This window comes from Gemmatimonas sp., assembly GCF_031426495.1.
Lineage (GTDB): Bacteria > Gemmatimonadota > Gemmatimonadetes > Gemmatimonadales > Gemmatimonadaceae > Gemmatimonas.
The window spans coordinates 1-57,671 of sequence record NZ_JANPLK010000006.1; the positions used below are offsets into that span (position 1 = coordinate 1).

41 protein-coding genes (1 of these 41 running past the window's edge) are annotated in these 57,671 nt (G+C 65.6%); 19 read left to right on the top strand and 22 right to left on the bottom strand.

Annotated elements, in window-relative coordinates:
• On the bottom strand, positions 1-1,515 hold a 1,515-nt coding region (locus RMP10_RS02290; protein WP_310568860.1), incomplete at its 3' end, for an IS1182 family transposase.
• Between the two features lie 120 nt (positions 1,516-1,635).
• Between RMP10_RS02290 and RMP10_RS02295 the strand changes: the two genes are divergently transcribed.
• The gene (locus RMP10_RS02295) at positions 1,636-2,490 is read left to right on the top strand and encodes an IS110 family transposase (RefSeq protein WP_310568861.1); all 855 of its coding nucleotides are present in this window, start codon (positions 1,636-1,638) and stop codon (positions 2,488-2,490) included.
• A 133-nt stretch (positions 2,491-2,623) separates the two neighbouring features.
• Here RMP10_RS02295 and RMP10_RS02300 read toward each other — a convergent pair whose 3' ends face one another.
• Positions 2,624-3,448: an FRG domain-containing protein gene (locus tag RMP10_RS02300; RefSeq protein ID WP_310568862.1), complete on the bottom strand. Its 825-nt coding sequence runs from the start codon at positions 3,446-3,448 to the stop codon at positions 2,624-2,626.
• Between the two features lie 219 nt (positions 3,449-3,667).
• Positions 3,668-6,268, bottom strand: a complete 2,601-nt coding sequence (locus tag RMP10_RS02305) for a hypothetical protein (protein WP_310568863.1) — start codon at positions 6,266-6,268, stop codon at positions 3,668-3,670.
• A 287-nt stretch (positions 6,269-6,555) separates the two neighbouring features.
• Here RMP10_RS02305 and RMP10_RS02310 point away from each other — a divergent pair, with 287 nt between their 5' ends.
• Positions 6,556-8,172, top strand: coding sequence for a peptidase dimerization domain-containing protein (locus tag RMP10_RS02310; protein ID WP_345785768.1), 1,617 nt, complete (start codon positions 6,556-6,558; stop codon positions 8,170-8,172).
• Between the two features lie 10 nt (positions 8,173-8,182).
• Here the strand turns inward: RMP10_RS02310 and RMP10_RS02315 are convergent, their stop codons facing one another.
• The 8 genes from RMP10_RS02315 to RMP10_RS02350 form a co-directional block, all read right to left on the bottom strand.
• Positions 8,183-8,629, bottom strand: a complete 447-nt coding sequence (locus RMP10_RS02315; RefSeq protein ID WP_310568865.1) for a hypothetical protein — start codon at positions 8,627-8,629, stop codon at positions 8,183-8,185.
• Positions 8,630-8,639: 10 nt separating this feature from the next.
• Positions 8,640-10,262, bottom strand: coding sequence for a hypothetical protein (locus RMP10_RS02320; RefSeq protein ID WP_310568866.1), 1,623 nt, complete (start codon positions 10,260-10,262; stop codon positions 8,640-8,642).
• 110 nt (positions 10,263-10,372) lie between these two features.
• Entirely contained in the window at positions 10,373-10,777 is a 405-nt protein-coding gene (locus RMP10_RS02325; RefSeq protein WP_309672653.1) for a hypothetical protein, read from the bottom strand.
• Positions 10,778-10,856: 79 nt separating this feature from the next.
• Complete coding sequence (locus tag RMP10_RS02330) at positions 10,857-12,191, bottom strand: amino acid permease (RefSeq protein ID WP_310568867.1); 1,335 nt, start codon at positions 12,189-12,191, stop codon at positions 10,857-10,859.
• Positions 12,188-14,941, bottom strand: coding sequence for a PAS domain S-box protein (locus tag RMP10_RS02335; RefSeq protein WP_310568868.1), 2,754 nt, complete (start codon positions 14,939-14,941; stop codon positions 12,188-12,190). The genes RMP10_RS02330 and RMP10_RS02335 overlap by 4 nt, the downstream gene beginning before the upstream one ends.
• A gap of 14 nt (positions 14,942-14,955) precedes the next feature.
• Positions 14,956-16,293, bottom strand: coding sequence for a M20 family metallo-hydrolase (locus tag RMP10_RS02340; protein WP_310568869.1), 1,338 nt, complete (start codon positions 16,291-16,293; stop codon positions 14,956-14,958).
• A gap of 3 nt (positions 16,294-16,296) precedes the next feature.
• The gene (locus RMP10_RS02345; protein ID WP_310568870.1) at positions 16,297-17,628 is read right to left on the bottom strand and encodes an aminotransferase class V-fold PLP-dependent enzyme; all 1,332 of its coding nucleotides are present in this window, start codon (positions 17,626-17,628) and stop codon (positions 16,297-16,299) included.
• A gap of 204 nt (positions 17,629-17,832) precedes the next feature.
• The gene (locus tag RMP10_RS02350; protein ID WP_310568871.1) at positions 17,833-19,647 is read right to left on the bottom strand and encodes a multicopper oxidase domain-containing protein; all 1,815 of its coding nucleotides are present in this window, start codon (positions 19,645-19,647) and stop codon (positions 17,833-17,835) included.
• A gap of 372 nt (positions 19,648-20,019) precedes the next feature.
• On the opposite strand from RMP10_RS02350, the gene RMP10_RS02355 reads away from it, so the two are divergent.
• Positions 20,020-21,036: a hypothetical protein gene (locus RMP10_RS02355; protein ID WP_310568872.1), complete on the top strand. Its 1,017-nt coding sequence runs from the start codon at positions 20,020-20,022 to the stop codon at positions 21,034-21,036.
• Between the two features lie 91 nt (positions 21,037-21,127).
• On the opposite strand, the gene RMP10_RS02360 is transcribed toward RMP10_RS02355, so the two are convergent.
• Positions 21,128-21,289 carry a hypothetical protein gene (locus tag RMP10_RS02360; RefSeq protein WP_310568873.1) on the bottom strand — a complete coding sequence of 54 codons (162 nt, stop codon included), beginning with the start codon at positions 21,287-21,289 and terminating at the stop codon, positions 21,128-21,130.
• A 185-nt stretch (positions 21,290-21,474) separates the two neighbouring features.
• On the opposite strand from RMP10_RS02360, the gene RMP10_RS02365 reads away from it, so the two are divergent.
• Both RMP10_RS02365 and RMP10_RS02370 read left to right on the top strand, forming a co-directional pair.
• A complete protein-coding gene (locus RMP10_RS02365) occupies positions 21,475-22,938 on the top strand; it encodes a pyridoxal-dependent decarboxylase (RefSeq protein ID WP_310568874.1) in 1,464 nt (487 codons plus the stop codon).
• A 103-nt stretch (positions 22,939-23,041) separates the two neighbouring features.
• A complete protein-coding gene (locus RMP10_RS02370) occupies positions 23,042-23,602 on the top strand; it encodes a fasciclin domain-containing protein (protein ID WP_310568875.1) in 561 nt (186 codons plus the stop codon).
• Positions 23,603-23,646: 44 nt separating this feature from the next.
• Here RMP10_RS02370 and RMP10_RS02375 read toward each other — a convergent pair whose 3' ends face one another.
• Genes RMP10_RS02375 through RMP10_RS02395 form a run of 5 tightly spaced genes read right to left on the bottom strand, consistent with a single transcriptional unit; the run spans position 23,647 to position 30,958 of the window.
• Positions 23,647-24,357 carry a VTT domain-containing protein gene (locus RMP10_RS02375; RefSeq protein WP_310568876.1) on the bottom strand — a complete coding sequence of 237 codons (711 nt, stop codon included), beginning with the start codon at positions 24,355-24,357 and terminating at the stop codon, positions 23,647-23,649.
• 24 nt (positions 24,358-24,381) lie between these two features.
• On the bottom strand, positions 24,382-27,546 hold the full coding sequence (locus RMP10_RS02380; protein ID WP_309673500.1) for an efflux RND transporter permease subunit: 3,165 nt from the start codon (positions 27,544-27,546) through the stop codon (positions 24,382-24,384).
• Positions 27,547-27,576: 30 nt separating this feature from the next.
• Positions 27,577-28,731: an efflux RND transporter periplasmic adaptor subunit gene (locus RMP10_RS02385; RefSeq protein ID WP_310568877.1), complete on the bottom strand. Its 1,155-nt coding sequence runs from the start codon at positions 28,729-28,731 to the stop codon at positions 27,577-27,579.
• Between the two features lie 5 nt (positions 28,732-28,736).
• Positions 28,737-30,242 (bottom strand): TolC family protein, encoded by a 1,506-nt coding sequence (locus tag RMP10_RS02390; RefSeq protein ID WP_310568878.1) that lies wholly within the window; start codon positions 30,240-30,242, stop codon positions 28,737-28,739.
• Positions 30,243-30,301: 59 nt separating this feature from the next.
• Positions 30,302-30,958 (bottom strand): helix-turn-helix domain-containing protein, encoded by a 657-nt coding sequence (locus tag RMP10_RS02395; RefSeq protein WP_310568879.1) that lies wholly within the window; start codon positions 30,956-30,958, stop codon positions 30,302-30,304.
• A gap of 283 nt (positions 30,959-31,241) precedes the next feature.
• On the opposite strand from RMP10_RS02395, the gene RMP10_RS02400 reads away from it, so the two are divergent.
• Genes RMP10_RS02400 through RMP10_RS02410 form a run of 3 tightly spaced genes read left to right on the top strand, consistent with a single transcriptional unit; the run spans position 31,242 to position 33,690 of the window.
• Positions 31,242-32,549 carry an XdhC family protein gene (locus RMP10_RS02400; RefSeq protein ID WP_310568880.1) on the top strand — a complete coding sequence of 436 codons (1,308 nt, stop codon included), beginning with the start codon at positions 31,242-31,244 and terminating at the stop codon, positions 32,547-32,549.
• 4 nt (positions 32,550-32,553) lie between these two features.
• Positions 32,554-33,165 carry a nucleotidyltransferase family protein gene (locus RMP10_RS02405; RefSeq protein ID WP_310568881.1) on the top strand — a complete coding sequence of 204 codons (612 nt, stop codon included), beginning with the start codon at positions 32,554-32,556 and terminating at the stop codon, positions 33,163-33,165.
• Between the two features lie 30 nt (positions 33,166-33,195).
• Positions 33,196-33,690, top strand: a complete 495-nt coding sequence (locus RMP10_RS02410) for a DinB family protein (RefSeq protein WP_310568882.1) — start codon at positions 33,196-33,198, stop codon at positions 33,688-33,690.
• Positions 33,691-33,736: 46 nt separating this feature from the next.
• On the opposite strand, the gene RMP10_RS02415 is transcribed toward RMP10_RS02410, so the two are convergent.
• Positions 33,737-35,803: a M20/M25/M40 family metallo-hydrolase gene (locus tag RMP10_RS02415; RefSeq protein WP_310568883.1), complete on the bottom strand. Its 2,067-nt coding sequence runs from the start codon at positions 35,801-35,803 to the stop codon at positions 33,737-33,739.
• Between the two features lie 228 nt (positions 35,804-36,031).
• Complete coding sequence (locus RMP10_RS02420) at positions 36,032-36,811, bottom strand: Spy/CpxP family protein refolding chaperone (RefSeq protein ID WP_310568884.1); 780 nt, start codon at positions 36,809-36,811, stop codon at positions 36,032-36,034.
• Positions 36,812-37,069: 258 nt separating this feature from the next.
• On the opposite strand from RMP10_RS02420, the gene RMP10_RS02425 reads away from it, so the two are divergent.
• Genes RMP10_RS02425 through RMP10_RS02460 form a run of 8 tightly spaced genes read left to right on the top strand, consistent with a single transcriptional unit; the run spans position 37,070 to position 51,207 of the window.
• Positions 37,070-39,361, top strand: a complete 2,292-nt coding sequence (locus RMP10_RS02425; protein ID WP_310568885.1) for a hypothetical protein — start codon at positions 37,070-37,072, stop codon at positions 39,359-39,361.
• Between the two features lie 8 nt (positions 39,362-39,369).
• Complete coding sequence (locus RMP10_RS02430) at positions 39,370-40,320, top strand: hypothetical protein (protein WP_310568886.1); 951 nt, start codon at positions 39,370-39,372, stop codon at positions 40,318-40,320.
• Positions 40,317-42,659, top strand: coding sequence for a tetratricopeptide repeat protein (locus tag RMP10_RS02435; RefSeq protein WP_310568887.1), 2,343 nt, complete (start codon positions 40,317-40,319; stop codon positions 42,657-42,659). Before RMP10_RS02430 ends, RMP10_RS02435 begins: the two co-directional genes overlap by 4 nt.
• Positions 42,656-43,435, top strand: a complete 780-nt coding sequence (locus RMP10_RS02440) for a DUF4159 domain-containing protein (protein WP_309673517.1) — start codon at positions 42,656-42,658, stop codon at positions 43,433-43,435. The genes RMP10_RS02435 and RMP10_RS02440 overlap by 4 nt, the downstream gene beginning before the upstream one ends.
• A gap of 15 nt (positions 43,436-43,450) precedes the next feature.
• Positions 43,451-44,485 carry a MoxR family ATPase gene (locus tag RMP10_RS02445; protein ID WP_345785767.1) on the top strand — a complete coding sequence of 345 codons (1,035 nt, stop codon included), beginning with the start codon at positions 43,451-43,453 and terminating at the stop codon, positions 44,483-44,485.
• A gap of 7 nt (positions 44,486-44,492) precedes the next feature.
• The gene (locus RMP10_RS02450) at positions 44,493-45,392 is read left to right on the top strand and encodes a DUF58 domain-containing protein (protein ID WP_309673518.1); all 900 of its coding nucleotides are present in this window, start codon (positions 44,493-44,495) and stop codon (positions 45,390-45,392) included.
• 26 nt (positions 45,393-45,418) lie between these two features.
• Positions 45,419-47,500 carry a BatA domain-containing protein gene (locus tag RMP10_RS02455; RefSeq protein WP_310568888.1) on the top strand — a complete coding sequence of 694 codons (2,082 nt, stop codon included), beginning with the start codon at positions 45,419-45,421 and terminating at the stop codon, positions 47,498-47,500.
• Complete coding sequence (locus RMP10_RS02460; protein ID WP_310568889.1) at positions 47,497-51,207, top strand: DUF4175 family protein; 3,711 nt, start codon at positions 47,497-47,499, stop codon at positions 51,205-51,207. The genes RMP10_RS02455 and RMP10_RS02460 overlap by 4 nt, the downstream gene beginning before the upstream one ends.
• A gap of 7 nt (positions 51,208-51,214) precedes the next feature.
• Here the strand turns inward: RMP10_RS02460 and RMP10_RS02465 are convergent, their stop codons facing one another.
• Both RMP10_RS02465 and RMP10_RS02470 read right to left on the bottom strand, forming a co-directional pair.
• Entirely contained in the window at positions 51,215-52,306 is a 1,092-nt protein-coding gene (locus RMP10_RS02465; protein ID WP_310568890.1) for a hypothetical protein, read from the bottom strand.
• A 65-nt stretch (positions 52,307-52,371) separates the two neighbouring features.
• Positions 52,372-52,623, bottom strand: coding sequence for a hypothetical protein (locus RMP10_RS02470; RefSeq protein WP_309673522.1), 252 nt, complete (start codon positions 52,621-52,623; stop codon positions 52,372-52,374).
• Between the two features lie 389 nt (positions 52,624-53,012).
• Between RMP10_RS02470 and RMP10_RS02475 the strand changes: the two genes are divergently transcribed.
• The 3 genes from RMP10_RS02475 to RMP10_RS02485 all read left to right on the top strand — a co-directional run bounded on the left by RMP10_RS02475 (position 53,013) and on the right by RMP10_RS02485 (position 57,014).
• A complete protein-coding gene (locus RMP10_RS02475) occupies positions 53,013-53,453 on the top strand; it encodes an OsmC family protein (RefSeq protein ID WP_310568891.1) in 441 nt (146 codons plus the stop codon).
• 110 nt (positions 53,454-53,563) lie between these two features.
• Positions 53,564-55,912: a DUF5916 domain-containing protein gene (locus tag RMP10_RS02480; RefSeq protein WP_310568892.1), complete on the top strand. Its 2,349-nt coding sequence runs from the start codon at positions 53,564-53,566 to the stop codon at positions 55,910-55,912.
• A 154-nt stretch (positions 55,913-56,066) separates the two neighbouring features.
• Complete coding sequence (locus tag RMP10_RS02485) at positions 56,067-57,014, top strand: hypothetical protein (protein WP_310568893.1); 948 nt, start codon at positions 56,067-56,069, stop codon at positions 57,012-57,014.
• Here the strand turns inward: RMP10_RS02485 and RMP10_RS02490 are convergent.
• Positions 57,001-57,671 carry the end of a serine/threonine-protein kinase gene (locus tag RMP10_RS02490; protein WP_310568894.1) on the bottom strand. 1,936 nt of this gene lie beyond the right edge of the window, so 671 of the gene's 2,607 nt are visible here — the last part of the coding sequence; the start codon falls outside the window, past its right edge — the gene reads right to left on this strand; its stop codon occupies positions 57,001-57,003. The genes RMP10_RS02485 and RMP10_RS02490 overlap by 14 nt on opposite strands.

The following is a 57,671-nucleotide window of genomic DNA, read 5'->3' on the forward strand; positions in this document are numbered from 1 at the left end:
CGCGTGGGTGAGCTTTTCGATGTTGTGCACCAGGCAAAAGAGCAGCCACTGGCCGTTCACCTTCGTGCGGCCGCGCAGCGTGAAGCGATCCAGGCGTTTGTTGTACCGCACGTTCGCGAACACCGGTTCGACGGTGGCGAAGCGTCGCCCGTATTGCTCGCGCCCCTCGGGCGTATCGAGGCGCTGCTGCATGCGCATCGTGTGCGTCTCGGCCTCCGCGTCCTCTCGCCCGCGAAAGAACGCGACGTTGCGGACGACGGTAGTCTCGGGCGTGCGCAAACATTTGTCGCGCAACGCACAGGGCGCGCAATCGCGCTTCGCGCCCTGAAAGTGTTCCCCGACATACCCGTTCGTGACGTTGCGCGCCCCCCGGCGGTTCAGCGATTTCCCGGCGGGACATACACACGTACGCGCCTCCGCGTCATACGTGAAGTCACTCGGCGCAAACACCGGCAGCGTCTTCTTCGCGTCGCCCGATTTGTCGTGCAACGGATTCGGTGCCGTGGTATGGTGCTCGCGGTCGGCGAACCGTTCGTCGCGCTTCCGCATGTCCGGATCGGCAATGAGCGCGGTCACACTCCGCTCGGCCAGGACGGCCAGATTCGCTTCGCTCTGATAGCCCGCGTCCGCCGTGAGCACCGTGGCGTTGGTGCGGAGCGACGCCAGCGCCTCAACGACGGGGAGCAGCAATTCCTGTTCGGACCCGGTCCCATGCGCTTGCGCGTCGACAATGATCTGATGTTTTGCATCGACGCCGGCGACTCCCGTATAGCCCTGGATGACGCCCTTGTCCGTCGCCATCTTCGCGCTCTCGTTATCGGTGCGATTGCTTTTCCGCAGCCCGCCCGTCGGCCCGTGGCGATCCGTCGGATGGTTCGCCAGCCACGCGCGTAATTCCTCGGCATCCTTCGTCAGCCGCGCGACACGCGCGGTGGTCTTCGCCGCGACGTCGGGCTCGCGCTCCTGTGCGTCTGTCGCACGGTGCCGGTCGAGCATCGTCTTGGCGGCAGCTTCCAACTTCTCGGCGCGCTGCGTGAACTCGGCGCGCGTGCCGCTCCGATGTTTCGACGCATTGCTCGGGAGCTTGACGCCATCAATCGCAAACATCTCGCGCCCAATCAGACCCTGTCCATCGCATACCGCCAGCACCGCCGCGAACACCTGCGCGATGTCGTCGCGCAGCGAGCTTACGAAGTGGGCAATGGTGGTGAAATGCGGCGCGGTCATGCCGCACAACGCCATGAACGTCACGTGCTCTTGGCACACGCGTTCAATGGCCCGGCTGCGCACGATGCCCTGGGAGTACGCGAAGAGCACCACCTTGAGCAGCATGGCCGGCGGGTACGCCGGCGCGCCGGTCGCATCGTTCTTGAAGCGCGCGTCGAAGTGCGCCAGATCCACTTCGTGATCCAGCAGGTGATTCAGCGCGTGCTCGAACGTGCCGGGCAGCAGTTGGCGTGCGAGGTCAACGCTCAGAAACTGCGGATTCGTATCGACCACTTTGTAGCGGGCCATGGCAGGATCTCGACAGCGAGGCGAACCGACACCACATTCGATGCAGGACCAACCCGTTGCGTGCTAGCAAGTTCCGTTTCCACATTGGCATGCTTCGTGACTTTTCCTACAGCTTCGTTAGTGCAGCGCGTCGCCTCGAGCAGACCGCAGTTGATCGTGCTGGAGGCGACCGGCGGATACGAGCTGCTCGCCGTCGCCGCGCTCGCCGCTGCGGCACTGCCCGTGGTGGTGGTGAATCCACGCCAGGTGCGGGACTTTGCGAAGGCGACGGGCCAGCTGGCGAAAACGGATCGCATTGACGCCGACATCCTCGTGCGCTTCGCTGATGTTGTCCGACCGGAGGTGCGCCTCATTCCCGACGCGGCGGCGCACGAACGGGATGCGCTGCTCACTCGGCGGCGACAGCTCTTGGAGATGCTGCAGGCGGAGCGCAATCGCGTAGGCCAAGTGTTCGGCACCGGCAAGAAGCAGGTGCGTAAAAGTCTGAAGGCGCACATCACGTTTCTCGAGCGCGAGCTGCGCTCGACGGACCCCGATCTCGGCGAGATGGTTCGCCAGAGTCCCGTCTGGCGTGAGCGCGACGAGCTCCTGCGCAGTGTGCCCGGTGTCGGCCCTGTGCTGTCGCGCACCCTGCTCGCGGACCTGCCGGAACTCGGTCGCCTGTCCCGTCGCGCGATTGCCAAGCTGGTCTGCGTCGCGCCGCTGAGTCGAGACTCCGGCACGATGCGTGGCCGTCGATTCGTGCAAGGCGGTCGCGCGACGGTGCGTGGCGTACTGTACATGGCGGCCCTCGTTGCCACCCGACGCAACATGATCATTCGCGAGTTTTACCTACGCTTGGTCGCCGCCGGCAAGCCGAAAAAGCTCGCCCTCGTGGCGTGTATGCGGAAACTGCTCACCATCCTCAATACGATGATGCGAACGAACACTACGTGGAGCGCGAAAGACGCGACAGCGATACTCGCCGTCGCTTGACTTTCAAGACAGTTGCTAACGCCTCAGCGTTCTGCTGCAGCGCATCATATAAAGTGTGGCTGGACGGGCGACGTGCGCCAGCACGGCGACCGCCTGCCGCACACCGCCTCGCGCTGCCAGCAGCAACGTTTCGTTAGACAGAGGCCGCTTCGAGATAGGCAACTTCCTCTAGCGACCTTCCGAGACCGTCGAGACCAGGGAAGAGAGAATGTGCGCCGATGTTCATTTGTCTCAAGTTGCTCAGAAAAGACAGCTTGAGAGAGCTTGGAACTATCCACTTGGCAGCTACAAGCGTCGGCCCGTCCGTCGGAGATCCAGGAACAAGTGCCTTTGCGATACCCTCGTCGTGACCACTGAGAACGTCGAGCGAAAAGCTATAGTTCGCCATCTGCACAATCTCTCGCTCGGAAAGTACAGTAGAGGCGTAGAAGCCTGTCTTCGTGATTGAACGGTCTAGCTTCCCCATCGCTTCGTCGTGGAATTTCGCAGATGCTGAAGGCTCGATTCCATTCGCTCTCAGAATGCGACCTGCGGCCGCTACAAAGATCGAGCCAGGGGCGGATAGATGAGATGTGCAAGCAAAGTATGCAGCCACGTACGCCGATTGGGTCCAATCAAGCAATCGAGTAGGCGCCCCGTAGTGCTGCATGATGGACCACCTCGCCATCCGGTTCGCGTAAAAGAACGTTTGAAGTTGTCCCGCGGTTACATAGTGATGTGCGCGCGATTCGAATTGGCTGAGCAAGCGTTGTTCGACCATCTCGCCCGCACGCGTCGTCTTTACTTCAGCCTCGCGCAAGATGCGCGCAAGCTTTGGCTCGAGACGCCAGGTAGAGTTCGCCTGACCACGAAACACGAACATTGGTACCGTCGGCGAACCCATGGTAAGGGCCGCGACACGGGTGGCAAACGCGTCCCACGACGGCAGCTCGAGGCTTGGAAATTCTATCGGATTCATGGAAGTTTAATTCTGTCTAACCTCTATTCGCTCGACCGACCATTCCCTCATGGGTCGCGAGATCTGCACCATATCCGACAATCCCGCCGATCGCGTCTTGCCGCAAGGCCTTACGCCTCAACGCCGTACCACACTCCGAGCCGTCACCCCCGGCGCGTTAGCACGACCGACCTAACGCGCCACGCGAGACTCGCACCGCACGCCCCCGCCGAGAGCCCCCTACAACGCCGCACTCAAATAGAAATCCGTCCGCCACTGCTTCAGCGGATACAACCCGCGCGAGAAGTCCACGCGAATCAATCCGTCCAACAGCCCCACGCCAACCCCGGCTCCCCGCTGCGGCTGCGTCTTCCCGAACGCATCACGACTGCCCGCCCAGCCGATGTCAAAGAAGCCCACCGGTCTGAAGAAGCCCTGCTTCGTGCCCACCTCAGCCCGCGCGAGCCAGAACGCATCACCGTCCTGCGTGCCCGCGATCTGTCCGCGTACGGTACGCACGCCGCCCAGGAACCATCCGCGTTGACGTGGCACATCACCGAGCGAACTGCCGATCGCGCCGGTGAGCGCGGTCGAGAATCGCGACACGGGGCGCGTGACAGTGCCTTCCACCGACGCCCGCGCATACTGAAACGTACCGGTCCCCGCTTCACCATTCAGCACGGTCGTAAAGCGCAATCCCTTCGGTCGCTCCAGCAGCACGCGCGAGTACATGCCCGACACACCGGTCACACTCAGGTTCTCCGACTCGATGTTCCTGCGGAAGCGACGATCGGCAATGAGCTTCGCCAGCGAGAACGTATTCACCACATCGGTGTCGCCCGCCGTCCACTGCCGCTCGATGAACAGTTTGTACTCCAACGCCCCACGACGACGTTCACGACGCTCACCCAACTCGGCGCCCATCGTGCGATAGTAAAACCCTTCGTCGCGTCCGTAGATGAACGCCGGCAAACTCGGGCCGAAGCTCAGTCCCCCGCCCCACTCGGGGTTGGTGGCCGCAAGGCGATGATACACCGTCGCGGTCACGGTACGCGCGCCGTTGCTGCGCGCCAAACTCAGCTCACCGTTCGCATGCAGATCGGCGTGTCCAATGCGACCCACCGCATTCAGCGTGTAGCCCGCACCCAATAGCTGCGTCACGTTCACGCCGGCCGAGAAGCCTTCCACGCGGTTGAAGCGCAGCAGGTCGGAGCCCAGGCGAACCGTTGGCATCTGCGGCATCCAACCGGGCTGCAACGACAAGTCAAGCGCCGACAACAGTTCGTCGCGACTCTTGATGTCGAATAGCTCTTCATCCGACGCCACCGCTGGCGGCAGCGCGGGTGAGTTGGCGAGCTTCGACGCATCGCACGGCATGTCGTACGCCACCCGCAACGCGCCTTCGTACCGCGACTCCACCCGCGTGTAGGTGGAATCCTTCTGACACAACCGATAACGCGCCCGCGCCGACGCGGACATCTTCGTCGTGTCCGGCTTCGTGGCTTTGCCCGATTTGTCGCTGCCACCACCGACGGTGATGTTCACATCGTTCCCGCCCGTGATCACCGTCGTGTCCCGCGCACTCGAATCACCCGCCGTACCACTGAGTCGCGCCGCCGGAATGGCCGCCAGCGAGAAGTCGCCGTTCACGTCTTCGTACGTGAACTTCTCATCGATGCTGAATGGCGTGCGCACGAAACCCAGCTGCATACTCGCCGTGGCACTATTCGCGCGCGGCAGCCAGAACTTGCCCTGATACAATCCGTATTCCACCGAGATGGCGTCGAGCTTGGCCTTGGCCGGACGGAAGGTGGCCTTCACCCACACCGGCACGTCTTCGTCGCTGTTCTCATCCTTTGCCCGCGCCTGCACCGCCGGCGCGCGCTGGATCGAGTCTTTCACATACAGGTCGCGCGGCATGCGCACCCGCGCAATCGAATCACGCAAGCGGTCGGCTTCCCGGCTCACCTTCTTGTCGGCCTCAGTCTCTTCCGACGCCACATCCCAGATCTCGAGGTCCATCGCCAACCGGTACGCCGCGCGCACCAGCTGCCCACCGTCGCGATCGAACCAGAACGAGCCCACGAACACCCGCCAGTCGGGCCGGCGCGCCGTGATGCGCAACTCGCGCAGCTTGATCACGCGGCCACCATCGAGCTTGATGTCCACCGAGTCGCCCGTCGCATACTTGTAGTACGTCTCGGCGCCATTCGCGAGCGGATGAATGACTTCACGCTCGTCGATGTCGCTCTTCACCACGCCGAAGTTGCTGCTCGGAAACCAAAGCGACTCGCGCCCCGGAAAGTACGGAATGGAAATGGCACTGCTGAAATCCCCACTCGAACTCGACGCCATCGGTACGGTGATGCGCGAACCGATCGGCCGCACCCGCACGCCTATATCACGGCGCCACGAGATCTCGGCCACGTTGTCGCCCCGAAACAGCAGCTTCTCGAGCCCCAACCGCTTGGCGCCCATGCCCATCGAAATGCGCTGCGTGGCGGTGGCCTTGTAGGCCCGCAGCGCGCTGTCCTGCCGCACACGCGCCTCACGCGCCCGCACGAGAATGAGTTTTGCCTCGGGGTCGCTGAAGGCCGACGCGCTGGCCGAGTCGGCCCGCAGGCGCCGCACGACGCTGTCGGGAGAGAGCTGCCGGCGCGCCATGGAGCGGGCATCCCGGGTGGCCTCCCGTGCGGCCGTCCGTTCCTCGGCCGTGAGCGTATCGCGCTTGGCCGGCGGCTTGGGGCGCGCCTGACCGAACAGCGCATCGGGACACGCGGCTGAGAGCAGACTCATCACCCCAACCAGGGCGACCACACGGAGCGAATTCGGAGAGCGCATGAACCGGGGAACGGGATATGGCGAGGACATCACGACAAAAACGACCGTCTTGGTGACCGTACGGGGGTCCCGACCGAGCGGTTTCCCCACGTGAAACGTAATTTCGGAGTTCGCCTGCCGTGCCCGGTTTGCTGCGGGCCACTGGCAAGCCCTGTCTGAAATTCGCCGACCACCCCTGGGAGTCCGCCGTGCATCCGACCCGCTTTCGCGACTGCGTTCGCAGTACCCGTTCCCTCGTTGCCGGCCTCACTGCACTGGCCGCCCTGCCGGCCTCTGCGCCCGCGCTGCTGGCTCAGGCAGCGACACCGCCCGCCGCCGCTGCGGCGACTGCACCCGTCGACCCCCGCTTGGAGAAGCTCAAGGCCGAAGCACTCGTGATGGTCGAGTCCCGCGCCAAGCAGGTGCAGGAGATCGTGGACATGCTCTTCTCATTCCAGGAACTCGGCTTCCAGGAATTCGAGTCGCAGCGCTACATCACGACCCTGCTGGCCAAGGAAGGTTTCACCATCGAGAAGGGCGTGGCGGGCATCCCGTCGGCGTGGACGGCCAAGTGGAGCTACGGCACGGGTAAGCCGGAGATTTCTCTCGGCTCCGATGTGGACGGCATTCCGCAGGCCAGCAACAAGCCGGGCGTGGGCTACAAGGACCCGATGGTGGCCGGCGGCCCCGGTCATGGTGAAGGACACAACTCGGGGCAGGCCGTGAACATCGTGGCCGCGATCGTGGTGAAGCAGCTCATGCAGCGCGACAAGATCAATGGCACGCTGCTGCTGTGGCCGGGCATCGCCGAAGAGCAGATGGCGGGCAAGGCATTCTTGGTGCGCTCGGGACTGTTCAAGAACACCGATGTCACGCTGTTCACACACGTCGGCAACGATCTCGGCGTCTCATGGGGCGCCAGCGGCTCGAGCGCCTTGCTCTCGGCCGAATTCCGCTTCCGTGGCTCGAGCGCCCACGCGGCCGGTGCGCCGTGGAGCGGCAAGAGCGCACTCGACGCGGTCATGCTGATGGGACAGGCGTGGGAGTACAAGCGCGAGCACCTGCGCTTGCAGCAGCGCTCGCACTACGTGATCAAGGACGGCGGCGATCAGCCGAACGTGGTGCCCAGCACGGCGAGCATCTGGTTCTATTTCCGCGAGCAGGACTATCCGCGCACGATGGCCCTGTTCGAAGTGGGCAAGAAGATCGCCGAAGGCGCCGCCATGATGACCGACACGAAGCTCGACACGATCGCCATTCTGGGTTCTGGCTGGTCGGCGCACTTCAGCAAGCCGATCGCCGAAGCGATGCACCAGAACGTGCAGACCGTCGGCATGCCGAAGTGGGACGACAAGGACCAGACGCTCGCGAAGGGCATTCAGAAGGAGCTTGGCTCGCCCGACTTCGGCTTGTCGGAGCAGGTGAACAAGCAGCTGCGTGGCGCCGAGACACCGCAGAACTGGATGGGTGGTGGATCGGACGATATCGGTGACATCGCGTGGAACGTGCCGACGATCACGCTGCGCTTCCCGTCGAACATTCCGGGACTGCCGGGCCACAACTGGGCGAACGCGATTTCGATGGCGACGCCCATCGCGCACAAGGGCGCGCTGGCCGGCGCCAAGGTACAGGCGCTCACGATGCTCGACATCGTCATGACGCCGAAGATCGTGGCGGACGCGTGGGACTACTTCAAGAACGTGCAGACGAAGGACACGAAGTACACGCCGTTCATCCGCCCGCAGGACATGCCGCCGACGTACCTGAACGCCGACATCATGGCGCGCTACAAGACGCAGCTGCAGAAGTTCTACTACGACCCCACGAAGTTCAAAACGTATATGGAACAGCTGGGCATTGAGTATCCGACGGTGCGGCCGCAGGTGGTGGCACCGAAGGGTGAGGATGGCAAGGAAAAGCAGTAGGGGGGTACGATCACTTGATCTCGTCGACGGCCGTCTGCTTGGTCGCGGCGAGTAGCTTCGCGAGGATGTCGGGGTAGATGCCCTGAGGGAAGCGACTGATCAGGGTGAGCTTGCGCCGTGTTTCGTCGGTGACACGCAGACCGCGCCTCACGTCGTAGGCGCCGCCAAGTCGGTCGACGTCGATGGCGTCGACGCTTCCCCAGGCCACGCGGGTGATCTTGGGTCGGCGCAGCTCGACGCCCTCGACGACTTCGGGGCTGCGCATGAGGACACTTTCGTCGTCTACGGCGAGCAGTTCTCCTACGCGGTCCTGCGGCTCGCCGACGACACGTAGCGCAATGCGGGCGCCTTCGGGAGAGACCATCCAGTCGATGTCGCCGGGCTTGGCGCCGAAGCGACAGGCAGAGACCAAGACGCACGCGAGCAATGCGGTGGCACGCACTAATTGGCGAGTCATGGCGCGCTCCTCACCGAACGGGAATGCGTGATGCATAGAACTCGCGCTCGAACGATTCCTTGCGCTCGGTCCAGCGATGCAACGCCGTCAGCACGGCGGCGTCTCCGGGTTTGAACGGTTCGGTGCGCGTGGGATTGGCCAGCCAGTCGCCGCGGATCCATTCGCGATACCAGCCCTGCCACGCGATCATGTAGGTCGTGGTGGAATCCGTCGTGCGCGCCGCACGATGATCGCGCGCGAACTCCAGTACCATGCGTTGGCTGGGGCGCGTTTCGAAGTAGCGCGCATCGGCGGCCGCGATCGCTGAGACCGCCGCGGTGTCGAGCGTCGGACCGCGCCCAACGGCGGGAGTGGGTACTACCACGCGCTCCACGGCGAGTGTGGTCACGGCGGGACGTGATAGGGTACCCGCCACCCGCACCTCGTCGATACGCCAATTGTCGGCCACGAACTGCAACCGAATGCGCGCCGTGCGGGCATTCAGCGCCGACCGCGGCAACACGAGCGCGACATCACGAAACGCGATCGGCCCCACGTCACTCAGCCGCGCGGTGGCGCCGTGAATCGCATCGATGCTCGCGACGCCTTCCACCGAGGCGCGCAGTCCCATCGTTTTGCGATACCACAGCGCCATCTCGGCGGTGGTGCCGAACTTTCCGAGCCCCTCGTGCAGCCAGTCAGCCGCATCGCGCCCGCCCAGCATGCCGTTGTACAGCAGTACCGTATTCAGCAGTGAGTTGCGCAGTCGCAATACCACCGCCACCGAATCTCCGGCAGGGAGATCGGCCACGTGCACATCGATCCAATCATCGAGATCGCCTGCTGATGCACGGCGCAGGATGCCGGCATCGGTGGCGTACAACGTGCCGTCGCGCGAGCGCAGTACACCGCGCACGTCGCGGCCCGCGCGGTCGGTAGCGCGACCGACGGGCGTGAATCCACTCACCAGCACGGGCCGACCGCCTTGGTCGGGCACGATCGTCTCACCGGCGGCGTGCCGCATGGCGAGCAGTTCGATGTGATTGATGTAGTGCGTCTCGAGCGCTTCGTTGCGCAACTCGAGTCGTACCCTACCCGTGGAATCCGCGCGCACCCGCAGCGGATCGACATCGCGCTGCTCCATGAGCGGCGCAATGGAGTACGAGAAGCCCTCGGCCTGCAGCTCGGCCGTCGCGCCGGTGTCGGCGTACACGGTAGGGCACGAGCCGAAAATGGCGATCCCAAGAATCAGCGCGCCGAAGCCGGCCGCTACCGTGCCGGCGACCGATGCGACCACGGTGGGCACCGCATTGACCTTGTTTTCGAACGTCTCGACTCCCACCACGCTGTCCATCGGCACACTGTCGTCCACACGCGGTATCCCGTTGTGCAGCGTGTACCGACGGCCCTCGCCAGTCAGGCTGTCACGCGTCACGGTGGCACCGGTGCGAAACACGACGGTGCTGCCGTCCTTCAAGTGTGCCTTGATTGGCGATGTGATGCGCGTCGGCGCACCAGCGGCGGGACGCTCGACGGCGCGGACTTCCGTGCGATAGAACACGCACGCGGCCGAGAAGGCGACGGCGCCGAGGGCAGCGATCAGCGCCAGCGAGCGCAACGCGGGGGTTCGAACACGAGCTCTGAGCGATTTCATATCGAGCACTCCGGGAAGGTGTGGCACGTACCTCCCAAGGTGCTACACGCCGAACGGGCCGGCTATCCGTCAGATGACGTACAGCCGGCCCGCTGAACCGCCGCCGTGACTTAGTGCTTGGCGGCCGCGGCCTTGAAGCGTGCCCGCATCTGCAGCAGTTCGTCGCTGTGGCCCACGTTCTTCTTGGTCGCGTCTTCGAGGAGCTTCATGATGGCGATGTTATCCTCGACCACCGTGGGCGTGCCCTGCAGGTGCACACCGAAACCGAAATGTTCACCCGGCACCAGCACCATCTCGTTGTGCAGCACCACATCGCTGGTGTCGTCGGCGATCCGTACGACCACGAACTTCTTGCCGGCCTTTTCCATGAAAGAAATCCGCAAGCCGTTCACGCCGTCGGGCCACGGGGCATAGGCGTGCTGCTGGCCATCGCTTCCCTCGAATGAGGTCGAGTCGGTAGTCTGCTTCATGAAGTTCTTTTCGAAATTGCCGGCGTAGCGAAGGGCGTGTCGCATTCGTGAAGTCCTTGTGCGTGAAAAGCAGGTGAAACGGAGCGGTCTCTGGAATATCGCACCGATCGGGCGCGATGGCGAATTACACGGACCGCGCCGCCCGGGCCGCCTTGAACTGACGGGCGCGCAGCACGCGCAAATACAGCCCGCCGGAGAAGAACACCAGCGCGCTGAGCCCCAGCAGCTCCTCCCGAGAGAGGTTGGTGAGCACCCAGACGCAGACGGCGGCCCCGAGAATCGGGACCAGTGGTCCGCCGGGGATGATGAAGGGGGTGTCAGCGGTCTGCACGCCACGCTGGCGCAGGCGCAACACGGCGAGACAGACGGCGACGTCGACCAGCAGCACCGACGCGGTCCCCAGGATGGCCAGCGACCTGAAGGCCCCCAACACCGCCAGCGCGCAGGCGATCGCCGCAAACACCAGAATGGCGACGTACGGCGTGTCATACCGTGGATGCACCTTGGCCAGCGGCGCCGGCAGCAGACCGTCCTTGGCGGCGGCGTACAGGCAGCGCGGTGACACCAGCAAGTCGCCGTTCACATTGGCGAAGATCGACAGAGACACCGCACCCAGCAGCAGTGTTCGCCCCCACGGCCCCATGAGCTGTTCCGCCGTTGCGGCCAGCGGCGTGACCGTCTGCCGTGGTAGGTCGGCACCCAGCACGCCCTCGGCGACCAGCTGCAAGCCGAAATACAAGCCGACCACCGTGGCCACACCCATGAGCAGCCCCAGAGGCACGGTGCGGCTCGGATTGCGCAGCTCTCCACTGGCCGACAACGACGCTTCGCCGCCCACGAAGGCGAACATCAGCAACAACACCCCGCTGCCGAGTGTGGACGCGCTGGGCATGCTGGACGGAATGATGTGCGACAGATCGATGTGCGGAATACCCACCACGAGCAGCAAGAGCAACGGCAGCAGCTTGAGTACCGTGAGCACGACGACCAGTCGCGCGCCGGTTTTCACGCCCATGATGTTGACGCCGGCCATGAAGGCGAAGAGCCCGATGAGGGCAAGCGCTCGCGGCACCGGCTGCGCGAGGATCGGCGCGGCGGTGGCGAGCGCACTGACGAGCACATCGGCCAGTGCGGCGTCGGAGCAGGCGGCGAAGCCGAACCACATGAGATTGGCCGCAATGAACCCCGCGAATGGACCGAACGCTGTTTCCACGTACGCGTACGCGCCACCGCTTTCGTGGACGCGACTGCCCACTTCGGCGAAGCAGAGGAAGATCAGCATCACCAGCACGGCGCAGATGGCGTAGCCGAGCGCGGTGGCACTGCCGAGGGTGGCAGCGACGAGTCCGGGCACGGCGAAGATGCCGGCGCCGATCGTGCCGTTGGCGAAGATGAGGGCGAGGGTGCCCGGCCCGAGCACGCGGCGCAGCGCGCCGCTTTCACGGCTCGTGTCCGTCATGGTTCCGACACCGACGGCTGGTCGGCGATGGCGCCCATGACGGCGACCTGCAGGTCACGCGTGGAAAAGGGCTTCTGGATGAAGCGGACCGTTGCGTCCATGACCCCGTGGTCGGCGATGATGTCAGCCGTGTAGCCTGACATGAAGAGCACGTGAATTCTTGGATAGCGCTGCCGCACGACACCGGCCAGATCGCTCCCATTCATGCCCGGCATGATGACATCCGTGAGCAGCAGGTTGATCGGCCCTGGGTGCGCCTCCGCCACTTCAATCGCGTTCTTCGGTCCAGTCGCCACCAGCACGTCGTAGCCCAGCCGATGAAGCATGGTGCTCGTGAGCTTGAGGATCGACGGCTCGTCCTCGACGACCAGAATCGTGCCGTGTCCGCGCGGCAGCGCGTGCTCCGACGGTGTTGTGAACGAGGATCGCGCCTCGCCGTGATGTCGCGGCAGGAAAATCTCGAACGTGGTACCGCGATTGACGACGCTGTGAACCGCGATGAAGCCGCGGTTCTGCCGGACGGCCCCATCCACCATCGACAGGCCAAGCCCCGTTCCCTCACCCAGGCGCTTGGTCGTGAAGAAGGGCTCGAAAATGTGCGCAACGACCGCCGGTTCCATGCCGCGCCCGGTGTCGCCCACGGCGAGACAGACAAAGTCACCAGGAATGGCCTCGGGAACGACGCGACAGTACTCCGCATCGACGCGCACATTGCTCGTCGTGATGGTCATGGTCCCGGAACCGATGCCTTCCGTCGCGATCGCATCCCGTGCATTGACGCAGAGGTTCGTCAGAATTTGATCGAGCTGCGACGGATCCATCCACACGGGCCACAGCGACGGTGATCCCTGCCAAGTGATGGAGATATTCTCACCGATCAACCGCTGCAAGAGCGACAGCGTCGCGGCGACCGTCGCATTCAGATCGAGCGACTGCGGCTCAATGGGCTGCTTCCGGGCGAAGGCCAGCAGCTGACGCGTCAGGGCGGCGGACCGCTGTGCCGCATTCTGAATTTCCTTGAGATCGAGATAGCACGGCTGATCGGGCGACACTTCCAGCAGCGCCATTTCGGTATGGCCCAGGATCACACCGAGCATGTTGTTGAAATCGTGGGCGACGCCACCGGCGAGGCGACCGATCGACTCGAGTTTCTGCGCCTGCGCCAACTGCGCCTGGAGCGCCGCCTGCTCGGCGACGGCTTGCCGTCGCGCCGTGATGTCTCGTGTGATGGCGAGGACCTTGTCCACCCGGCCATCGGCATCCGGCAACGGAGCGGCATGAGTTTCCAGCCAGCGCCGCGTACCGCGCAAGCCAACGATCTCGAACTCGACCAGACCCGGCACGCCGTCCATCGCCTGCTTGTTCAGGGTTCCGAAGGCCGCTCGATGTTCGGGCAGAATGAATTCCGCGAGCCCACGTCCGCGTACGTCGTCCAGCGAGTCCGCTTCCAACATCGCGAGCCCAGCACGATTCATCTCCAGCAACTCGCCACTCGCGGACACGACCTTCACGCACTCCGGCTCGGCTTCGACGATCGTGCGATAGCGCGCCTCACTCGCCCGCAGCGCGGACTCCGCCTGCAACCGCGAGGTCAGATCCGTTGCCACCGCCATGAATCCTTCGATCTCGCCCGACGCGCCACGGAGCGCCGTCACCGCGAGTGAGACCGGAACGCGCGATCCGTCTTTGCGGATGTACGTCCAGTCGTGGCGATTAGGCAACGCTCTGATGGCCTTCGCCACGAACACGTCAAAGCCGGGCGCAATCTCCTCACCCAACTCCTGCGAGAATTCCCGGGCGCGCTCGACCAGCTGCTCGGCGTCGTGAAACACCGCCCCCGATCGACCAATTATTTCGCTGGCGGAGTAGCCAAGCATCCGCTCCGCCGCTGGATTGAAGGTCAGAATGTTGCCGGAGGAATCGGACGAGATAATCGCATCGCCGGCGTGGGTAACCAGCGCGTGTTGCCAACGCGCCGCGGCTTGGTGCGCAGCCTCCGCCTGCTTGCGGGCCGTGATGTCGACCATCAGCCCCCGAATCCATCGGGGCTCACTCGCTTCCATTACCACCGTGACGAGATCGCAAATCCAGCGTTGCTCCCCGCTTCGGCAGAGAAATCGATACTCGAACTCGTGGTCCTCGAGGCGGGCGGTCGCAGCCGCACAGTACGCCACCGCGAACTCACGATCGTCCGGATGAATACGGCTGGCCCAGAAACCGGGCCGGCACCACTCGTCGCGCGTAAAGCCCGACACGCGCTCGGCATTCTCGCTAACCGATGTGAACTGGAACGTCGACGCGTCGGCTTCCCAGACGATCACTCCGGTCGAATCGAGGAGTAGACGGAACCGTCGGTCCGACTCGCGCTCAGCAGCCTCCGCCGCCGTGCGCGATGTCGACATCCGCCGCAGCGCGAACTCGATGCGCCACGGTAGTATGGCGAGGTAGCCGCGTGCGGCGTCCTTGATGAGAACGTCGTCCACACCGGCGTACAGCAACTCGGTCGTGTTGGCCTCCCGACCGGCTTCGACGAGGATGATCACCACCTGTTCGGTGAACGCGTCGGTGACGTTGCCGGTGAGCTCGTCACGGGCCAGCACGACGTCGAAGGTCTCCTCGCCCAGCAGGGCGCGCGCTGCAGCAACCGACGGAACGACGGTCACGATCAGCGGCAGTTGCTGGTCCGAGACGAATTCGGTCAGGGCCCGCGCGTCGTGGGGGTCCTGTTCGATGTAGAGGACGCGGCGCATCGCGCCACTGGCTTTCACGGCCGACCGGCCGCTGGGCGCGCGTCGGCGGCGATGACGGCGTTGAGCAGCACGTCGGCGCCGTTCGCGATGTCGGCGGCGCGGGAGAACTCCTTGGGTGAGTGACTGATGCCACCCACGCTCGGAATAAAGATCATGGCCATCGGGGCGATGTGCGCGATCTCCTGGGCATCGTGACCGGCGCCACTGGGCATCCGTTGCGACGACAAGCCGAGCGCGGTGGCGCTGGATTCGATCCAGTTCATGACCTGCGGATCGGAGACGGCGGGCGTGCTGTCGGTGAGTCGCTTGAAGGCGAAGGTGGTTGTGGTGGCCGTACCGATTTCGCGCGCAAGCCGCTCGAACACGTCGGTGAAGTGCTCGATCTTTTGTTGGTCGAGATCTCGCAGGTCGACCGTCATCACGACTTGGCCGGGAATCACGTTGGTGGTGTTGGGCGACACGACCATGCGGCCCACGGTGGCCACCTGGCGTCCGGGTTCGGCCCGCACGGCGTCGTTCACCGCCACGGTGAACTTGGCGGCGGCGAGCATGGCATCCTGACGCTGATCCATGGGCGTGGCGCCGGCGTGATTGGCGAAGCCGGTGATGGTGACTTCGAACCAACGCAGTCCGACGATGCCCTGCACCACACCGATCTGCTTACCGGCCTTTTCGAGCAGGCCACCCTGCTCGATGTGCAGTTCGATGTAGCAGGCGATGTCGCCCTTCTTCTTCACCGATTCGGCCAAACGCGACACGTCGCCGCCAATGATGCCGATGCCTTCGCGAATGGTCTTGCCGGAGCGGGCTACTTTCGCCAGCTCGGCGTCGGTCATTTCACCGATGGCGGTTTTGCTGCCGGTGGTGCCGCCTTCTTCGTTCTGCCAGATCACCACATCGAGCGGGTGGCGCAGCCGGGTGTTCGTTTCACGCAGCGTGCGCGCGACTTCGATGGCGCCGAACGATCCCACGGGGCCGTCGAAGTTGCCACCGTCGGTGACCGAGTCGACGTGCGAGCCGATGAGAATGGGTTTCAGCGCGCGATTGGTGCCCTCGAGTCGCGCATAGATGTTGCCAGCGGTATCGATACGCGGCGTAAAGCCGGCGTCGCGCAGCAATTGCTGCGTGAAGGCGCGCCCAGCGAGATCGGCTTCGGAGTAGGCCACACGATTGATACCGGTGGGCGTGCGTCCGATGCTGTCGAACCTGGTGAGCCACTCGTTGAGTCGCGCGCCGTTCACGCGCAGGGGCGCAGTCGCGGGAACGGCGCGGAACGCGTTGGAGAAATACGGTATGACGAGCGGCATCGACGCCAGGGCGCCGGCGTGACCGAGAAAAGTACGACGCTTCACGAATCAGCCTCGAGCAGCGATGGTGCGGATAGCGGCCGCCAGTTTGTCAGCGTCGGCGGGGGTGTTGTACAGCGTGGGGGTGACGCGCACGCAATCGCCCTTGGCGAGTCCGGTGCGCTGAAAGGTGAAGATGCCGAACTCATCGTGCAGCGTAGTGGCGAGTGCGCGATTGGCCTCGCTCGTGCCACGGTTGTGCAGTCGGAAACCGGTGATAGCACCGGTGAGCGTGGCGTCTTCGGGCGTGAGAATGCTCACGCCCTTCACATCAGCCACGGCGTGCACCCAGCGGTCGCGCAAATAGCGCAAACGCGCAGCCTTCTGCGGAATCCCGATGCTGAGCTGAAAGTCGATGGCGTCGGTAATCGTCATCACGGTCGCGAAGTGCGTAGTGCCAGTGTGAATGCGGCTTTCGATCCGATCAAGCGGCGCACTTTCATCGGCGTGCGCACGATCGATGGCACTGAGGCGATCCTCGCGGATGTACAGGGCGCCGGCACCGATGGGCGCTCCGATCCACTTGTGCAGGTTGAGCCCCACGAAATCGGCGCCCAGGTCGGCCATGGTCAGCGGCACCTGTCCGAACGAATGGGCGGCATCGACCACGACGTCTACACCGCGCGCCTTGGCCATCTTGGCAATCTCACCGACGGGCAGCAGCAGGCCGGTTTTGTTGTTGCAGTGCGTGAGCAACAGCAGCTTGGCGCGCGGGTTGGCGTCGAGCGAGTTCGAGTACAGTTGGAGAATGTTCTCGCGCGAGGCCGGCTCCGGGATGTCGAGCGTGACCACCTTGGCCTGGCAGCGTGCGGCGAGGGCATTCATGGCCCACTGCATCGCGTTGTAATCGAGATCCGCGTAGATGATCGTGTCGCCGGGCTGCAGGCGATTATACTGCCCGATCAGGGCCTGCAGCGCCTCCGTCGCGCCGCGGGTGAAGGCGAGTTCGGTGGGCTTGGCCCCCACGAACGCAGCCACCCGCTCACGGGCCGTGCGGAACATCGCGGGATACTCGCGCCGCGCGAAGTACGAGCTCTCGCTGTTCACGCGATCGATGTAGCGGTGATACACCTCGAGCACGGGCTGCGCCATCATGCCGAAGTAGCCCGCTTCCAGATTTGTGGTGCGCGGCGTGATCCGATACTTGGCGGCGACCAGCGCCCAGTACGCCTCGTCACGCGCCACGTCGTGCAGCGCGCCGGTATGCGGCGTGAGGGGGGCACCTGGCTCGGCTGAGCGCGGCGACGGGCTTGCGGCAGCGGCACTCGGGGCAGCGACGGCGGCGGCACCGAGAATGGCCGCGCTCTTCACGAAATCCCGACGGGAGCGGTCTGTAGGCATCCCTGACGGTACGGGCTCGGGCGGCTGACCGCAATCAGCCGGCGGTGGTGTGGCTCGTTGGCATCGTTGAACTGATCACACAGAGAAAAGGAGCTTAGGAGAGCACAGGGGGCTGACCCGGGCGCGTGTCCTCTTTTTCTCTTTGGCTCTTTGTCTCTGTGTGATCGGGCACGCGGCGCTTGGAAGCCACGTGATCGCGGCGAATCAGCGCACTAAGAGCTCGCCCGCCCACACGGGTGTGGCGGGGTTGCCAAATGTGAGTCGATAGACGCCCGGGCGGTCGGCTTGGAATTCGAAGTCCCACGTTTGGCCGGCCCAGCCTCGGAATTTGGCGGGAAGCAGTTCGCGCTGAGCGGCGGGCATTTCGAAGCCATCGCGGGCCACGGCGCGCCAGGTGACGGGGCCTGTGCTGTCGGAGAGCGTGAGCGTGTTGCCGTTCACGGCGCCGATGAAGACGAAGCGCAGGCGATGGGTAATACCGCGTTCCAGCACCTTGGGTGGCGGGGCCGAGTCGCCGTTCACAAGGAGGCGCGCGGGTTCATCGGGGCCATCCCATCCCACCACGAATAGGTGATCGCGCGCCGGGTTGTAGCGCTGCCCTGGTTCGAGCACGACGATGCCGCCATAGAGTCCCGACGTGAGCTGCACGACGTCGTTGAGGTGCGTGTGGTAGATAAAGGTGCCGGCTCGTGGAAGCGTGAGTCGCGCGATGAACGAATCAGCCGGTGCGATCGCAGGCGCGTGTTTCCCCGGCGCACCGCTCCATCCGGCCACGCCGTCGAAAAAGCTCTCCAGTTCGATACCATGCCAGTGCACGGCGGTCGACTCCTTGAGATGATTGATGACAGTGATGTCGGTGGGCTGTCCGCGCGTGAGGATCAAGGGAGAGCCAGGGATGTTGACCGAGTCGGCCGACGGCGATGCACCCTCTTGCAGCACGAAGCCCAGCGCCCGTTCCGACTTGCCGCGCCGCGCGCCTTCCTGCACGTGCAGCCGCATCGTTCGCGGCGCGGGGCGGCGCGCAGCCACCGTGCGCACGCGATCGGTCACGGAAATACCCATCACCAGTCCGGCCATGTGTTTGGCCGCGTCACCGGAGTGATGATCGTGGGCGTTGACGCCGGGCGTGAAGCGCGAGTCGGCGACGGCGTGAAAGGCCAGATGGCAGTGAAAGAGCCAGTTCCCCGAGCGCGCCGCCACCCACTCCATGTCCATCGTCGTAAAGGGGTCCATCAACTCGGTCACGAGCATCGGCTGCTTTGCCTTCGCGCGCGCCGTGACACGTTCCTGGTCGGCCTTCGCCAACAACTTGAAATAGAACCCGTGCAGATGCATGGGATGCGGACGGATCGTGCCGTTCACGATGCGCCAGCGCAGCGTATCGCCGGTCTGCGCCGTGATGCGCTCGGTGTAGGGCCAGCCGCGTCCATTGATGGCGAGGGCACTCCGATAGCGCTCGACCGTACCGTCACCCCACACGTTCATCACGAAGATGCGATCGTCGGTACGCGCGCCGATGGAGTCGATGACGAACGCGCCGTACGTCTGCTCGCGTTCGCGCACGTCCCAGTTCACGACGCCGACCTGTGCGCCGTAAACGTAGGTGCCGGGGGCGCCGGCCACGAAGCGACGGGTAGTGGTCTGGCCGGGTTTGAGCGTGATCGAGTCGAAGCCGGGTTTGCTGTTGAGTCCCCGCCACGTCACTGCGGAATCGGCCAGTGCGTTGGTCATGCGCGCCATGATCACGGTACCGGCACGCACGCGGATCAGCGGCGCCGGCACCTGCGGCGCGCGTCCGACTTCGCCGATCACCGGCCCTTCCACCACGTCGCCGCTCTCCCCCTCGGGGTACCAGCGCGCCATCCGGATATCGAGGTCGACGAACATCGTGTCGGCCACTTTCCGTCCCGCCGCGCGCCGGTTGTCGTTGGCGTCGGCGACTGGTGTCGCCTTGGTGCCAAACCCCAACCATGTGGTGAGTGCGGCCACGAACAGATACGACCAGGGGCGAGCGAGCATTTCGTTATTCCAAAGCAGGGGGGCCCGAGCGGTTGACGCGGCAGATGATAGCGCGGGCCGGCGAAATCCGCGAGCGGCGTGAATCCACTGACATTCGCATGAAAACCATTCATCATCGTTTATGAGCGCTTCGCCATGATTGCGTTGGCGACGGGCGTTGCTGAACTGATCACGCGGAGGCGCCGAGAGCGCAGGGTACGCAGAGGGAGAAGCCTGTGTGGCAGGCTTGGTGGAATGCAGAGCTGCGACTCTGCGGCCTCTGCGCACTCTTCGCCTCCGCGTGATCCAGCACGCCGATGCCGGACGAACGCGCTGTGATCAGTTCCTGCGGTGCCCGTTCCGCAGCACACCCCCCCGGGAGAGATTCTCGACATGTCCTTCCCGCCATGGTTGAACCGGAGTCGCTGGCCCACGCTCGCCGTGCTGCTCGCCTTGGCCGCCAGCGCCTGCGCGGACGGCCCCACCGACACGACGCCGCCTGTGGTGCCGACGCCGGTGCCGCCGGTCAGCTATGTGGCCGGTCAGTCGTACTTCGGGCGCAATGGCTACGTGGAGTACATCGCCGGCAACACGCCGGTGATTCTCACGGCGCCGCATGGGGGCACGCTCAGCCCGTCATCGATCCCCGACCGCACGGCCAGTGCCTGCGGCGGTACCGCCACGACGGTGACCGACGCGAATACGCTAGAGCTCGTGCGCACCATGCAGACGCGCTACGCCGCGCGCTTCGGCACGTATCCGCACGTCATCATCTCGCACCTCGCGCGACGTAAGCTCGACCCCAACCGCCTGCAACCCGAAGCCGGTTGTGGCAATACCGAAGCCGCGACCGCGCTCGGCGAATGGCACCGCTACATCGACCTCGCCAAGAGCGCGGTGCTAACGGCACACGGCAAAGGGTGGTACATGGACATCCATGGTCATGGTCATGCCGTGCAGCGACTCGAACTCGGCTACCTCGTGACCGGTACGCAGCTCGACGGCACCGACGCTGCCCTCGATGCGTCGAGCGCACTCGAGAACAGCGCCAGTATTCTCACGCTGTCGCAGTCGTCGCCGCTGCCGTTCTCCGCCCTTTTGCGTGGCCCCACCAGCCTCGGTTCACTCTACGCCGGCCTCGGATTTCCGGCGGTGCCGAGCAGCAGCGATCCGCGGCCGAACGGGGCCGAATACTTCAATGGCGGCGACAACACCCGCCGGCACTCGTGCGGCAGTGCCGCCGGGCCACTCGGCGGCACCACCGGTGGGTTGATCTGCGGCGTGCAGATCGAAGCCAACTTCGTGGGTGTGCGCGACAACGCCGCGAATCGCGAACGCTTTGCCGATGTCACGGCGCAGGTGCTGGAGCAATACCTGCGGGTGCACTGGGGGTTGCTGCTGGCGCCGTGACCGGCTGGCGCGCTTCGGATGGCGCCGTGGTGGCGACTGGCGCCGGAGGTTCACGCGAAGGGCGCGAAGGGCCGCGAAGGAACGCGAAGAACTACTTCGTTTGCGACCGCGAGCTGCTGAATGACTCCGCCAGCACGGCGTCATGATCTTTCGCCGTTCCCTTGGGTGCTTCGATCTGACCAAGGCTCTCGAGAAACCGAAGCATCGGGCTGGAGCTCTGCCGCTCTTCAACGGGACGCTTGGGAGTTCGCATAAATGAAATATTGATACGATCTCACAATCGCCGCCACCTCGTGGCCGTCCGCTGTTGCTGTTCTTCGCGCCCTTCGCGGCCCTCCGCGCCCTTCGCGTGAACCAGCGATCCCTCCCCACGCACCGACGCCGTCCGAAGCGCACCGCATCCCCCCGATCCACCACCCACCGCGATAGCTTCCCCCCATGGCTTCCGACTCCACTTTCCTCGGCGATCTCCCTCCCGACGACTTCCGTGCTGCGGCCCATGCCGCCGTGGACTGGATCGCTGATTACCTCGAACACGCCACGCAGCTGCCGGTGAAAAGCCGGGTGCAGCCGGGCGCCATTCGGGCCGCGTTACCCGCGTCGGCGCCGGCGCAAGGCGAACCGCTCGAGGCCATGCTGCGCGATTTCCGCGACACCATCATGCCCGGCATCACGCACTGGAATCATCCCGGGTTCTTCGCCTACTTCGCCAACAGCGCGTCATATCCCGGCATCCTGGGTGAACTGCTGGCGGCCGGCCTCAACGCCAACGGCATGTTGTGGGTGACCAGTCCCGCCGTGACCGAGCTGGAACAGGTGTCGCTCGATTGGCTGCGACAGCTGATGGGCATGGGCGATGGATGGTTCGGGCAGATCACCGACACGGCCAGCGTCAGCACCTTCTACGCCTTGGCCGCGGCGCGTGAGCAGGCCGGCCTCGACGTGCGCATGCAAGGCATGGCCGGACGCGCCGACATGCCGCGCCTGCGCGTGTACTGCAGCGAGCACGCCCACTCGTCGATCGACAAAGCGGTGATCGCCCTCGGACTCGGCCACGAGAACCTCGTGAAGATCCCCGCCGACGAAAGCTTCCGCATGCGCCCCGATGCGCTCGAGTCGGCGATTCAGGCCGACATCGCGGCGGGCTTCCGTCCAATCGCCGTGGTGCCGTGCGTGGGAACGACCAGCATGACCAGCGTGGATCCCGTGCGCGCTGTGGTGCGCATTGCGCGCGCACATGGCTGCTGGGTGCATGTCGATGCGGCGTACGGTGGTGTGACCGCGATCGTACCCGAGATGCGGCATCTCATGGACGGCACCGACGACGCCGACTCGTTCGTGGTGAATCCACACAAGTGGCTGTTCACCCCGATGGATTGCTCGGTGATGTACACGAAGCATCCGGAGGCCCTTAAGCGCGCCTTCGCGCTGCTGCCCGAGTACTTGATCACGAGCACGCAAGATGAGACGGTGAACCTGATGGACTACGGCATTCAACTGGGTCGCCGGTTCCGCTCACTGAAGCTGTGGATGGTGATGCGTGCGTACGGCGCCGAAGGCATCGCCGAGCGCATTCGCTTTCATTGTGACCTGGCGCGCGACTTTGCCGGCATGGTGCATTTCGAGAGCGGTGGATGGGAGATCACGGCGCCCGTCACGATGTCGCTGGTGTGTTTCCGCTACGCGCCGGCCGGTTTGAGCGAAGCCGACATCGCACGGGTGAACGCGGCGATCATGGAGCGCGTGAACGCCGATGGTCGAGCGTATCTGTCGCACACAAAACTGAACGGGAAGTACACGCTTCGACTGGCGATCGGCAACATCCGCACCGATCGCCGCCACGTGGAAACCGCGTGGGCCGATCTGCGCGCCGCGGCCGCGGCCGCGACCGCGAGTACGTAGCGGGAACACTGACAGGATCTCGGGGAAGCGCCTACCGCGCGTGTTTCGAGGGACGGATAGAAATAGGCATATCGCATAAGCCTTTTCTTCCTCCACCACGCCCATGACTCGTTTCTGCAAACTCTCCGCCGCCGCGCTGCTCCTGCTCGCGGCCTGCTCCTCCGCTGCTGAGAAGGCCGAGACCAGCGCCAGCACATCAGACGCGGCCGCCGCGGTCGGCGGGCAAGAGGCGGTCGATGACACCGTCTCGCAGCCGAATGTCGTGCGCGTGGCACTCGGCTCGAAGGACCACACGACGCTCGTCGCCGCACTCAAGGCCGCGGATCTCGTGAGTTCGCTGGCCAACGCCGGTCCGTTCACGGTGTTCGCGCCTACCAACGCCGCGTTCGACAAGCTCCCCGCCGGCACCGTGGAGTCGCTGCTCAAGCCGGAGAACAAGCTCTCACTCAAGACCGTGCTGCACCATCATGTCACCACCTCTGCGCTGGACGTGGCAGATCTCACCGATGGACAGTTGCTCGGCATGGTCGATGGCGTCAGCGAGACCATCACGAAAAAGGATGGTGCCACCTACATCGGTGGCGCCAAGGTGATTGCTTCTGTCCGCGCGTCGAACGGATGGGTGCACGTCATCGATGGCGTGCTTGTTCCTCCGTCGAAGTAGCCGCACACTCCATCATTCGCGCCTCGGCCAGTCCCGAGGCGCAACTACTTGCGTCGCCGCGCGGCTTTGCGTTCGCGGCGTACGCGCTGCCAGCGCACGAAGCCGAGGATGGCCGCAAACACCAGGACGGCACCGACGATTTCACCGGCGCGGTCGAGGTGGCCGAGGGTCTGCACCGCGGCCTCGCCAGCGGCATAGCCGACCAGCGTGAAGGCCGCGGTCCAGAGCGCCGATCCGATCAGCGAGAGCGGCAAATAGATGTACAGGGGCACGTTGGCCGCACCGCAGGCCATCGGCAGCACGATCCGCAGGCCGAAGGCAAAGCGGACCAACAGCGAGGCCTTGAGCTGGTTGCGTCGCACGACGCGCAGGGCGACGGTGCCGGTGGCGCGCACCCGCGGGAACCGACGGCGGATGAATTCCCATTTCCAGCGACCCACCACGTACAGCAGGGTGGTGGCCACCCAGCCGCCCAGCGTGATCGACAGGATCACCCGGGACATCTGCAGCTCGCCTTCGTGGGCGGCGATGCCGCCGAAGATGGGGGAGAGCTCTTCGGTCACGATGGCCGATGCGCCGAGGATCACATAGGTCCAGAAGCTGTCGGTCACCGACTCCAGCCACTTCGTGACGTCGAGCGCAGCCACCACGACGCCAAAACCCGACGCACTGGACAGCACAACGCTCGCCACCCGCAGCAGGAGCGCGGGGGCGAGCGTGGTCGCGACCAGGATCGAAGACATCGGCGGGAGCATACCCCGCCAATGTAATCAACTAGATCAGTCGCCCGCCTCGGCCATGGGCAATTCGAGCGTACGGAATTGACCCGTGTGCGGCGGCGTGAGTCCGACGCGGCGGGAGACCCACGTACGCATGTTGTCGAAGATCTCGTAGAACGTCGGGATCACGAGCAACGTGAGCACCGTGCTGGTGATCACACCGCCGATCACCGCGACGCCGAGCGGGGCGCGGAACTGCGCGCCTTCACCGCGGCCCAGGGCCACCGGGATCATACCGGCAATCAGGGCGAAGGTGGTCATCAGAATGGGACGCAAGCGAATCGCGCCTGCTTCGATGAGCGCTTCCCGCAGTGGCATGCCGTTCTTCTCGCGGGCCCACTTGGCGAAGTCCACCAGCAGAATCGCGTTCTTCGCCACGATACCACACAGCAAGATCACGCCGATGAGGCTCATGAGGTTGATCGTGTTGCCGGTGATCGCGAGCGCCCCCATGACACCGATCAGAGACAACGGCAGCGAGATCAGAATGGCGATCGGATCGAGGAACGAGCCGAACTGCACCACCAGAATGAGATACATCAGCGCCACCGCCACGCCGAGCGCGATGAAGATGCTGCCGAAGACTTCGTTCTGCTGCTCCACCTGACCACCACTCGACATCTTGACGCCGGCCGGCAATTGGATGGTGCTCGTTTTCTTTTCGAAGTCGCCCATGACTTCGGTGAGCGAGCGACCGGCGATGTTGCCTTGCACCTTGATCACGTTGTCGCGATCGAGGTGGTTCACGATGGCCGGACCGAGCTCACTCTTGATGCGCGCCACTTGCTGCAGCGGCACCAACTGTGAACCGGAACCCTGACCAAGCGCGATGGGCAACTGGGCCAAGTCGGCACCGCGGGCGCGCGCTTCCGGCGCGAGTCGCACCATGACCTTGCGCGTCTGGTTGGTGGGATCGACCCAGTCACCGGCGTCGAGACCGGCAAACGCCGGGCGGATCGCCTGCGCCACCTGTCCGACACTGAGACCCAGCGACGCGGCCAGCGCACGATCGACCTGCACCGTGAGTTCGGGCTTGAGGCCCTTCGTGCTGAGGCCCACGTCCACCGCGCCCGGCGTACTCTTAAGCGCGGCGAGATACTGATCGGCCACGGTTTGCAGGGCGGCCTTGTCGTTCCCGCGCAGCTCGAGCGAGATCTGCTTCTCCTGGCCGGCAAAGTCGCTGGTGAACACCGAAATACTGCTACCGCCCACTTTCTTCACGTCTTCACGCATCGAGGCGGCGAGTGATTCGGCGTCGCGCTGGCCGACCTTCAGTCGATCGCCCTTCTTGCTGAGCTTGAGATACACACTGGCCATGTCGACGGCGCCGCTCGCGCCGCCGGCGGTCACGAAGGTGTATGTCACCTCCGGATAGCGCGTGGTATCGCCCATGATGGCGAGCGTTTCGGTGACCTTTTGCCGCAGATAGTCGAGATTCGCACCCGGCGGCGTTTCCACCGTCATCTGGACTTCGGCGTTGTCTTCCAGCGGGAAGAAGCCGCCGCCGACGAGTCCAAGCGCCGGCATGGCGATCGCCGTCGCGAAGCTGGCCACCGCCAACAGCACCATCGACTTCGGGTGATCGAGCGCCCAGCCGATCAGCTTGCGGTAGTTGTTGGCGAGGCCATCAAACCACTTGTTGAACTTGTCGAGCTTCTTCGTGATCCACCACTTCTCATGCTCTTCCTCATGCGGATCGGGCCAGTAGGCCGACAGCATGGGATCGAGCGAGAAGGACACGAATAGCGACACGAGTACCGAACAGGCAATAGTCAGGGCGAACGGCTTGAACCACTGACCCGACTCACCCTGCAGGAACGCGATCGGGATGAACACCGCGATGATTGAGAACGTCGTGGCCGCCACCGCGAGGCCGATTTCATCGGTGCCTTCGCGTGCCGCCGTGTAATGGTCTTTCCCCATCTCCACGTGTCGTACGATGTTCTCACGGACCACGATGGCGTCGTCGATCAGGATACCGATGGCCAGCGAGAGACCGAGCAGCGACATGGTGTTGAGCGTGAAGCCGAAGGCCCACACTGCCACGAAACTGGCCAGCACCGACACCGGCAACGCGAGGCCGGTGATCACGGTGGAGCGCCACGAGTTGAGGAACAGGAACACCACGAGCACGGTGAGGACGGCGCCCTCGACGAGCGCATCGCGCACATTGGTGACCGAGTTCTCGACCCGCTCGCCCTTGTTCTTCACCACGTCGAACTGCGCGCCCTTGGGCAACGTTGGGCGCAGCTCTTGGACCTTCTTGAAAATCGCCTCGGCCACCGCCGTGGTGGAGTAGCCGTTGGTCTTCTTGATCTCGATGCCCACCGCATCGCGGCCATTGTAGAGCGCCAGCGTGCGCTGCTCCTCCACGCCGTCGACGGCCGTCGCCACGTCACCTAAACGCACCACGCGACCGGCCCGCTCCGATACCACCAACTGCATGAAGTCGTCGGGCGATTGCAGTCGACCCTGCAATCGGATCGTGCGCTCATCAAGGGAACTGGTGACGCGACCGACCGGGACCGCGAGGTTGCCGGTTTGCAGTGCGGCCACGACCTGCGGCACGCTCACGCCCGCCGACTGCAACCGCTGCGGATCGAGGTTCACCGTGAGCTCGCGCTTCACGCCACCCGACACCTGCACGTCGGCCACACCGGCGATCGAGCGCAGTTCGCGCGTGATGCCGGGATCGGCGATCTGCGTGAGTTGCGCCGGTGTGAGCGATGTCGAGTACAGCGACAGCGTCACGATTGGCGCATCGGTGGGATTGAACTTCTTGAGGATCGGCTCCTCCATTTCCTGCGGGAGATCCTGACGTTTGGTGCTGATGGCGTCGCGGATGTCCTGCGTGGCTTCGGAGAGATCCTTGGAGTACACGAACTGCGTCACAATCTGGGCGAAGCCGTCGCGCGCCTCCCCGTTGATCGACTTGACGCCGGAGATGCTCTGGATCGCTTCCTCGATCGGTTCGAGCACTTCGCGCTCGACCTGCTCCGGGGATGCGCCGGGATAGATGATCGTGGTCAGCACGATGGGCGGCTGCACTTCCGGAAACTCGTCCGTTTGCAACTGCGACAGGGCGACCAAGCCGAAGCCCACCAGCGTGAGCATGGCCACGACGGTGATCAGCGGCCGCTTGATCGCGAAATCAGAAATGAACATGGGGGCGTGGTTGGATGATTATCCGATGGTTCAATTCTTCTTCGCGGGCGTCGGGGCGGGCGCGGCGTTGGATGCGGCAGCCGGCGTTGCATCACGCGGAGCCGACACCACCACCGACGATCCGATCGAGATGCCGCGGGCAGCGCCCAGCAACACGGTGTCGCCACTCGCGATGCCCGAGGTCACTTCAAACGCCGCCGCCGCTTCGTCGCGCACGCCCAACTGCACCTCGACCTTCTCCACCTTGCCGCCCTTGAGTCGCATCAGCGTCGGCACGATACCGGTTTGATCGACGGCCGTTTCGGGCACCATCACGCCGACGCGCTTCTCCGAGGCGACGCGCCCTTCCACGAACAGGCCGGCCACGAGCACACCGGCCGAATTCGGCACCGATGCCAACAAACGCACCTGCTTCGTCTGCGGATCCACCATCGGGCTCACCCGCGTCACCTTGCCTTCCAGCACGCGATCGGAGCCGTTGACCGTGAACAGCACCGGCGCACCCACGCGCACGTCCGCCAGCGCCGTGGTCGGAACCGACGCTTCCACCCGCAGGCTGCGCGGATCGATCACGGTGAACATGGCCGAACCCGGCGACACGATATCGCCCGGGCTCACCGCGCGCTCCGACACCACGCCGGCGAACGGTGAACGGATGACCGTGTTGCGCAGCATCTTCTCCGCCGACGACAGCCGCGCTTTCGCATCGGCCAACTGGGCCTGCGCACCAAGGCTGGCGCGGTCGGCCCCTTCCACATCGCGCTCGGCGATGGCACCAGCCGCGGCCAGCGTCTTCGAACGCTGCAGTTCGCGCGCCGCCTGTTCGGCTGCCACGGTCGCTTGCGCGACCGAGGATCGGGCCGAAATCGCGGCATCACGTACCGAGGCATCGTCGATGCGGCCGAGCACAGTGCCGGCGCTCACGCGCTCACCTTGCTCGACGTTCGTGGCGAGCACGGCACCGCTCATCTCGGCGCGAATGCGCGCTTCGCGATCGGCGGTCAACGTGCCGGAGATCGCCGGACCGCTGCGCAGCGTATCCGTGCGTGCCACCGCGATGTTGTCCGGCCCGATGTTCTGGGACACCGGCGCCGCGTTGGCGGTCGAGGCTTCCTTGTCTTTACTGCACGCGGTTCCCACCAGCGCTGCCGCGAGGAGAGCGAGGGACGCGGTTCGGCGAGTCATGGTATTCATCGAGTGGGGCCGGTGGACGAGGTGGAACCCTGCGACAGGGGGAGATAAGGGAGCAATTCGAGACGCTTGCGCGCGACCTGCAGATTGCGCGCGGCTTGCGCGCGGTTGGCGAGTGCCTGCTGCAATTGATTGCGCGTTTCGGACAGTTCGAGCTGCGTGGAAATGCCTTCGCGGAAGCGCACTTCGGCAATGTCGTAGGCGCGTTGCGCCTGTTCGGCCGTGCCGACACTGGCTTGCCACGACGCTTCCGATTCGGTGAGCTGCGCGACCGCCTGACGGGCATCGAGCGATGCGCCTTCTTGCGCGAGACGCAACCGCTGGCGCGCTTCGATCACCGACGCTTCCGCCGCCTGCACTTCACCACGTACGCGTCCGCCGGTGAAGAACGGATACGAGAGACCGATGCCGACGGTCCAGTTGGGGAAGAAATCCCCAAGACTTTTCGGCAGCACACCGACGGGATACGCAAGGCGCTGGTAGTTCGTGGTGGCCGAGATCGACGGCAGGCGCTGCGCCTTGGTGGCCTTCAATTGCTGCTGCGCCACTTCGACGCCCTTGATCGCCTGCTTCACCGGAGCGCGCGTGCCGATGCCGGTATCACTGCCGGCCAGGACACGCGACACCGCCGCCTGCACCTGCGGATCGAGCGTGAGCACGTCGGCCACGTTCACATTCACCGAAGTGATCGGCACCTGATTGACGACCGGTGCCGCGACGGGAGACTCGGCAATGCTGTCGGTGAGCGCGAGTGGCTGATCGGGCGGCAGGTTGAGCAGCTGACGCAACCGCACGTAGGCGAGATCGCGGTTGGTGCGCGACTGCAACCAGCCGGGCCGCTGATTGTCACGCGTGACGCGCGCACGAATGAGTTCGAACTCCGAGGCCGAGCCCACGTTACGCGTGAGCTGCACCTGTCGCAGCGTGCGTTCCGACTGCACGAGCGACGATTCCGAGATCGCAACCAGGCGATCGGTGAGTAGCGCATCGTAGTAGGCCTGCGTGACATCGAGCTGCACCTGCGCTTGCGCGCTGGTGATCCCGATCTCGGCCGACTCGCGGGTGGCCTTTGCCGCGCGGATGTTCGCGGTGGCGCGGCCGCCAGTGAACAACGGCTGTGACGCCGAGAGTCCGACGTTGAAGTTGTACTGCGAGGCGAAGATGCGCGTGATCGGGTTGTCGGCGGCCGACGTGGTATCGCCGCCACCGGAACCGCCATTGGAGCCGCTGTTTGATCGGCTGGAGATCGCAGCGAACTGGTTCTGCAGCTGCTTCTGCCAGTTCATCGTGGTGGCGAGCTGTGGCAGCAGCGCCGAGCGCGCCTGTCCAAGCTGCCCTTGCGCGCGCAGTGAACCGGCGCGGGCGATGGCGATCTGTTCGCTCTCACCGGTGGCCAGCGTCAGCGCCTCGGCCAGCGACAGCGGGCGCGGTGTGCCACCGACCGCGGGCTGAGCCGCAGCGCCACGTGGCGTCAGCGCCATCGTCAGCGTAGCGGACGCGGCCATGATCCTGACCGCGGGGAGTCTGAGTATGCGGCGCCATGCGCGCGCACCAAGGGAATGCATCATTTGGGGACAGTGGTGGAAGTCGAGTCGCGTTCGACCGTACGTGCTGCACGGTGTGCTGGTTCCTGCAAGGCACCGACCCCGCGCAGAAAAATGCGCACATAGGCGCGCAGCGTTTCCGGCACCGGCTGGGTGAACATCGTGGGCATGATGTCGCGGTTCATGCCGTCGGCGAACACCGCGCCCATCAGCATGGTGGCGGCGGCCCGCACCTCGGCCGGCGTGACTTCGCCGGACTCGGTAATCCATCCATGTCGACGCAGCTTCACCACGTAGTCGTGCAGGTGGGCCATGGCCGCACTTGGACCGTGCGTGGCGCAATCAGCCACATCGGGCCGGTTCTCGGCGTCGCTCATCATCTGGCGCACGATGGGGCGCATGCTCACCAGGGCGCTGTGATGGGCGGAGACCCAGTCAAGCAGCTCTTGCTCAGGGTCGACCGGTTCCTGCGGAAAGGTGGCTTCCTGCTTGATGCGCGAGCACTCCTGCATCATCAGGTCGAGCAGGGCGTCTTTGGAGCCGAACTGCCGGAAGAGCGTGACTTCGTTCACGCCGGCTTCTTCGGCAATCCGGCGGGTGGTCGCTCCGCGCCAGCCGTGCTGGGCGTACACCCGGGCGGCGGCGTGAATGATGCGCTGTCGGTGGTCGTCAATCATGGAGCAACGGTAATGCAAGTACTCACTAACGCGCAAGCGGGTACTTGCTTGCATTTCGTCCCTTCCAGTTGGGACAAAAACCGGGTGGTCACTTTTGTAGGTGGTCGTTGGGGCTGTTGAACCGATCACACGGAGGAAAAGAGAGTAGGAGACCACTCGGGGCCGGTCCGGCGCGCACCCTCCTTTTCTCCTTGTCTCCTTTTCTCTGTGTGATCTGGCACTGCCGTGCGTCAGGACTCTTGTGAAGGTGCAGCTATGTGGTAACGTTTTTCAGTATGACCCCATGTTTGTCCATCAGACCCGCGTGACCGGATTCCGAGAACTGGCCCGCGCCGCCGCGGAGGCCGTAGCCGCGCGCCCGGATGTGCCGCTCGCGCTGGCGACGCTGGTGCAGGTCGACGGCAGTTCGTACCGTCAGCCCGGTGCCCGCCTGTTGGTGGATGCCGATGGGCGCGTACTGGCCGGCGCGATCAGTGGCGGCTGTCTCGAAGGCGACGTGGCCGCGAGAGCGGCTGAGGTGTGTGCGACCGGCCGCGGTGTTCGATTGATGTATGATCTGCGGGCCGATCTCGAGGCCATTTGGGGATTCGGCGCGGCGTGCGATGGCATCGCGCATCTGCTGCTGGAGCCGTTGCTCGATCCATCCTGGTTGGCTGATGTCGAGGCGATCCGCTCGCGTCGCGGCAGTGGCGCCGTGCTCACGGTGCTCGATGGCCACGGTGGCGGCAGCAGCTGTGCGGTGCTCGACGGCGACGCCGCGACGGGCACGTGGCGCCCCATCGGAAATCAGGTCCACTGGATCTCGGGGTCCGAGTTGATGGAGTGCACGCGGGCGGCGCAGCGCACCGGCCACCCGTTGTTGCACGACGTGCGGGACGATGCTGCGGTGCTGTTCATCGAGCCGTTGGTGGCACGGATTGCGCTGCATGTGATCGGTGCGGGTCGCGGCGCGGAGGCGTTCGTGCAGATCGCGCAAGCGCTGGATTGGGACGTGAGCGTCATCGATCATCGTCCTTCGGTTCTGGCCAATCTCGATCTACCGGCGGGCGTGACCACCCATGTGGCGCGTATCGACGACCCGTTCAACGACTCGGAGTCGTTGAACGGGGGCGCGTCTTTCAACGACTCCGAGTCGTTGAACGGAGTGGTGGCGTCGCTGCCGCAGGACGGGCGCACCGCTGTTGCGTTGCTGTCGCATATTTTCGACGTAGACAGTGCCTGGCTCGCCGCCCTGTTGCCGCTCCCGGTCGCCTACATCGGCGTGCTGGGCTCACGAAAGCGCGCCGGGCAGTTGCTGGACGCGGTGGACGCGGCGTTGCTGGAGCGTGGTACCGCCCTCACTGATCGCATGCGCCACCGGCTGCACGCCCCGATCGGCCTCGACCTCGGCGGCGAGAGCCCGGCATCGATCGCGCTGTCGGCCATCGCCGAGATCGAGGCGGTGATCCATGGTCGCCCCGCCGGTTTCTTGCGGGAGCGTCAGAGTCCGATTCATGCCCGCACGCCGACCCCCCGGGTGTTCGATCACGAGAGTCCGATCGTGCCCACCGAGTGCGATGTGGGGCTCGACGATCACCGCGATCGCGAGTGACCCGATGACCGTCGCCGGTGTGCTGCTGGCGGCAGGAGGCTCCCGTCGCCTCGGATCCCCGAAGCAGTTGCTCAAGGTGAACGGCGTGACGCTCGTGGAGCGTGCGGCCCGCCACCTGGTGGAGGCGGGCTGTGCACCGGTGCTCGTCATCATCGGCGCAGACGCCGCCGATGTACGCGATGCTGTTTCGATGCTGGCGGTACAGTGCGTCGAAAATGCGGACTGGGAGCGGGGCATGGGCACGTCGATCGCACGTGCCGTGACCCAGCTGAACGATGTACGTTTTACCGGAATTCGGGCGGCGCTGATCGCCACCTGCGACATGCCGACGGTCACTGCCGATCATCTCCGGTCGCTGATCGAGACCTCGAACCACGGCGCCGAGCGCGTCGCGTCGGCGTATGCCGGCCCTGATGGGGGTGCGGTCGTGGGCATCCCCGCGGTGCTGCCGCGCGCGGATTGGCCGACGCTCGCGGAACTCGACGGCGACCAGGGCGCTCGCGGATTACTTCGTGACAGTCGGACCCTTACGGTTTCTCTTCGGCACGGTAATTTCGATCTCGACACCCCGGACGACGTCGCCGCCTGGCGCGCCACCGACGGTGCCTCCCCGTAGGCTTATCTCCCACCGCTAGCACCACCGCCCATGTCTCTCGTTCAATCCGCCCTGGCCGATCTCGATCACGAGATGGCGCAGACCCGCAAGATGCTGGAGCGCGTTCCCGAGGCACACCTCGACTTCACGCCGCATCCGAAGTCGTGGCCGTTGCAGAAGCTCGCCAATCACCTCACCGATTTCGGCCTGTGGGGAGCCGTGACGATCACCACGTCGGAGCTCGACTTCGCACAGCCGATGCCGCGTGTGGAAGCGCCGACCACCGCTGCCGGCTTTGTGGCGCAGTTTGACGCTCGCCTCGCCGACTTCAAGGCGGCGTTGTCCACCGTGACTGACGAGCAGCTTGGCGAGACGTGGACACTGCGCATGGGCGCGCATGTCATCATGGCCGAGCCGAAGCTGTCCGTGCTCCGCACGACGGTGATCAGCCACATGATCCACCATCGCGCGCAGCTCACGATCTACTATCGCCTGCTCGGCGTGCCCGTTCCTGGGTTGTACGGTCCGTCGGCCGACGAGCAGTAGCACGCGGTTCACACGACGATGGTGGTGGCCCGGATTCCCCGAGTGCTTACCGGGCCACCGCCAGCGCCGTGATGATGCGCACGAGCGCGTCGACATCACGCAGGTCGAGTACTTCGCCAGGCGTGTGCGAATACCGTCCGGGCCACGACAGCCCGACATTCGGCGCCCCATAGGGCGCAATCGCCGAGCCATCCGTCGCACCATGTGTGGTGCCCTGCTGCACGGGAATGCCCTGCGCACGCGCCGCCGAGAGAACGCGCTGACGCTCGGCCGGCGGTGAGATCGCGCCGTCGTCGAGACCGCGCAGCACGAAGCCCTGCCCCAGCGGCGCGTAGGCAAACGCCTTGCCCTCGAGCGGCGTATCCGAGCTCACGAACGTGTCTACACTGTAGATCCGCTGCAGTGAACGGCCATGATTCGCGCCAAACGCGCCGGCGCCATTCAGTCCGCCCTCTTCACGCACCGACCACACGAACAACACCTTGTGCGTGAGGGTGTTCGGATCGATGCGCTGCACCGCATGCAATAGCGCCGTGCTGCCCGTGCGGTCGTCGCTGCCACGTCCGGTGAGACGCGTACCGCCCAGGCGTGACGCACGCTTGTAGCCGGTCACCGCGTTCCCCACGCGCACGCCCTGTGCGACGAGCGTAGCGGAGTCGACGCCAAACCAGGCGGTGCTCACGGCGGGCGCTTTCACCCGTGCGGAGTCGCGCGGTACGAACACCCCGCGCAACGACGGTTGGGCATCGCTATTGCCCACGCGATCGAAATGCAGCGCTGCCGGCTGCCCTTCCCACGCACTCGGTACCACGCCGCCGCGACGCGCCAACCGCACCATGCCGTCGCGCGAGATGCTCTCCACTTCGAAGCTCACTTCGTCCATGTGCGCGATGAACGCGATCGAGTCACGATCGGGGCCGGCCGACACGATGAGATTGCCCGCGCTGTCCACCACCGCGCGCGACTTCGCCCAGGCCGGCAGCAGCGCCGTGATCGCCTCGCGCACGCGCCACTCGTGTCCGGGCACGCCAGGCAGGTCGGCGATCGTCATGAACGTCTTTTCGATTGCACCATAAGCATCGCGGCGCGGCAGGCGCGCATTCTCGGTGGCTTTTGCGGTATCGAGGGCTGGAGCCAACAGCGCAGGGGCATTCGCGAAGCCGCCAGCGCGCGCCGCCTCCTGCAGCAACGCGCGCACATCGGCCGCCGCCACCGATTCCACCAGCGTCCCTGCGAAACGCACCGCTGGCGTGAGGACGCGAACACTGTCGAGTCCTGTGGACGCGATCACGCGTGACACGGCACGCTTGGTCTGCCCAAGACGCGCCACCGGAAGCATGACCGCACTGCCTGCCGCCTTACCTTCATCGAGCAACGTCAGGGCATCGAGCGTGCCCACGCGCGCGAGGACGGCCGCGAGTCCGACCCAGCCGAAGCTGCGCTGCGATGACAGCACGTAGATCGTTTCACCCGGCTGCGATGACGCGGCGGCCGCTGCTCCAGCACTGGCCACGGCGGCGCAACTGGCACGGGCGCCGGCGGCCGGCCCAGAGGCATAGCCGGCGTACGTCCACACCGGTCGCGACGCGACAACCGGATCGAGCAACGCAATGCCAAGGGCTTCAGCCTGCGCCTTCGAGCTCGCGCCCACGTCGACCCAGAGCTGATCGACGCCGACGACCGTCGTGTCGCCACGATGCTGACGCGCGAAGTGCCCGTTGGCGATCGCCACCACGCCCGTGACGTCGCCGCGGGCCGAGAGAATGCGCAGCTGGTGCGCCTCGTGGAACTGATCCCACAGCGGATGCGCCGCGACGCCGGTGCGATGCAGTCGGATGTATCCCTGCTCGGTGATGCCGCTGACCACGAAGGCCGGCACGTCCATCGCGCACGCGATCATGCGACGCGGTGATCCGCTGCCCACCCGTTTCATGAGATTGCCCATGTTGTCGCGCGTCCAGCCGGGGAGCACGCCGCGCAACGCGTCGAGCGCGTGGGCCTCGCCACTAGGCGGCGCCGCCAGCGCGACCCATCGGGCCACCGCTTCGACGGTCGCGACATCGGCGGGTGTGACCGCGGTAGCGGGCGACTGCGCGACAAGTGGAGTGGTCACGGCGCACCAAGCGGCCGTGAGGAGCGCCACATGAAGCGAACGACGCGCCGAACGAGGCGCAGAACGAGGCACGAGATGGGGCACAGCAGGACTCGGCGTAAGCGGTGAAGCGCCTAATGGGCGGGTACCGCCGCTCGGTGGCAAGGGCAGCGCATGAAAAAGCCGGGTCGCTGTCGCAGCGCCCCGGCTTGATCACCTACAGTGTGATGAACTCGCGCGTTCCGGACTTCAGTTGACCGGCGGTACCGGGGCCGTGTCGGGCACGTCCCCACCGCGACGCATGCGCGGCATCGGACCTTGTGGGCCCTGTGGGCCGCCTTGCGGATGTCCCGGCATCATGCCCGGCCCCATGCCAGGCATCATGCCCGGGCCCATCTGACCGCGACCCTGCCGCATACCGCGCTGCCGCATGCCACCCTGGGGCAAGCCACCCTGACGCATTCCGCGCTGACGCTTGGCGCCGACGCGACTGCGCAGCTGCTGGCGCATGTTGTCGACCTTGGTCTTTTGCGTCGTAGTGAGCACCGCACGTACATCCTGCTGCGACTTGATACGGGCCAGCAGCTGATCATTGCGCAGGCGGCTGAGCTTGTCGAGCGCCGCTCGGGCACCCGTCAGATTGCCATCACCCTGCGTGGCATCGAGGAGATCGGCCTGCGCGCGCATCATGTCGGTGGCGTTCGACTTGGGCGCCGGAGCGGCCGCCAGGGCCTCGAGTCGTTTGACCTGATCATCGGTGAGCTCGAGCTGCGTGCGGGCGCGGAGCAACATCGCGGCCGGGTGTCCACCGCCAGGGCCACCACGTCCGTTGCGGGCACCGGGACCACCAACGCGACCAGCCGGTCCAGACTGTGCATTCGCGGGACCAGCCGCGCCGGGTGCTGGAGTAGCAGCCGCACGCGGCCGCGGCGGACGCTGTGCGGGAGGCGTCTGCGCATCGAGTAGCGACGGACCGAACGCGCTGAGCGTGAGGGCGAGCGCCAATGAACGGGAATGAGAGCTTCGCATGGGATCTATCTCCAGTGTGGGCCGCGTTCGCCGAGACTGGCGCCCGCTTCACCCCATTAGACGAGGCTGCGAAATGGATGTTAAGGCGCTGAAGCACCGCACCGCGTACCAAAAACAAAATCCAACGGGATGACCGACTATTGCGTCACGGGGTAGACGCTTTGTGCGCGAAGGTGCACTCTCGTGAGCCGCATGGTGTCCTACTTGTTGGCGTGACCGGCACGCCAGCCCCGCCCCCGCCCCCGCCCCGATCACTCCGTGGGAAACTGGCTCGAATCCGTCACCACCCTGCTCTTCAAGTATCCTCCGCGCGTTTTCGCACGGGGCGATCTGGTGTTGGCACCGGTCGTACCGGTCATGCTCGTGACCGCGGCGGCGGCGATCGTGTTGCTGATCATCATCGTAGCGTACGCGCGCGTGCGCTCGCTGCGTCCGACCGATCGCGCGATCCTGGCCACGCTGCGCGCGACGGCCGTGCTGTTGGTGATCGGCTGTCTGTTGCGGCCGGGTCTCGTGATCGCATCGGCGGTACCGCAGCGCAACGTGCTCGCCGTCCTCATGGATGATTCGCGCAGCATGCGCATTCGCGATGTGGGCGACAGCACGCGCACGGCGGCGCTGCAGCACACCTTCGCCGACACGGGCGCGTTGTCGAAGCAGCTGGCCGAGAAGTTCGCGATCCGTCGCTTTCGTTTTGCGGCGGATGCCTCGCCGATTGCCGGCGCCGCATCGCTCAAGTCGAACGGTACGCGCTCCGATCTCGCGCAAGCGCTGAACGATGTGCGTGAAGATTTGAACGGCATGCCGCTGGCCGGCGTCGTGATCGTGTCCGATGGCGCCGACAACGGCAGCGGCGCGCTCGACGATGCGCTGCTGGCGTTGCGCGCGCGGCGCGTGCCGGTGTTCACCGTGGGCGTGGGCACCGAGCGGTTCGAGCGCGATGTCGCGATCGAACGCGTCCAGGCGCCGCGTCGTACGCTGGCCGGCGCATCGAGTGTGGTCGAAGCCGATGTGCGCATTCGTGGCGCCGGACGAGATCCGGTGCCGATCATCGTCGAAGCCGACGGTCGCGTGGTCGCCACCGAAGCCGCGCGCGTGGGCGAGAAGGGTGACCTCACTACGGTGCGCTTCCGCATTCCGCCACTCGATCCGGGAGTGCACCGCATTGCGGTTCGCGCCAAAGCGCTGCCCACCGAGATCGTCACGGAGAACAACGAGTGGCAGACGAGCATCGAAGTGCGCGCCGGCCCCGATCGCATTTTGTATCTGGAAGGAGAACCACGCCCCGAGTTCGCCTTCCTGCGCCGCGCGGTGGCCAACGACAGCGCGGTGCAGGTCGTGGGGCTCATGCGCAGTGCCGAACGCAAGTTCCTGCGTCTCGGCGTGCGCGACAGTCTCGACTTGTTGGGCGGATTTCCCACCAGTCGCGAAGAGCTGTTCGGCTATCGCGCCATCATTCTAGGCAGCATCGAAGCATCGTTCTTCACCACCGAGCAACTGCGCATGCTGGCCGACTTCGTGAGCCTGCGCGGTGGTGGTCTCATGGTGTTGGGCGGACGCGCGTCGCTGTCGGAAGGCGGTTACGCGGGCACGCCGCTGGCCGACGTGTTGCCGATAACGATTTCTGCCGGCAGCGTCAATGTGGACGGTCCGGCCACGCCGGTCATGGTGCGCCCGACGCGCGCCGGGGAAGTGCACGCCGCGCTGCAGTTGCGCTCCACCCTCGTGTCGTCGCGCTCGCGTTGGGATTCGCTGCCCGCGCTCACGACGGTGAATCGGCTGGGTGCGTTGCGCGCGGGTGCCGCCATGTTGTTGGCCGGCACCGCCGAAGGTGGTCGCAGCGATGTGCCCATTTTGGCCTGGCAACGCTACGGTCGAGGCATGAGCGCCGTGTTCGGTGTGCAGGACAGCTGGCTCTGGAAGATGGACAGCAGCATTCCGGTGGAAGACGTCACGCATAAAACGCTGTGGCGTCAGCTGGTGCGCTGGATGGTGGAAGACGCCCCCGCCCCATTCGAGATCATGGCCTCGCCGTCGCGCGTGGCACCGGGTGAACCGGTGTCGTTGCGTGCCCGCGTGAGCACGCCGTTCTTCACCGATGTGAACGATGCCACGGTTACTGTCACCGTCACGTCACCCAACGGCAACGCGCAGAACGTGCCGCTGGAGTGGACGCTGCGCGAAGACGGCACCTATACCGCCCGCTTCACGCCCACCGACACCGGTCGCTATGTGCTCGATGCCGTCGCCACCCGCGGCCGCGATTCGGTGCAGACGGCGACGAGCTCCTTGCTGGTCGACGAGCGCGGCGCCGACGTGGCGCAGGCGGAATTGCGCGCGTCGCTGTTGCGCCGCATCGCCGAAGAGACCGGCGGTCGCTACTACCCGCTGGCTGATGCCGGCAAGCTGGCCGAAGACGCCGTCTTCACCGAAGCCGGCGTCACGGTGCGCGAAGCGAAGGACCTGTGGGACATGCCTGCGGTATTCCTCCTCGTGGCGCTGCTGCTCGGCGCGGAGTGGGGATACCGGAGATGGAGAGGATTGGCATGAAGAATGGCATGATGCATCGTGTTCACACGCTCATGGTTCGCGGGGCGCTCGCGCTGGCGGTGTCACTGGCGACCGCGCTGCCGCTGAGTGCACAGCGCACGCACGTGCTGCTGGTCATCGGGCTCTCAGGTGAACCGCAGTTCAAGCGCTCGTTCGAAGCGTCGGCGCAGGCGGCGCGCGATGCCGCGAAGAATCGCTGGGGCGTGAGTGATTCCAGTCTCATGGTGCTCACCGAAGACTCCGTGCGCACCGCGCTGTCGTCGGGGCGCTCCACGCGCGAGAACATCGCGCAGGCCTTCCTGCGCTTGTCGTCACGCGTGCAGCCTGGCGACGTGCTGTTCGTGATGCTCATGGGCCACGGCAGCGGTGAAGGCACGCAATCGAAGGTGAACCTGCCTGGTCCTGACGCCACGGCCGCTGAGTATGCGTCGTGGCTGGCCGGCTTCAGCAAACAACAGGTGGTGTTCGTGAATGCCGCCACCGGCAGCGGAGATTTCGTGCCGGTACTGAAGGCACCGAATCGCGTGGTCGTAACGGCCACCAAGACGTCGAACGAGCGCAACGAGTCGGTGTTTCTGCAGTACTTCGCCGGCGCGCTGGGACTCGATGCCGCCGATGCCGACAAGGACGGACGCCTGTCGGTGTTCGAGGTGTTCCGCTTCGCCCGCACCGAAGTGGGCAAGGTGTACACCAGCTCGAACCGCATGCAGACCGAGCATGCATTGGTGAGCGATTCGTTGTTGGCGTCACGTGTGGCCTTCGGCAAGACCGCGGCGTCGGCTGATCCACGCATTGCGGCGCTGATCGTCGAGCGCCAGGCGCTCGAGTCGGAAGTCGCGTCACTGCGCACGAAGAAGGGCTCGATGAGCGCCGAGGCGTACGACGCGGAACTGGAACGACTGTTGCTGGCGTTGGCCGAGAAGACCAAGGCGATCCGTGCGGCGGGAGGTGGCAAGTGAAGCGGTCGGTGTGGGTGCTGGCGGCCGTTTCCCTGCTCGCGCCGATGGTGGCGTGTGGGCAGGATCGCGCCGCCGCGCAGCCGTCGGCACGCGTGGCGCCGCTGCCACCGCGGGTGCCGGGCCCCGATCGCTGGGCTACCGAAATCGCGGCCGCCGAAGCCTCGGCACGTCGCGGCGATCGCCGTGATGCCACGCAGCGCGCGGGTCGCATTACCGCGGCGTACGAGCAAGGCGGCGCGCGCAACAGCGACGAATATCTCTCGGCCGGTCGCGCCTACGTGCTGCTCGGTGTCGGCAATGCGCAGGCGGTGCGTTCGGCCTTGGCGGCATTCGATCGCGCCACGGCGGCCGACTCCACCAACTTCGACGCGCAGTTGCGTGCGGGTGAGCTGTTCCTCGAGAAGTACAACGCGCCCGATGCGCGACTGTCGTTTGAGGGGATCCTGCGACGCTCGCCTACCGACGCCAAGGCGCTGCTGGCGATGGCGCGGGTGGAGGAGTTCGAGGGGAAGGGCAACTCGATGTCCACGGCGCGCCTGAGCATCGCAAGTGATCCGCGTTATGCCGAGGCGCTGGCCTTCGTGGCGAAGATGCATCGCGACGCGGAGGCGTACGATTCGGCGCGGGTGTACGCGCAGCGCGCCATCGATGCCGACTCGACGTCGAGCGCGGGGTGGTCTGTGCTGGGCTCGATGGCGTTCCTGAACGGCGACAGCGCCACGTTCCGGAAGGCCCTGGCGGCCGTAACCGCGTTGCAGCCGGCGCCGGCGCCGTTCTATACGGAGCTGGCCGAGGCATCGGTGCGCCAACGTCGGTACACCGACGCGGTAGCGCTGGCAAAACGCGCCACGGGCTACGACTCGCTGTACGTGCTGGCGTATGGCGTGTTGGGCACGAACCAGTTGCGGATAGGACAGATGGACGCCGGACGTGCTGCCCTGGAGAGGGCGTTCGCACTTGATCCGTTTAACCTGTGGCACAAGAACACGCTCGACCTGCTTGATAAGATGAAGACGTTCCGCACGATCGATCGCGGACGCTTTCGTGTCGTCGCGCCGCCGGAAGAAGCGGACCTACTGGCGTTGTACATCGTGCCGTTGCTTGAGCAGGCTTACGACTCACTCGCGGTGCGCTACGGATACAAGCCGCCCACACCGATCCGGCTCGAGTTCTATCGATATCACGCCGACTTCTCGGTGCGCACGGTGGGATTGGCCGGACTTGGCGCGCTGGGCGTGAGCTTCGGCAGCCTGTTGGCCATGGACACCCCGAACGGACGTGCGAAGGGTGAGTTCAACTGGGGCAGCACAGCGTGGCACGAACTCACGCACGCGTTCACCTTGGGCGCGTCGGATCATCGCGTACCACGCTGGCTGTCGGAAGGACTCTCGGTGCTGGAAGAGCGGCGCGTGGGCCGTGGCTGGGGCGCCGATGCCACGGTGTCGTACGTGATCGCCATGGCCAACGGCAAGTTGCGCCCGATCAGCCAGCTCAGTGACGGCTTCCTGCGTCCGCGCTTCCCCGAGGAGACCCAGTTCAGCTACTACGAGGCATCGTTGTTCTGCGAGATGGTGGAAGCCTCGCGCGGCGCGGCGGCGTTGCCGGCCATGCTGAAGGCTTATCGCGACGGCATGGATACGCCCGGCGTGTTTCAGAAAGTGCTGGGCAAGACGCCGCTGCAGGTTGACGCGGAGTTCGAGGCATACGCGCAGCGCAAGTTCGCGCTGACGATCGCGGCCGTGCGTGGGGCAACACCCAACGACAGCAGCGGTGGGAAGTTTGTGGCCACGATGCGCGAAGCGGTGTCGAAGATGGGGAGCGACCGCACTGCCGCACGGGCGCTGTTCGAGCAGGCGCGCGCCATGTTTCCGGAGTACGGCGGCGATGACGGTCCGTCGTGGTATCTGGCGGACATGGCCCGGGCGGCGAACGACACGGCGCGCGCGCTGACGCTCGTGGAGCAGGTCACCAGCCGCAACGAGACGGCCTGGGAGGCGAACATGATGGAGGCCGATCTGCGCGAAGCACGCGGCGACAAAGCCGGGGCCATTCGCGCCCTCGACCGGCTGAACTGGATCTGGCCATACGATCCCACGGTGCACGTGCGCATGGCTACGCTGAGTGCTGCACAGGGTGATCGCGCGCGGGCCGTGCTGGAGCGTCGGGCCATTATCGCCATGGGGCCCACCGATCTGCTCGACGCGCGCTACGAGCTGGCGCGGGCGCTGCGCGACGCCGGGGATATCGCGGGTGCCCGGCGCGAGTTGTTGCAGGTGCTCGAAGAGGCCCCGTCGTTCGAGAAGGCACAGGCCCTGTTGCTGGAGCTCCGCGGCAAATGATATCACGCACCCGCGTCCTGTTGTTCACGGCACTGCTGTTGTCGTCGTTCGCTCCATGTGAGCGGGCGCAGGCGCAGCGGCGCGGCCAGCAACCGGCGTTTCTCCCGAACGTGCCGTACGACGGCCGACTCACCTTCGTGCGGGTGAAGTACCAGATGCCGGAGTTCGGCGGCGGCGGCGGATTCCGCGGCGGCCGCGACATTCCGTGGAGCCACGACTATCCGCGCGGCGAGCGGCACTTCACCAAGATCGTGAGTGAGCTGTCGAGCACGCGGGTGCGCATTGATGCTAGCAACATCCTCACGCTTGACGATCCGCTGCTGGGCAAATACCCGATTGCGTACATGGCGGAGGCGGGATTCTGGCGTCCGAGTGACGCCGAAGCGTTGGGACTGCGCAATTACTTGGCCAAGGGTGGCTTCATCATCTTCGATGATTTCGCCGGCGAGCATTGGATGAATTTCGAAATGCAGATGAAGAAGGTACTGCCGAACCTGCGGCCCATCGAGCTGGATCTGTCGCATCCGATCTTCGACTCGTTTTATCGCATCAAGAGTCTGGAGTACGACCATCCGGTGTATCGAGGAGCAAAGTCGGTGTTCTACGGTGTGTTCGAGGACAACGATCCGAAGAAGCGCATGCTGGCGATCGTGAACTACAACAATGACCTGTCCGAGTACTGGGAATTCTCCGACACGGGGATGTTCCCGCTCGACATGTCGAACGAAGCGTACAAGCTCGGCGTGAACTACATCATCTACGCGTTGACCCGTTAGCCCCCGAGGAACTAGGTGACTGCTCCGGCCCCCTCCACGTCCGAACTCGACCGTCTCGACGACGGCGCCCTTGCCGATCGCCTGCAAGGCGCCGGTCAACGCATCGCGAGTGAATTGCGCAAAGTCATCGTGGGTCAGGACGTCGTGGTGGAGCAAGCGCTGATCGCGCTCTTCGCCGGCGGCAACTGTCTGCTGGTCGGCGTCCCCGGTCTCGCCAAGACCCTGTTGATCTCCACGCTGGCCCGTGCGCTCGACCTCAAGTTCTCGCGCATTCAGTTCACACCCGACCTCATGCCCAGCGATGTCACGGGCACGGATGTGATTCAGGACGACCCGACCACCGGTCAGCGCCGCTTGGCTTTCATGCCCGGCCCCGTGTTCGCGAACGTGCTGCTGGCCGACGAAATCAACCGGACGCCGCCGAAAACGCAGGCGGCACTCCTGGAGGCCATGCAAGAGCGTCGCGTGACCGTGCAGGGACGCACCTACGAGCTCGACAAGCCGTTCTTCGTGTTCGCCACGCAGAACCCAATCGAGTTGGAAGGCACCTATCCGCTGCCGGAAGCCCAGCTCGATCGCTTCATGCTGGAAGTCATGCTCGACTACCTCCCAGAAGAAGACGAAGTCGCGGTGGTGAAGTCGACCACCTCGCTGCCGCCGGAGGCGGTGCAGTCGGTGGTGTCGAAAGAAGAGATCCTGGCCTATCAGCGCGTCGTGCGTCGCTTGCCGATCGCTGATGCCGTCACGCGGTATGCCGTGAAGCTGGTGCGCACGTCGCGCCCGGGCGAAGGCGCGCCCGACTACGTGACGCAGTTCGTGTCGTATGGCGCCTCGGTGCGCGCGGCACAGGCGCTGGTGTTGGGTGCCAAGGCGAGGGCGCTGCTGCAGGGCCGAGCCAGCGCCAGCTTCGAAGATGTGCGAGCCCTGGCGCGTCCCGTCTTGCGGCATCGTGTGCTGGTGAACTTCACGGCGCAGTCAGAGCGGGTGACCACCGATTCGCTCATCGGGCGTCTGCTCGAGAGCGTGCCGCTGCCCCGCTCCTCGCTCTGAGCGATTCGTGGCCACCGCCCCCGCGTCTTTTCTCGACCCTGCCATGCTGGCGCGCATCTCCGATCTCGCGCTGTTGGCGCGCACGGTCGTGGACGGCTTCATGCACGGCCAGCACCGGTCGTTGCGCAAAGGCTCGTCGTTGGACTTCGCCGAGCATCGCTCGTACCAGCCCGGTGACGATCTGCGTCGCATCGACTGGCGCGTGTATGGGCGTACTGACCGGTTCTACATCAAGGAGTACGACGCCGACACCAACGCCGGCGTTATCTTCGCGCTTGATGCGTCGGGTTCGATGGACTTCGGCAGCGGCGCAGTCACCAAGTTCGACTACGCGCGCTTCCTGGTGGCATCATTGGCCTGGTTGTCGAAGTCGCAGGGCGATCGCATCGGTCTGGCCACGTTCAAGGAAGAGCTGGTGGATGTCGTGCCGCCCTCGGTGCGTCATCTGCAGCTGCTGTTGCACACCTTGGCGCGCGCCACGGCGGCGGGGCCGAGCCGGCTGGTGCACTCCATCAGCCGTATCGGACATCTCACCACGCGCACCGGCATCGTGGTGCTTGTCACCGACTGCTACGAACAGCCGGAGGCACTCGGACGCGCGGTGGCCGCGCTGCGCATGGGCGGGCACGATGTGATCGTGTTTCATCTGGTCGATCCGGCGGAGAAGCAGTTGCCCGGCGACATGCCGGCCACGTTCGAAGACGCCGAGAGCGGCGCGCTGTTGCCGCTCCGACCCGGCGAGCTGCGCGAGAAGTACAACACGTTGATTACCGCGCACCATGCGGCGTTGCAGGAGCGCTTCACCAGCGCCGGCGCCGACTACGTCCGTCTCGACACGAGCGAACCTCTCGACCGTGCCCTCCACGCCTACCTCGACGCGCGGCTCGCCCGCAGTCGGGTACGCTGACGATCGACTAACCGGGTCACGCGCGCATGGGCATCGGATTCCTCGTTCCTGCATTTCTGGCCGGACTCGCCGCGTTGGCGATTCCGCTGCTGATGCATTTGCGGCATCGCGACAAGGACCGGCCGTACCGGTTCCCGTCGCTGATGTTCCTCGAGCAACTGCCCATTCGCACATCGCAGCGTCAGCGCATCACCGACTGGCCGCTACTGCTGTTGCGCGCGCTGGCGGTGGCCGCGCTCGTCTTTGCGTTTGCCCGCCCCGTACTGACCGATCGCGCCGCCGCCGGCGGCGACACGCGTCGTAAGGCGGTGGTCGTGGTGATCGATCGCTCACTCAGCATGGGCTATCAGGGCGTGTGGCCGCGGGCGCTCGATTCGGCCCGCGCGGTGGTGAACGCACTCGGCGCTGGCGATCGCGTGGGTGTGATAGCGTATGACGATGCCTCCGAAGTGCTGCAGCGTTTGAGCGACGACAAAACGCAGGCCATCGCCGCGATCTACACGCTCAAGCCGATGTCCCGCGGCACACGATTGGCGCCGGCGTTGCGTACGGCGCGCCAGATGCTGCTCGATGCACCGTTCGCGGCGGCTGAGATCATCGTGATTTCCGACCTCCAGCGGGCGGGCGCGGCCGGCATTGCCGGTATCGATCTGCCAGCCGGGGTGAAGTTGCGCAGCATTCCCGTGGGGGCGGCCACGCGCGCCAACAGTGCCGTACGCGTGATCGAAGCGCGTCGGGTGATGGATGGCTCGCGGTCACTGCTCGCGGTGAAGGCGCGCGTGCAGTCACACGAACTGCCGAGCGCGCGCATGGTAAAGGCGCGGCTCACCGTGAACGGGCGTGACGCGGCGCGCAGTGATGTGTCGCTGCAGCCCGATGGCGAAACCGTCGTGACATTCGCGCCAGTGCCCGCCCCCGATGATGCCGTGGCACTGCTGGTGTCGCTCGAGCCCGATGCGCTGGTGGCCGACGACACGCTGCACGCGGTGGTGCCGCGCGACGACGCCGTGCGGGTGGCGCTGGTGTCACCGTCAGCAGGCGCGGCCGGGGAAGCGCTGTTCATGGAGCGCGCACTCGCTATCGGCGCGGCGCCCGCCATTCAGATCGATCGCCTGGCTTCGGCCCCGGTCAGTCGCGAGGCGCTGGCCCGCACGAGTCTGATCGTGTTCTGGGATATGCTGCCGTCGGCGTCGTCGGTGGCCGCACTGCAGGACTACATCACCAAGGGCGGTGGTGTCGTGATCGCTGCCGGCTCGCGACTCGCGGCACAACGTGGCGACAACTTGCCGCTGCTGCCAGTGCGCATGAGTGGACTGGCCGACCGGTTGGCCGATCGCGGGGGGACACTGCGCGATGTGCGCATCGAGCATCCGCTGTTCACTCCGTTCCGCGAAGTGCCGGATGCGCTGAGTTCGGTGCGCTTTCTGCGCTATCCGCGGGTGGATCTTGTCGGCCCCGTTGATGTACTGGCGCGCTTCGATGATGGGCTCCCTGCCGTACTCGAACAGCGTATCGGCGAAGGCCGCTTAGTCGTGCTGACCGTACCGCTCGATGCGCAACGCAGTGACTTCCCGCTGCAGCCGGCGTTTCTGCCGTTCGTCCGGCAACTGGTGTTGCACACGTCCGGCCGTGATGCCGTGCCACTCTGGCGCGCCACCAGCGAGAGCTGGTCGCTGTCGCCGTCGGTGAACGATCCGGTGGTGCGCGCGCCGGATGGCACACTAGTGCGGCCGCGGGCCGACTCACTGGGTACCGCGGTGCCGCTGGCCGATGCCGGCGTGTATGAGGCGTTCGCAGTGAGTGCCACCGGGACGGCCGTAGGTCGCGTAGCTGCCAATGCGCCGGCCAGTGAATCCGAGCTCACGCCCATGGACACTACCGAGCTGTTGCTGGGCGTGCGCGACGCCGAGCCTGGCACGATGGTGTCGAACGCGCCACCGACGACGGCCGAGCTGGAGCGCCGTCAGAATCCGTGGCGGGTACTGTTGATCATCGTGGCGTTGGTGCTCGTGGTCGAAACCATCATGGCCACGCGCGGATGGCGCGCCGTGGCCCGACGTGTCCGTCCTGTTCCTCCCGTGTCCTCTTCCGACCGGAGCCCCGCATGAGTCCCGACCGTCAGCTCCTTACCACACTCGGCGCGCTCCGCCGCCAGTGGCGCCAGCGTATTCTCCTCGAGTCGCTGGTGTGGATCGGGGCATCGGTGTTGTTGGCCGTGCTGGCCACGATGCTCGTGCTCACGCTGTTCAGTGGCGACGGGCGGGCGCCGATCATCGCGCGCGTGGTCGGCTACGCGCTGATCGCGGCGGCGTTCATCCGCGGGCTGGTGCTGCCGCTCATGCGGCGCGCCAGTGACGAGCGATTTGCGCTGTACGTGGAAGAACGTGCTCCGCAACTCAAGCAGGCGCTGATCACGGCCGTGCAGGAAGCACACGTGCCGGAGAGCGAGCGACAGTCGGGGGCGTTGTCGGCGCGGTTGATGTCGCGGGCGAGCGCAGCGATAGCCCCACTGCAACAGCGCGCGGCGTTGGAGCGTCCGCGCATGGTGCGCGCCGGGCAGATGCTGGGTGGTGTGTCCGCGGTGGCCGTGCTGATGTTCGTGGCAGGTCCCGCGCGCTTACGCGAAGGCGCCAAGCTGTTGTTCGTGCCCTTCGGTACGGCCGAAGCGGCGGTGCCGGTGCGCGCGCTCAGCATCGAGCCGGGCAACGTAGCGGTGCCGCGTGGTGGTGCGATTGAAGTCCATGCGACGTTGGTGGGTTTCGCCGCCGACGGCGCGGAGCTGGTGTTCCGCAGCGATTCCGCCAGTGAATGGCAGCGACTGCCCATGAGCCCCGAAGCCGACTCGTCGCGTTTCCGCTCGCGGTTGTTCGATATCACCAAGCCCACCGAGTACTACGTGGAGTCGGCCGACGTGCGGTCGCCCACCTACACGCTCACGGTGAACGACCTGCCGGCGGTGTCGAACGTGTCGCTCGACCTCAACTTCCCGGCGTATAGCGGCATGCCGGCCGAGCACGTGGAAGACGGTGGCGACGTGGCGGCGATCATGGGCACCACCGTCGTGGTGCACGCCAAGGTCACCCGCAAGGTGGCGAGCGGCGTGCTGCGCTTCGACGATGGCACCACAACACCGATGACAATCGAAGGTGACAGCGCAGTAGCCGGTCGTTTCAAGGTCACGAAAAGCGGATTTTATCACGTGGACCTGATCACCACCGACGGCACCACGGTGGCCGGTTCCGTGGAGTACGTGATCGATGCGATTCCCGATCGCGGGCCGCGCGTGACCATCGAGGAGCCGGGGCGCGACACGAAGGCGTCGAACACCGATGAAGTCACCGTAGCGGTGCAGGCCAGTGATGACCTTGGCGTGGTCGCGCTCGAGCTGCGCTATCGCGTGAATGGTGGCCCTGAGAAGCGCATCGTGATGCAGGACAGCACGACGCGCCGGCCGCGCGATGCACGCGCCGCGCACACGCTGTTCCTGGAAGAGATGTCGCTGGTACCGGGCGACCTGGTAGCGTATCACGCCGTGGCGAAGGATGGATCGGGCCACAGCGGCAGCAGCGATGTCTACTTCCTCGAAATCCGACCGTTCTCGAAGGACTATCGTCAGGCCGAACAGCAGGGCGGCGGTGGCGGTGGTGGTGGTCCGCAGGGTGAGTCGCCGGAAGGATTCGTGGCCCGGCAGAAGGAGGTGGTGGCCGGCACCTTCAATTGGCTGCGTGACAGCAGCAGCACCGTCGATAAGAAGCGTCGCGAGAACATCACCACGCTCACGATTGCCGAAGGACGTCTGCGCGAGGAAGTGACGAAGCTGGCAAATAGCCTGAAGGAGCGCGGCCTGGCGGCCGGCGACACGATGTTCGCCAAGATCCGCGTGGAAACCGAAGCGGCAGCGGCCACGATGAAGCTGGCCGAAGAGCAGCTGGGTCGCGGCCGTGGTACCGACGCCCTGCCGTTGGAGCAGAAGGCATTGCAGCATCTGCAGCGCGCCGAAGCGCTGTACCGCGACGTGCAGGTGCAAATGGGCGGTGGTGGCGGAGGCGGCGGTGGTGGTGGTGGTGGCGGACAGAAAGCCGAAGACCTCGCCGACCTGTTCGAACTCGAGAACGACAAGCTGCGCAACCAGTACGAAGCGGTGCAGCAGCAGTCGCAGTCGCAACAGAGCGCGCAGCAAGCGGTCGACGAAACGCTGGAGAAGTTGCGGCAACTCGCGCAGCGTCAACAGCAGGAGAACGAGCGCATGCAGCGTCAAGCCGAAGCCATGCGTCAGCGTTTGGGCCAGCAGCAGGGCGGCGGCGCGGCGGGCAGCAGTGGCGGTGCATCATCCAGCAGTGGCCGCGGACAGCAAGGTGGACAGCAAGGCGGACAGCAGGGCGGACAACAGGGCGCGCAGGGACAGCAGGCCAATAGCGGCGCGCAGCGCGAGCTGGCGCGTCAGGCCGAGGAAGAAGCACGCCGATTGGAGCGCTTGTCGCGTGAGCAGAACAATCCCGAACTCGGCAACGCCGCGCAGCGCCTGCAGCAGGCGGCCGATGCCATGCGTCGCGCGTCGAGCGGATCAGCGGCGCAGGGTAATGCGGCGCTCGAGGAGCTGAACCGGGCAGCACGCAATCTCGAGGGCACGCGCTCGAACGAACTGAATCGTGGTGTGCAGCAGTTGGCCGAGCGCGCGCGGGATCTGGAGGCGCGTCAGCAGGAGATCGCCGAGGGCGTGAAGCAAATGCAGGGGGCGGCGCCAAACACGCGCAACGAACAGCAGCGGCGGTTGGGCGAGCAGAAGGACGCGTTGGGCAACGACGTGCGAAAGCTCGAAGCGGACGCCGATCGGTTGGCGCGTGAAGCGCGTCGCGATCAGCCCAAGGCGGCCGGCAAGTTGGGCGAAGCGGCGGAAACGATTCGCGACACGCGGGTGGCAGACAAGATCGACTTCAGCAAGCAGGTGATTCGCGGCGGCTCGGCCGAGTACGCGTCGCAGTTCGAAGGCCAGATCGGCGAGAATCTGAAGGACGTGGCGGAGCGGCTGCGGGCGGCCACGGGCGCGATGTCGGGCGAGTCGGCGGCGCGGACACAGGAACGCACGCTGGAGCGCACGCGGGCGCTGGTGGAGGGACTGGAGTCTCTGCGCGAGCGCGTGGCCGATAAACAAGGCCAGCAGGGGGGCCAGCAGGGCTCACAGGGGCAGCAAAGCGGCCAGCAAGGGAAGCAGGGCCAACAAGGCGGCCAAGGGCAACAGAGCGGCCAGCAGGGGCAAGGACAGGGCCAGCAGCAGGGTCAGGGGCAAGGGCAAGGCCAGCAGGAGGGCCAGGGACAAGGTCAGGGCCAGCAAGGCGGCCAACAAGCAAACGGCGGAAGCGGCGGCAATGCGAACGGCGCGCCGCGCGCTGGCGGCATGCCCAATGGCAGCATGCCCTCCGGGCAGGCGTCGCCCACCGGCAACGACGGTGGCATGATGCCGTCGGGCACGCCGGAACAGTTCGCGCGTGAATTCCGGTTGCGTCGCGAGAACGCCGAGGGCCTCCGTCGCGAAGCCGCCGCGCAGGGCGTCGACACCCGTGAACTCGATCGCGCCATCGAAGGACTGCGTCAGCTGGAGAACAGTCGCGCGTTCGGCGACCCGAAGGGGCTCGACCAATTGCAGACGGCGATGCTCGAGCGCCTCAAGAACTTCGAGTTCGCGTTGTATCGCTCGGTGGGACTGGGTGCCGATGGACGGCCGGCGGCGGGTGCTCGCGCGGCGGCACCGGCGGAGTATCGCGCGTTGGTCGAGGAGTACTACCGCGTGTTGGCGGGGTCGAAGCGGCGTCCGTAGATCGCCGTCAGGCGCCGGGTCGCCGCGCCCGCGTCGGCCGCGCGAACAGCTGTCGTTCCGGCGCGTCATCGAGCTGCCGTGGCTCCGGTGGCGCAGTGGCACCGTGCGCCGCCATGGGCGTCAGCCACGACGAAAGCCACCAGCGATAGCGCTCGTCCTGATGCAGCGCCAGGAAACGCGGCCCGGCCCCGGACATCGCCGACGCCGTGAACGGCAACATCGCGCTCTGGATATACCGTCCGCGCTCGTCGTAGTAGTCGAGCACGCGCCCCTGAGTGTCCGATTCGAGTCCCACCAACACCACAAAGCCGCCGTCCACGATGGCGGCATCGACCACGAAGGGCTGCCGCAGGCGCGCGCTATCGGTCGCACGGCCAACACGCTCGATGGTGAGCGGCGGCCCCGAATCACCCGGCGCCCGCAGCGCGGTGAGCTGTGGCGACGCACCGGTGCTGGGGTCGACGGGCCCACTCACGATCAGCACTTCACGATCGGTGAGCAACAGACACCGCCGCGCGTCTCCATTGCCCCACCGCACCCGCGACGACGCCGCGACCGTGAGACGGTGTCGACCCACCAACGCGTCGTCCTTCGGGCTCGCCGTGAGCGTGAACGCTTCAAGCACGGTTCGCTGCCCGAGCGTGCGCACATGCAACAGCGTGGCCGGTGACAGCGTGCAGAGCTTGCCGCTGCCCCCGCGCAGCAGCGGGAGCTCACGACGAAACATGAAGCCGCCAATCGACTCGCGTACCAGCGTGCTGGTGGCGCTATCGATCACATCGACCTGACCATCGTCGGTAATGCGCGACAGTTCGGTAGGAGCAATGATGTCGCGCGGAACCGCCGCGTTGAGCACCGAGTCGATCCGCGCCGGACGCGTGGCCAGCAACATCCCGCGCCGATTCAGCTCGAACAGCGAAATGCGCATGGGTGACTCCTGCAACAGCGCCACCGTAGTACCACCGGCCCGAAACACGAGCGGCACCATCGTGCTGTCGGTGTGCTCCGTGATGTCGGTGCGCCATTCCTCGCGCTTCGCCGGATAAATCGTGCGCGTCGCCATCGCCGCCCGGAGTTCGGGCGGAGCCTCGTCACTCACCGGCTCCGTACGATCACACGCCAGCACACCTGCCGGCAGTGCGCACACCAGCAGAAGGCGCGCGATTATCCCCCGCACACGTTCCAGCGGACCACAGTCTCGTCGTTGCACCGATACGTGCAGAAGCCGCACTTGTTGCCCGCGATGTTCGTGCACGCGCCGTAGCCCGGTACCCGTGCGAACTGCGGGCAGCGGCGCGTCTGGGCTTGCGACTGAACGTGCGCCGACGCCGACACCAGCAACGTCAGCAGCGACAGGGCGGCATATCGGACTCGGCGGCTACAGCACATGGCCTTGAGCGTTGGGTGGTTTCGCATCTCCGTGAACTACGGGGTGGTACGAAAGTCGGCAAGGCCGGATCGTCGCGGCGCGCATTGGCTCGCGCGCTCGCCCCCGTGCACTCCTTTCCTCCAAACCTCTGTGTGATCGGTTCAGCGAGGCCACCTGCCGATTCAGTGCCAGATCACGCTGAGGTGCAGAGGCCGCAGAGGTCGCAGAGACAACCCAATGGCTTTACCTCTGCGCACTCTGCGCGCTCTGCATCTCGGCGTCATCGGTTCCCCCGCATGCCGTCCCCAAGCAGGTTACGCTACACTTCGATCATCCCGGGCACCTTGGGCGCGGATTCGCCGTTCACCCGTGTGTTCAGCCGTGTGTTCATCGGTGTTCACCACCGTCCATCAACGTTGATTCGCAGGAGTGATCGATGCGTCGTAGCGGAAGGGCCGTTTGGCTCGGCACAGGCTTGGAAGGTTCGGGTAGTCTCACCACGCCCAGCGGCGTGTTGGCGGAGCAGCCGTATTCCACAAAAATGCGGTTTGCCGACGCCGAGGGGCGGAGCGGCACCAACCCCGAGGAGCTGATCGCGGCAGCGCATGCCGGGTGTTTTGCCATGGCGCTCTCGTTCCAGCTCACCGGTGCGGGCTTCGCGCCGACCGCGCTGCACGTGGAGTCGGTGATCACCATGGCGCAGCAGGGTAACGACTGGTCGATGGCCGGGATCATGCTCACCCTCGATGCAGTCGTGCCGGGGATCGACGACGCGACCTTCCATGAGAAGGCCAACGCGGCGAAGGTGGGCTGCCCGGTGTCGAAGGCACTGTCGTCGGTGCCGATCACGCTCGAAGCCACGCTGCGGGCGGAGTAAAGCCGAGCGCAGTGCCCGCTCGGTGACGCTATGAAGCGGACTCGAGCGGGTTTTACAGAATCGCTCCGCAGACACATCGATTGGGGGGAGCTGCGCGTTAACCTTGGCATATGCTCCCCCTCCTGTTTGCGCTGCTGCAACAAGTCAGCGATCCCGTTCCCGTCCAATCCTCCGCCAGCACGGCGGTGTTTTCCGGTCGGGCGCGGGTCCTCGACGTCCGCGCCCCGCGCCTATCCGATGCCATCACCATCGATGGTCAGCTCACGGAGCCCGCATGGCAGCGCGCCAGCCGCCTCACGGAATTCACGTCGTACAATCCGGTGGACGGGCGTCCGGCCCAGGACGAGACGGAGGTGCGCATCTGGTATGCCGACGATGCGATGTACGTCGGCATTCGCGCCTTCGCGACGCCGGGGACGGTGCGGGCCACCCTTGCCGAGCGCGATCGCATTACCAACGACGACTGGATCGCGTTGCATCTCGACACCTTCAACGATCGCCGTCGCGCCTTCGTGTTCGCCGTCAATCCGTTCGGCGTGCAAGCCGACGGCATGCGCACCGACCAGTCGGCCGGCCCCGGCGTGTCGCGCGCGGCGCTGCAATCGGTGGACCTGTCGCAGGACTACGTGTGGCAGTCCAAGGGCCGCCTGCTCGACGACGGGTACGAAGTCGAGGTGCGCATCCCGTTCAAATCGATCCGCTATCAGATGCGCGCGACGCAGGACTGGGGACTGCAGATCGTACGGCAGACGCAGCGCACCGGCTACCAGGACACGTGGGCGCCCACCTCAAAGGCCAATCAGGGCTTCTCGCCACAGGCGGGTTATCTGCGTGGCATGACCGGGATGAAGCGCGGTCTGGTGCTCGATCTCACCCCCACCACCACGGCGTCCACCCGCGGCACCCGCAACGAAAACAGCTGGCGCTACGGATCGCAGGGGGAAGCCGGTGGTGACGTGCGTTGGGGGGTTTCTTCCAATTTCACGATCAACGCGACGGCGAATCCGGACTTCAGTCAGGTCGAGACCGACGTTGGACAGATTCCCGGCGACGTGCGCTTCGCCAATTTCTTTCCCGAGCTGCGCCCGTTCTTCGTGGAAGGCAGCGAACAGTTCGACGCCCCGAACCGCCTCGTGAACACCCGCTCGATCGTGCAGCCACTCGGCGCGATCAAACTCACCGGCAAGATTCCGCGCACCGACGTCGGCCTGCTGTCGGCGCTCGATGCGCCGAGCGCCGGGAGCGACGGCACCACGAGCCCGCTCTTCACCATCGTGCGCCTGCGACGCGATATCGGCGACCAGAGCACGGCCGGCATCGTGCTGACCGATCGTCATGAAGGAGCTCGCTTCAATCGCGTGGCCGGCTTCGATTCGCGACTACAGTTCGCGAAGACCTACAGCGCTGAAGTCCGGTACGCCACAAGCCTCACCCGCGACAGCACGGATCGTAGCGGCACGCTGTGGGAAGCCAACACCGGTCGCACCGGCCGCGGCTACGGTTACCGGTACGGGATCCAAGGGTTCTCGCCGACGTTCGAGACGAGAACGGGCTTTGTGAATCGTGTGGATTTCGTGCGCGGACAGATCAACCAGCGGTTCACGATGTTTGGCCGCAAAGGCGGGTGGTGGGATCAGCGTCAACATTTCTTCTCTGGCTCCTCGCTCTGGAGCTACGACGGATTTGCACAACGCGAGTCCCCGCTCGAAACCAAGCTGTCGCTCGACAACTCGATGACGATTCGCGGCGGCTGGAAAGTCAGCGTGATTCCCGACCTGCAAATCGTCACCTTCGACGCGCGTCGGTACGCGGGGTATGCCGTGGCGCCGCTGAACGGCGTCGACACTACCGCCTTTACCGCCAGCGGGTCGCAGCGTACGAGCAGTACGACGCTCATCGTGAACACGCCGCAGTGGAAGCGAATCGGCGCCACGCTGACCGCGATCGCCGGCACCGAGCCGGAGTTTTTCGAAACGAGCACCGTGCGACGTCGCGATGTCGAGGCGCAGATCGATTTGCGCCCCAGCACGCAGATCCGTATCGGGACGCTGCTGCGCTACCAGCGCTTCGTGCGCGCGCGCGACGGTTCGCGCTTCAGCACGCAGGTGGTGCCGCGGCTGCGTCTCGAGTATCAGTTCTCGCGGGCGCTCTTCCTGCGCTTCGTGGGTCAGATGGAGTCGCGCGACCGCAGCGCCCTGCGCGATCCGCGCACCGAGCGCCCCCTGCTCCGTCGCACGGCCGGCGGCAGCTACACCGCACGCAGCGCCACAAAGTCTCTGCTGGGACGCGGCGATGTGCTGGTGAGCTATCTGCCCAGTCCGGGCACGGTGGTGTACGTGGGATACGGCACGGGCGTGGATGCCACGGAAACGATGCGCCCTATCGATGTGCAGCGCACGAACGACGGGGTATTCATCAAGATCAGTTATCTGTTCCGCGTGCGCGGCACGACACGCTGAGTCAGCATGCCCAATCGATGCTGATCTGGGAGAACCCGGATCTCAATCGATAACCCACCAACTGTTTCGGCCGTGAGCCGGTTTGCCCAGAAATTCCGAAAGAAGAGATGAAGCCTCATACTGACGGCCTTTTCTCGCATTCGGAGGTTCTGCGATGTGGAATTCCCTACCCAGCCGACTCGTCGTGACGGCCCTTTGCGCCGCCGCGCTCGGGGCATGCGGCGACATCACGGTCCCGGAGACGCCATCGCCGGCGCTCAATGCTGCTCAGGCGCCGGAAGCCACCAACCTGCAGTTCGGCGACTTCGCGCTGCACATACCAGCGAACGTGCACCATGTGCGCGGCATCGTGCTGGCGCTCGGCGGGCCCGACACCCGTGGATTTGCCGTCGGTACTTCGTTTCGCGCCCCACCGCTGGTTGAGCCGCTATTGCAGGACCTCGGTGCCCGGTTCCGTGAGCTGGCTGCCGAGCGCGGTTTGGCGATCCTCGGCGCCGGGCGGTTCGGACCGACGGCGTACCCCAACGTACCGGCGAGCGACCTGGCACTTCTTGCTGCCCTCGAGCAGGCCGCCGTGTTGACCGGCCGATCCGAACTCCGTGACGCGCCGATTCTGCTGTACGGCCTCTCGGGCGGGGGTCCTGAAGCGAGCGGATTCCTGCAGCGGAATCCCGAACGCGTCGCGGGGCTGTTCCTCAAAGTGCCGAGCGTCGTGGCGTCGTTGTCGGGCGAGGCCCTCAGCGTGCCGGCGTACATGGTGCTCGCGGAGTTGGATGTGGTCGTCAACAATCCAATGCTGCGCGCATCGTTTGCGTCGCTCCGTAGCGCCGGCGCGCCGTGGGCAATGGCCGTCGAGCCTGGCGTGCCGCACAACTCACTCTCACTGGCGCAGCGCGAGCTTACGGTTGACTGGATGCGCGCCGTACTGCCGCTCGGACACGCAGGCCCGTTCCGGCAGACCTCGCCACAGGTCGGATTCCTCGGCGATCCCGCCAACGGCCAGGTCGCTCCGAGTCATGCCTTCACCGGCGACCTCGCGGCGTCGAGCTGGTTCCCGAAGCGACCGCTGGCCACACAGTGGTCAGCGTTCATCGGAAGGTAAAGCGCCGTATCGCCGCCGAAACCGGCTCGCGGGCGGCGGCAGTCTGGATGGGTTTGAAGTATTTGGGGGCGGGCGCCGGTGCGATGGCGCGATTCGTACGCGCGAAGGATTGCGGGTCACCAACAATCTCCAGCCGATTGCCGCTCCCCCGGAACTGCGCCGGGAGCTCGCCCAACGGCCCGCCCTCGTCGATGTACCGGTTCGACCTGCGTCCGCTCCCCGTCACGCCGCGGAGTTCAACACGTACCGTGTTGCGATCGCCCGGATGCAGGCGATCAATCTCGGCGGCGGCGCCGGTTAGGCGAAGGTCGGCGACGACGACCTTTCGCGCGGCGGGAATGCCCGCCGTGTTGTCCAAGGCGGTGGTGCCGTCGCCGTCTTCACAGGCCGGTGTGGAGATCGTGGTCCCGATCAGCTGCAGCTCGATGTGATTGTCGGTCGGTGCCGCGTTCAATGGTTCCGCGAAGAAACGGCGCCCGCCGGTGGCGATCACGCCGGTCGTGAATCCCTCCAGCCGGTCATTCACCGACTGCACTCGAAGCTGGTTTCTCGTGGTTGCCGGTAAACGAATGGGAATTGGGGCGCCCGAGCCTCCGGTGAAGTTCCATCCGAGCAACGGCGAGACGCAGGGGTCCATCCACTCGTTGCGATACAGGT

What these genes read in the sequence shown, in the direction of transcription:
- RMP10_RS02300 (WP_310568862.1), bottom strand. Translation starts at nt 3,448, where the DNA reads ATGAATCCGATAGAATTTCCAAGCCTCGAGCTGCCGTCGTGGGACGCG.
- RMP10_RS02305 (WP_310568863.1), bottom strand. Translation starts at nt 6,268, where the DNA reads ATGCGCTCTCCGAATTCGCTCCGTGTGGTCGCCCTGGTTGGGGTGATG.
- RMP10_RS02315 (WP_310568865.1), bottom strand. Translation starts at nt 8,629, where the DNA reads ATGACTCGCCAATTAGTGCGTGCCACCGCATTGCTCGCGTGCGTCTTG.
- RMP10_RS02320 (WP_310568866.1), bottom strand. Translation starts at nt 10,262, where the DNA reads ATGAAATCGCTCAGAGCTCGTGTTCGAACCCCCGCGTTGCGCTCGCTG.
- RMP10_RS02325 (WP_309672653.1), bottom strand. Translation starts at nt 10,777, where the DNA reads ATGCGACACGCCCTTCGCTACGCCGGCAATTTCGAAAAGAACTTCATG.
- RMP10_RS02330 (WP_310568867.1), bottom strand. Translation starts at nt 12,191, where the DNA reads ATGACGGACACGAGCCGTGAAAGCGGCGCGCTGCGCCGCGTGCTCGGG.
- RMP10_RS02335 (WP_310568868.1), bottom strand. Translation starts at nt 14,941, where the DNA reads ATGCGCCGCGTCCTCTACATCGAACAGGACCCCCACGACGCGCGGGCC.
- RMP10_RS02345 (WP_310568870.1), bottom strand. Translation starts at nt 17,628, where the DNA reads ATGCCTACAGACCGCTCCCGTCGGGATTTCGTGAAGAGCGCGGCCATT.
- RMP10_RS02350 (WP_310568871.1), bottom strand. Translation starts at nt 19,647, where the DNA reads ATGCTCGCTCGCCCCTGGTCGTATCTGTTCGTGGCCGCACTCACCACA.
- RMP10_RS02355 (WP_310568872.1), top strand. Translation starts at nt 20,020, where the DNA reads ATGTCCTTCCCGCCATGGTTGAACCGGAGTCGCTGGCCCACGCTCGCC.
- RMP10_RS02360 (WP_310568873.1), bottom strand. Translation starts at nt 21,289, where the DNA reads ATGCGAACTCCCAAGCGTCCCGTTGAAGAGCGGCAGAGCTCCAGCCCG.
- RMP10_RS02365 (WP_310568874.1), top strand. Translation starts at nt 21,475, where the DNA reads ATGGCTTCCGACTCCACTTTCCTCGGCGATCTCCCTCCCGACGACTTC.
- RMP10_RS02370 (WP_310568875.1), top strand. Translation starts at nt 23,042, where the DNA reads ATGACTCGTTTCTGCAAACTCTCCGCCGCCGCGCTGCTCCTGCTCGCG.
- RMP10_RS02375 (WP_310568876.1), bottom strand. Translation starts at nt 24,357, where the DNA reads ATGCTCCCGCCGATGTCTTCGATCCTGGTCGCGACCACGCTCGCCCCC.
- RMP10_RS02380 (WP_309673500.1), bottom strand. Translation starts at nt 27,546, where the DNA reads ATGTTCATTTCTGATTTCGCGATCAAGCGGCCGCTGATCACCGTCGTG.
- RMP10_RS02385 (WP_310568877.1), bottom strand. Translation starts at nt 28,731, where the DNA reads ATGACTCGCCGAACCGCGTCCCTCGCTCTCCTCGCGGCAGCGCTGGTG.
- RMP10_RS02390 (WP_310568878.1), bottom strand. Translation starts at nt 30,242, where the DNA reads ATGGCCGCGTCCGCTACGCTGACGATGGCGCTGACGCCACGTGGCGCT.
- RMP10_RS02395 (WP_310568879.1), bottom strand. Translation starts at nt 30,958, where the DNA reads ATGATTGACGACCACCGACAGCGCATCATTCACGCCGCCGCCCGGGTG.
- RMP10_RS02400 (WP_310568880.1), top strand. Translation starts at nt 31,242, where the DNA reads ATGTTTGTCCATCAGACCCGCGTGACCGGATTCCGAGAACTGGCCCGC.
- RMP10_RS02405 (WP_310568881.1), top strand. Translation starts at nt 32,554, where the DNA reads ATGACCGTCGCCGGTGTGCTGCTGGCGGCAGGAGGCTCCCGTCGCCTC.
- RMP10_RS02410 (WP_310568882.1), top strand. Translation starts at nt 33,196, where the DNA reads ATGTCTCTCGTTCAATCCGCCCTGGCCGATCTCGATCACGAGATGGCG.
- RMP10_RS02420 (WP_310568884.1), bottom strand. Translation starts at nt 36,811, where the DNA reads ATGCGAAGCTCTCATTCCCGTTCATTGGCGCTCGCCCTCACGCTCAGC.
- RMP10_RS02430 (WP_310568886.1), top strand. Translation starts at nt 39,370, where the DNA reads ATGATGCATCGTGTTCACACGCTCATGGTTCGCGGGGCGCTCGCGCTG.
- RMP10_RS02440 (WP_309673517.1), top strand. Translation starts at nt 42,656, where the DNA reads ATGATATCACGCACCCGCGTCCTGTTGTTCACGGCACTGCTGTTGTCG.
- RMP10_RS02455 (WP_310568888.1), top strand. Translation starts at nt 45,419, where the DNA reads ATGGGCATCGGATTCCTCGTTCCTGCATTTCTGGCCGGACTCGCCGCG.
- RMP10_RS02460 (WP_310568889.1), top strand. Translation starts at nt 47,497, where the DNA reads ATGAGTCCCGACCGTCAGCTCCTTACCACACTCGGCGCGCTCCGCCGC.
- RMP10_RS02470 (WP_309673522.1), bottom strand. Translation starts at nt 52,623, where the DNA reads ATGCGAAACCACCCAACGCTCAAGGCCATGTGCTGTAGCCGCCGAGTC.
- RMP10_RS02475 (WP_310568891.1), top strand. Translation starts at nt 53,013, where the DNA reads ATGCGTCGTAGCGGAAGGGCCGTTTGGCTCGGCACAGGCTTGGAAGGT.
- RMP10_RS02480 (WP_310568892.1), top strand. Translation starts at nt 53,564, where the DNA reads ATGCTCCCCCTCCTGTTTGCGCTGCTGCAACAAGTCAGCGATCCCGTT.
- RMP10_RS02485 (WP_310568893.1), top strand. Translation starts at nt 56,067, where the DNA reads ATGTGGAATTCCCTACCCAGCCGACTCGTCGTGACGGCCCTTTGCGCC.